This is a genomic window from Vibrio barjaei (assembly GCF_001639065.2).
Classification (GTDB): domain Bacteria; phylum Pseudomonadota; class Gammaproteobacteria; order Enterobacterales; family Vibrionaceae; genus Vibrio; species Vibrio barjaei.
The window spans coordinates 230,686-282,822 of record NZ_LQXO02000022.1; the positions used below are offsets into that span (position 1 = coordinate 230,686).

46 protein-coding genes (1 of these 46 only partly in view) are annotated in these 52,137 nt (G+C 44.4%); 29 read left to right on the forward strand and 17 right to left on the reverse strand.

Features of this window, described 5'->3' with window-relative positions:
* The 5 genes from AWH66_RS11610 to AWH66_RS11630 form a co-directional block, all read left to right on the forward strand.
* Positions 1–743, forward strand: partial view of a siderophore ABC transporter substrate-binding protein gene (locus AWH66_RS11610; RefSeq protein WP_063603102.1) — the 3' portion only. It extends 178 nt beyond the left edge of the window; 743 of the gene's 921 nt are visible here — the last part of the coding sequence; the start codon falls outside the window, past its left edge; it ends in the stop codon at positions 741–743.
* Between the two features lie 92 nt (positions 744–835).
* Positions 836–1,789 (forward strand): ABC transporter permease, encoded by a 954-nt coding sequence (locus AWH66_RS11615; RefSeq protein WP_063603703.1) that lies wholly within the window; start codon positions 836–838, stop codon positions 1,787–1,789.
* Positions 1,782–2,732: an iron chelate uptake ABC transporter family permease subunit gene (locus tag AWH66_RS11620; RefSeq protein WP_063603103.1), complete on the forward strand. Its 951-nt coding sequence runs from the start codon at positions 1,782–1,784 to the stop codon at positions 2,730–2,732. The genes AWH66_RS11615 and AWH66_RS11620 overlap by 8 nt, the downstream gene beginning before the upstream one ends.
* Positions 2,733–2,742: 10 nt before the next feature.
* Positions 2,743–3,504: an iron ABC transporter ATP-binding protein gene (locus AWH66_RS11625; RefSeq protein WP_063603104.1), complete on the forward strand. Its 762-nt coding sequence runs from the start codon at positions 2,743–2,745 to the stop codon at positions 3,502–3,504.
* 217 nt (positions 3,505–3,721) lie between these two features.
* The gene (locus tag AWH66_RS11630) at positions 3,722–4,405 is read left to right on the forward strand and encodes a DUF1868 domain-containing protein (RefSeq protein WP_063603105.1); all 684 of its coding nucleotides are present in this window, start codon (positions 3,722–3,724) and stop codon (positions 4,403–4,405) included.
* A gap of 60 nt (positions 4,406–4,465) precedes the next feature.
* Here the strand turns inward: AWH66_RS11630 and AWH66_RS11635 are convergent, their stop codons facing one another.
* The 9 genes from AWH66_RS11635 to AWH66_RS11675 form a co-directional block, all read right to left on the reverse strand.
* Positions 4,466–5,803 (reverse strand): glycosyltransferase family 4 protein, encoded by a 1,338-nt coding sequence (locus AWH66_RS11635; RefSeq protein ID WP_063603106.1) that lies wholly within the window; start codon positions 5,801–5,803, stop codon positions 4,466–4,468.
* The gene (locus AWH66_RS11640) at positions 5,800–7,401 is read right to left on the reverse strand and encodes a hypothetical protein (RefSeq protein ID WP_063603107.1); all 1,602 of its coding nucleotides are present in this window, start codon (positions 7,399–7,401) and stop codon (positions 5,800–5,802) included. The genes AWH66_RS11635 and AWH66_RS11640 overlap by 4 nt, the downstream gene beginning before the upstream one ends.
* Positions 7,402–7,431: 30 nt before the next feature.
* Positions 7,432–8,532 (reverse strand): ROK family transcriptional regulator, encoded by a 1,101-nt coding sequence (locus AWH66_RS11645; RefSeq protein WP_063603108.1) that lies wholly within the window; start codon positions 8,530–8,532, stop codon positions 7,432–7,434.
* Positions 8,533–8,649: 117 nt separating this feature from the next.
* A complete protein-coding gene (locus AWH66_RS11650; protein ID WP_063603109.1) occupies positions 8,650–9,765 on the reverse strand; it encodes an extracellular solute-binding protein in 1,116 nt (371 codons plus the stop codon).
* 39 nt (positions 9,766–9,804) lie between these two features.
* A complete protein-coding gene (locus AWH66_RS11655; protein WP_063603110.1) occupies positions 9,805–10,689 on the reverse strand; it encodes an ABC transporter permease in 885 nt (294 codons plus the stop codon).
* Complete coding sequence (locus tag AWH66_RS11660; RefSeq protein WP_038227318.1) at positions 10,689–11,555, reverse strand: ABC transporter permease; 867 nt, start codon at positions 11,553–11,555, stop codon at positions 10,689–10,691. Before AWH66_RS11660 ends, AWH66_RS11655 begins: the two co-directional genes overlap by 1 nt.
* On the reverse strand, positions 11,548–12,618 hold the full coding sequence (locus AWH66_RS11665; protein WP_063603111.1) for an ABC transporter ATP-binding protein: 1,071 nt from the start codon (positions 12,616–12,618) through the stop codon (positions 11,548–11,550). Before AWH66_RS11665 ends, AWH66_RS11660 begins: the two co-directional genes overlap by 8 nt.
* A gap of 263 nt (positions 12,619–12,881) precedes the next feature.
* Positions 12,882–14,243, reverse strand: coding sequence for a phosphomannomutase CpsG (gene cpsG / locus AWH66_RS11670; RefSeq protein ID WP_063603112.1), 1,362 nt, complete (start codon positions 14,241–14,243; stop codon positions 12,882–12,884).
* A gap of 9 nt (positions 14,244–14,252) precedes the next feature.
* Positions 14,253–15,593 (reverse strand): glycosyltransferase family 4 protein, encoded by a 1,341-nt coding sequence (locus AWH66_RS11675; RefSeq protein ID WP_063603113.1) that lies wholly within the window; start codon positions 15,591–15,593, stop codon positions 14,253–14,255.
* 282 nt (positions 15,594–15,875) lie between these two features.
* On the opposite strand from AWH66_RS11675, the gene AWH66_RS11680 reads away from it, so the two are divergent.
* From AWH66_RS11680 to AWH66_RS11725, 10 genes are all read left to right on the forward strand, one after another.
* Positions 15,876–17,573 carry an alpha-amylase family glycosyl hydrolase gene (locus AWH66_RS11680; protein WP_063603114.1) on the forward strand — a complete coding sequence of 566 codons (1,698 nt, stop codon included), beginning with the start codon at positions 15,876–15,878 and terminating at the stop codon, positions 17,571–17,573.
* A 66-nt stretch (positions 17,574–17,639) separates the two neighbouring features.
* Positions 17,640–18,989 (forward strand): ABC transporter substrate-binding protein, encoded by a 1,350-nt coding sequence (locus AWH66_RS11685; RefSeq protein ID WP_006070820.1) that lies wholly within the window; start codon positions 17,640–17,642, stop codon positions 18,987–18,989.
* A gap of 103 nt (positions 18,990–19,092) precedes the next feature.
* Positions 19,093–19,956: a carbohydrate ABC transporter permease gene (locus AWH66_RS11690; protein WP_006070822.1), complete on the forward strand. Its 864-nt coding sequence runs from the start codon at positions 19,093–19,095 to the stop codon at positions 19,954–19,956.
* Positions 19,957–19,962: 6 nt separating this feature from the next.
* On the forward strand, positions 19,963–20,925 hold the full coding sequence (locus AWH66_RS11695) for a carbohydrate ABC transporter permease (RefSeq protein ID WP_063603115.1): 963 nt from the start codon (positions 19,963–19,965) through the stop codon (positions 20,923–20,925).
* A gap of 5 nt (positions 20,926–20,930) precedes the next feature.
* Entirely contained in the window at positions 20,931–22,028 is a 1,098-nt protein-coding gene (locus AWH66_RS11700; RefSeq protein ID WP_063603116.1) for an ABC transporter ATP-binding protein, read from the forward strand.
* Positions 22,029–22,067: 39 nt separating this feature from the next.
* Positions 22,068–23,918 (forward strand): hypothetical protein, encoded by a 1,851-nt coding sequence (locus tag AWH66_RS11705; RefSeq protein ID WP_063603117.1) that lies wholly within the window; start codon positions 22,068–22,070, stop codon positions 23,916–23,918.
* A gap of 7 nt (positions 23,919–23,925) precedes the next feature.
* Complete coding sequence (locus AWH66_RS11710; RefSeq protein WP_063603118.1) at positions 23,926–24,945, forward strand: LacI family DNA-binding transcriptional regulator; 1,020 nt, start codon at positions 23,926–23,928, stop codon at positions 24,943–24,945.
* Positions 24,946–25,116: 171 nt separating this feature from the next.
* Complete coding sequence (locus AWH66_RS11715; protein ID WP_063603119.1) at positions 25,117–25,473, forward strand: hypothetical protein; 357 nt, start codon at positions 25,117–25,119, stop codon at positions 25,471–25,473.
* 3 nt (positions 25,474–25,476) lie between these two features.
* A complete protein-coding gene (locus tag AWH66_RS11720) occupies positions 25,477–25,827 on the forward strand; it encodes a GlpM family protein (RefSeq protein WP_063603120.1) in 351 nt (116 codons plus the stop codon).
* Positions 25,828–25,924: 97 nt separating this feature from the next.
* The gene (locus AWH66_RS11725) at positions 25,925–26,608 is read left to right on the forward strand and encodes a DNA alkylation repair protein (RefSeq protein WP_063603121.1); all 684 of its coding nucleotides are present in this window, start codon (positions 25,925–25,927) and stop codon (positions 26,606–26,608) included.
* Between the two features lie 33 nt (positions 26,609–26,641).
* Here the strand turns inward: AWH66_RS11725 and AWH66_RS11730 are convergent, their stop codons facing one another.
* Entirely contained in the window at positions 26,642–27,226 is a 585-nt protein-coding gene (locus tag AWH66_RS11730; RefSeq protein ID WP_063603122.1) for a GNAT family N-acetyltransferase, read from the reverse strand.
* A 72-nt stretch (positions 27,227–27,298) separates the two neighbouring features.
* Complete coding sequence (locus tag AWH66_RS11735) at positions 27,299–28,138, reverse strand: helix-turn-helix domain-containing protein (RefSeq protein ID WP_063603123.1); 840 nt, start codon at positions 28,136–28,138, stop codon at positions 27,299–27,301.
* 243 nt (positions 28,139–28,381) lie between these two features.
* Between AWH66_RS11735 and AWH66_RS11740 the strand changes: the two genes are divergently transcribed.
* From AWH66_RS11740 to AWH66_RS11790, 11 genes are all read left to right on the forward strand, one after another.
* Positions 28,382–29,101 (forward strand): FadR/GntR family transcriptional regulator, encoded by a 720-nt coding sequence (locus AWH66_RS11740; protein ID WP_063603124.1) that lies wholly within the window; start codon positions 28,382–28,384, stop codon positions 29,099–29,101.
* 91 nt (positions 29,102–29,192) lie between these two features.
* The gene (locus AWH66_RS11745; protein WP_063603125.1) at positions 29,193–30,083 is read left to right on the forward strand and encodes a 2-dehydro-3-deoxygalactonokinase; all 891 of its coding nucleotides are present in this window, start codon (positions 29,193–29,195) and stop codon (positions 30,081–30,083) included.
* Between the two features lies 1 nt (position 30,084).
* A complete protein-coding gene (locus tag AWH66_RS11750; protein WP_063603126.1) occupies positions 30,085–30,726 on the forward strand; it encodes a 2-dehydro-3-deoxy-6-phosphogalactonate aldolase in 642 nt (213 codons plus the stop codon).
* A gap of 15 nt (positions 30,727–30,741) precedes the next feature.
* Positions 30,742–31,737 (forward strand): TRAP transporter substrate-binding protein, encoded by a 996-nt coding sequence (locus tag AWH66_RS11755; protein WP_063603127.1) that lies wholly within the window; start codon positions 30,742–30,744, stop codon positions 31,735–31,737.
* Positions 31,738–31,794: 57 nt separating this feature from the next.
* A complete protein-coding gene (locus tag AWH66_RS11760) occupies positions 31,795–32,340 on the forward strand; it encodes a TRAP transporter small permease (protein ID WP_063603128.1) in 546 nt (181 codons plus the stop codon).
* Positions 32,340–33,620, forward strand: a complete 1,281-nt coding sequence (locus AWH66_RS11765) for a TRAP transporter large permease (protein ID WP_063603129.1) — start codon at positions 32,340–32,342, stop codon at positions 33,618–33,620. The genes AWH66_RS11760 and AWH66_RS11765 overlap by 1 nt, the downstream gene beginning before the upstream one ends.
* An 8-nt stretch (positions 33,621–33,628) precedes the next feature.
* A complete protein-coding gene (dgoD, locus tag AWH66_RS11770) occupies positions 33,629–34,789 on the forward strand; it encodes a galactonate dehydratase (RefSeq protein ID WP_006070847.1) in 1,161 nt (386 codons plus the stop codon).
* A gap of 3 nt (positions 34,790–34,792) precedes the next feature.
* Positions 34,793–36,481: a dihydroxy-acid dehydratase gene (ilvD, locus tag AWH66_RS11775; RefSeq protein ID WP_063603130.1), complete on the forward strand. Its 1,689-nt coding sequence runs from the start codon at positions 34,793–34,795 to the stop codon at positions 36,479–36,481.
* Positions 36,478–37,383, forward strand: coding sequence for a dihydrodipicolinate synthase family protein (locus tag AWH66_RS11780; RefSeq protein WP_063603131.1), 906 nt, complete (start codon positions 36,478–36,480; stop codon positions 37,381–37,383). The genes ilvD and AWH66_RS11780 overlap by 4 nt, the downstream gene beginning before the upstream one ends.
* Positions 37,384–37,840: 457 nt before the next feature.
* Positions 37,841–38,311: a hypothetical protein gene (locus AWH66_RS11785; protein WP_063603132.1), complete on the forward strand. Its 471-nt coding sequence runs from the start codon at positions 37,841–37,843 to the stop codon at positions 38,309–38,311.
* 169 nt (positions 38,312–38,480) lie between these two features.
* Positions 38,481–39,458, forward strand: a complete 978-nt coding sequence (locus AWH66_RS11790; protein ID WP_063603133.1) for a hypothetical protein — start codon at positions 38,481–38,483, stop codon at positions 39,456–39,458.
* Between the two features lie 237 nt (positions 39,459–39,695).
* Here AWH66_RS11790 and AWH66_RS11795 read toward each other — a convergent pair whose 3' ends face one another.
* Positions 39,696–40,568: a LysR family transcriptional regulator gene (locus AWH66_RS11795; RefSeq protein ID WP_063603134.1), complete on the reverse strand. Its 873-nt coding sequence runs from the start codon at positions 40,566–40,568 to the stop codon at positions 39,696–39,698.
* A 209-nt stretch (positions 40,569–40,777) separates the two neighbouring features.
* On the opposite strand from AWH66_RS11795, the gene AWH66_RS11800 reads away from it, so the two are divergent.
* Both AWH66_RS11800 and AWH66_RS11805 read left to right on the forward strand, forming a co-directional pair.
* Positions 40,778–41,722 (forward strand): DUF1989 domain-containing protein, encoded by a 945-nt coding sequence (locus tag AWH66_RS11800; protein ID WP_063603135.1) that lies wholly within the window; start codon positions 40,778–40,780, stop codon positions 41,720–41,722.
* Between the two features lie 62 nt (positions 41,723–41,784).
* Positions 41,785–42,117, forward strand: coding sequence for a hypothetical protein (locus AWH66_RS11805; RefSeq protein WP_063603136.1), 333 nt, complete (start codon positions 41,785–41,787; stop codon positions 42,115–42,117).
* A 295-nt stretch (positions 42,118–42,412) separates the two neighbouring features.
* Here the strand turns inward: AWH66_RS11805 and AWH66_RS11810 are convergent, their stop codons facing one another.
* The 3 genes from AWH66_RS11810 to mngA all read right to left on the reverse strand — a co-directional run bounded on the left by AWH66_RS11810 (position 42,413) and on the right by mngA (position 49,455).
* A complete protein-coding gene (locus tag AWH66_RS11810) occupies positions 42,413–43,921 on the reverse strand; it encodes a DUF3360 domain-containing protein (RefSeq protein WP_063603137.1) in 1,509 nt (502 codons plus the stop codon).
* An 837-nt stretch (positions 43,922–44,758) separates the two neighbouring features.
* Positions 44,759–47,398 (reverse strand): mannosylglycerate hydrolase, encoded by a 2,640-nt coding sequence (mngB, locus tag AWH66_RS11815; RefSeq protein ID WP_063603138.1) that lies wholly within the window; start codon positions 47,396–47,398, stop codon positions 44,759–44,761.
* Between the two features lie 122 nt (positions 47,399–47,520).
* Positions 47,521–49,455 carry a PTS 2-O-a-mannosyl-D-glycerate transporter subunit IIABC gene (gene mngA / locus AWH66_RS11820; protein ID WP_063603139.1) on the reverse strand — a complete coding sequence of 645 codons (1,935 nt, stop codon included), beginning with the start codon at positions 49,453–49,455 and terminating at the stop codon, positions 47,521–47,523.
* 255 nt (positions 49,456–49,710) lie between these two features.
* On the opposite strand from mngA, the gene AWH66_RS11825 reads away from it, so the two are divergent.
* A complete protein-coding gene (locus AWH66_RS11825) occupies positions 49,711–50,424 on the forward strand; it encodes a GntR family transcriptional regulator (RefSeq protein WP_083400018.1) in 714 nt (237 codons plus the stop codon).
* Between the two features lie 95 nt (positions 50,425–50,519).
* Here AWH66_RS11825 and phnX read toward each other — a convergent pair whose 3' ends face one another.
* Both phnX and AWH66_RS11835 read right to left on the reverse strand, forming a co-directional pair.
* Positions 50,520–51,338, reverse strand: a complete 819-nt coding sequence (gene phnX / locus AWH66_RS11830) for a phosphonoacetaldehyde hydrolase (protein ID WP_063603141.1) — start codon at positions 51,336–51,338, stop codon at positions 50,520–50,522.
* Positions 51,331–52,137 (reverse strand): aspartate aminotransferase family protein (locus AWH66_RS11835; RefSeq protein ID WP_071487852.1); only part of this gene is annotated, 807 nt, incomplete at its 5' end. The genes AWH66_RS11835 and phnX, both read right to left, overlap by 8 nt.

The following is a 52,137-nucleotide window of genomic DNA, read 5'->3' on the forward strand; positions in this document are numbered from 1 at the left end:
TAGGCGTACAACCGGTTGGCGCTCCACATTCCTTGCTTCCAGACTATTTAGCGAAATACAAAGCGTCGACGGGGAATACTGGCTCAGTAGGCGAACCTGATTTTGAGGCCATCTTTACCCTAAAACCTGATGTGATCATTGCCGAAAATCGTATGCTTCGCGTTTACGATGAGTTAAATAAAATTGCGCCAACAGTGATGTTCTATGTTGATAACGGTGAATATTGGCAAGATACCCAAGCAAACTGGCGTATGCTTGGCGAATTGTTTGACAAGGAAGCGGAAGCAGAAGCGTTGATCGCAGAGACTCAAGCTCAATTTGATAAAACTGCGTCAGTGGTTTCTAAGCAAGATTTGAACGCTCTAATGTTAATGAACAACGGTAACAACGTGGCGATGTTCAACAAGGGTAGCCGCTTCTCAATTGTATTTGATGACTTTGGTTTCGGTGAATCAACCAGCCAAAGCGTTGCGCCAATCCAAGGCTCTCACGGTAACTTGATCTCATTTGAGTATGTGGCAGATGCAAAGCCTGAAGTTATCTTCATTTTAGACCGTGAGCAAGCCATTGGTCGCAGTGTAGGTAAAGCGAAAGAGCTATTTAACAATCCTCTAGTGAACTCAACGCCTGCGGCGCAAAACAAAAAAATCGTCTATATCAATCCAAATGCGTGGTATATCTCAGGTGGTGGTGTAACCGCGACACAGACCATGATTGCTGATATCGACAAAGCTCTGAACTAATTAAAGTATTCAAAAAAGTCTCTCTTGGTTCGCTAAGAGAGACTTTTCTAATTCTTGTTGTTAATTACTGGCCATCATCACTTTCAATGACCATCCATAAATATATTCTTGCAAGCACATTACTGGTCGCATTAGCGATAAGTTCCCTCGTGCTCGGCGCAGCTCACGTTTCCGTAGCGGACTTGTTCCGTGGCGATGAACATGCTTATTCCATCTATGTTGTCAGTCGAGTTCCGCGACTACTCGCAATAATTCTGGCTGGTGCTGGCCTTAGTGTTGCGGGTCTTATCATGCAACAGATCGTGCAAAACCGGTTCGCTTCTCCCTCAACGACAGGCACTATCGATTGCGCGCTTTTAGGTTACGTTGCTGGGCTTATCTTTTTAGGCAGTGCCAGTCAGTGGATGCACCTCAGCGTTATATTCCTTTTTGCCGTTGCAGGTACACTGCTCTTTGTAAAATTCTTGCAACGATTGCAGTTCAAGAATGCCGTCCTCGTGCCTCTTATCGGTATTATGTACGGCAATGTAATATCCGCACTGACAACCTTCATTGCCTATAAGTATGACCTAGTGCAGACCATGTCTTCATGGACGGTGGCTAACTTTGCGAGTGTGCTGCAAGGGAATTATGAAATCCTGTATCTTGCAGTTCCAGCATGCGTACTGGCGTATTTCTATGCACGTCAGTTTAGCGCGGCTAGTGTCGGTGAGAGTTTCGCTAAGAATATAGGTCTCGATTACCAAAAAATCGTTTTCATTGGCGTTATTTTGGTGGCGGTGAGCTCATCAACAGTGGTAATGATTGTTGGTGTGATTCCATTCTTAGGGCTGATCGTACCGAACATTGTCTCTCTGTTTATGGGGGACAACATGAAACGCATTCTACCTTGGACGGCGTATTGGGGCGTTATTCTGGTTCTCGCCTGTGACATCTTAGGCCGCTTAATTATTTTCCCTTACGAAATGCCTATCTCGATGATCATCAGTATTTTCGGTGGTGCTGTGTTTATTTATCTGGTGTTGAGAGATAAAGCCAATGCGTGATTCGTTGAAAGTAACCCTAATTATCGCAGGTTGTTTGGCGATCATTGCGTGGTTTATTGGACAGGGACTGACTGCGGATAACTACCAGTTTTTCTTGTCTCGTCGTATTCCTAAAGTATTGGCCATTGTTCTGGCGGCCGTTGCGATTTCAGCATCGTCTTTGGTATTCCAAACCATTACCAATAACCGCATTTTAACGCCATCCATACTCGGGTTTGATAGCTTGTATCTTATGGTACAGGTGCTAATGGTGGTGATTCTAGGCAGTACTAGCTTTTGGGTTATCCATGCGATGAGCAACTTTATGTTGTCCACTGCAGTGATGATTGGTTTTTCACTGTTGTTGTTCCATTTCTATTTCAAACGCCAGGATAGCAATGTGTTTACCTTATTGCTCATTGGTATTGTCTGCGGAAGTTTGTTCAGCAGCGTCACAGGTTTCTTGACGATGTTGGTTGATCCAAATGAGTTTGCTTCCATCCAGAGTTCTATGTTCGCGAGCTTTAATAACGTCAACGCTAAGTTGGTGTACTGGAGTTTGATTCCACTGTCTCTCTGTCTGGCGATTCTGTTCTACTATGCTCCGAAATTGGATGTGTTGTGGTTAGGCATTGATAATGCGACCAGTTTGGGTGTTAACACCAAACAGCTTACTCAGCGCATTATGATCTTGATTACAATTATGATCGCGATTTCAACGGCGCTGGTGGGTCCTGTACTGTTCTTCGGACTTATTACAGTGAGTCTGACTCGAGAAATGTTCAATCACTACCAGCATCGCTTTCTTATTATCGCGAGCAGTTTACTCGCGGTATTACTGTTAGTTAGCGGTCAATGGTTCGTAGAAAAAGTTCTCGCATTCGAAACCACGATCAGCGTGATTATTAACCTCGTAGGTGGTTCTTACTTCCTGTTCTTACTACTAAGAAACAGAATTAATTAAGGGTAATGAAGTGATTAAGTTAACTGGTCTAAGTAAAAAGTACGGGAAGACATTTGTCGTTAAGGATGCCGATGCACTATTTCCTAAAGGTGAAGTGACGTCAATTATTGGCCCAAATGGTGCCGGTAAAAGTACTCTACTGTCTATGGCAAGTCGCCTCACGGAGAGTGATGCGGGTGAAGTTGTGATTGGAAACAGGTTGCTCGCTCAGTGGGACACCAAAGAACTGGCTAAACACTTAGCGGTACTGCGCCAATCAAACAACATCAACATGCGCTTCACGATCCGAGAGTTGGTCTCTTTTGGTCGCTTTCCACATTCTCAAGGTCGACTAACGGATGAAGATAATAAAATTATCGATAAAGCACTAGGGCATTTAGGTATTGAAGAGATCCAAAATAAATACCTCGACCAACTCAGTGGCGGTCAGCGTCAAATGGCGTTTATCGCTATGGTTGTCGCTCAGGACACAGACTACGTGTTCCTTGATGAACCGTTAAACAACCTAGATATTAAACACTCTGTAGAGATCATGCATACGCTGCGTAGACTGGCTCATGAATTCAACAAAGCTGTAGTAATTGTGATTCATGATATCAACTTTGCATCCTGTTACTCGGACAACATTGTGGCGATGAAAAAGGGAAAGGTGGTTAAATCGGGTAAAGTCGAAGAAGTAGTGCAGCAAGAGATTATGGAATCCATCTACGAGATCCCATTTGATATCCGTGACGTAGATGGTCGTCGAGTGTGTTTGTACTTCAATAGTTGATCGAGCACGATGTAAAGTCTTACCGTGGTAACGAAATACAAGAATTCAAAGCGTCCCATTTGGGGCGCTTTTTTAGTATTCACAATATGGATTGCCTAGTGCATTGACACGGAATTATGCAGCGCTCACAAAATTACCACGATGACAGCAATTAAATTAACCTGGTTAATTTAATTGCTGTAGAATGTGTCAATAGAAACAATTTGGAGAGAACTCTATGAATTATGCTCCGTCTGTCGGTGTCAAATTTAATGAGGACGGCACCGTTCGCCGATTCCCTGGCAACACCTTCCTTTGTCACGTTGATAAAACCAGCCCGGTATACCAAGAAGTGTTATGGGCACAGCAGCAGTTAAAAGCGATGAAGTGCGCAACTAACTATGCCTTCTTGCCAGAAGCTAGTATGCATATGACGGTTATTGAAGGTCTGTGCGATCAGATTCGAGAGACGACACACTGGAGCTCAAAGTTGGCCGCAGATGTGAATATTGAATCGGCGACAGAAAGCTTCCAAGCTTGGTTACAAGAGGCTGCTGCGACACCTAACTTCAAAATGAAGTTTGATTACGTGTACAACAGTCGTTCGGGTGGAACCGTATTAAGGCTTAAGCCTGCGAACGACGAAACTAAGTCTGCACTAAAAGCGTGTCGTGATAGTTTGAGTGAACTGACGGGTATTCGTCACCCAACGCATGATGAGTACCATTTTCATATTACGCTAAGTTACAAAGTTATTAATCTTGATGAAGAGCAGCAAGCCGAATTAGAGCAAACTTGCCAGCGTATTGAAGAAAGGCTCAATCAGTCTTTTGGAGTGCTTACTCATGGCGCGGTGGAGTTCTGTGTCTTTGAGGACATGTTTGAGTTCAAGCCAGTAAAACTGTTGCCGTTAGAAAAGTAACTTACTGACATATAATAAAAAACGGAGTCGATCGACTCCGTTTTTTCATCCCACCTAAACTCAATTGAAGACCTTGCTTAGAATTTCGCCAAGTGCTCGATAAGACAAATGCGTTTGCCCAATAACAAAGTTGTCATTCATTGCTTTCTGGCGGTACTCAGCATCAAATAGATATTGTTTGGTTTGCTCAGCAGCCAGTGATAATTGTTCATCAGATATCGTGGCTAAGCCTTGTGAATCCCACAAATGGTTCTCTCCAAGATCGATGATATTGAAGTTGAACTGCGCAATATCGGTTTCATAAACGGGATAGCGATAAACAACTTGTGGTACTTTAGCCACTAACCCTTCTAAGAACTGATTACCCCAACCTTCAAGCCAGCTTGGGTAGGTAACAATATCCGCATGAACATAAGCGTCCCAGAGGGAATAGCATTTTTCGCCGTTTATTTCACAACGGCTATGTTCGATATAATCATTGATAAACAGCATCTGCACATTGTTTTGATCTGCTTTTTGCTTCAGCTTATCAAAGTACTCTTGCTCTTCGTTCATACCTGCAAGAACAAGGACAATTTGACTCTCTTTAGTGATGGTTTTGCCGTTGTAAAGTGCTTGTCCAACCCAGTTTGGCAGTTGCTGATTGAGTTTCGCAATCAGGTCAATCGCCAGCTCAATGCCTTTGCGTGCAACGATACGAGTGGCCTGTAGAAAGACGATGTCGTTATCGTTTAGTCCGACTTTCTGTTTCAAGTCTCGGTTATAGTCGTCAAGACACCAATGACTGTTGTCGAAATCAAACACATTGGGGACGACAGTGGCATGCTTGCCAGTTTTTTTCTTGAGTGACTCAAAAGCAATCTGATTGATTACGCAGTGTTGGTCTGCGTCGCGACGTGGAGGAAAGTATTCGTCTAATATGTCTTGGATTTCTTGGTACACGGGTTTAGCGAATTTTTCGCGTTCCCAGTGAAAATCGTGATGGTGATTGACGACTTTAACATGAGTATTGCGAATGGCTTTCTCTAATCCAATTGCGGCAGCGAGGCTGTGTCCGACTGCGAAGATATTATTAGGAACGATAATATCTATTTCAAGGTCTCGAATGATAGCCGTTACTGCGTGCTCAATATCATCAGCTTGAGTGTGGATGGCAGTGAGTAGGTCATCTGAGCTAGCGAAAAATTTAGGCTCAATAAAAGCGTCGTGGGTAACTTTAGCGTTCAATTCATCTTCATAACGAAGTGTTTTGACACAAGAAGCACTAACATTTCCAGCACTGCCTGCCAGATAGAAAACCTCGTGCCCCTGCTGCTCTAATGCCCACTTCCATTTATCCATTTCTAGCGAAACACCGTCGGTTTCGCCAACACGATAGTGCGTTAGTAGTATTCTCATGCGTTATTGAGTTCCAAGATGACCGTTGAATATAAGTTGAGGCCTTGAGGATCGTTTCCTGGAGCGTTTCTACCTCCGGCCGCAACGCGGTTAAGTAAATCCATAGTGGGTGCTTCAGTGGTGCTTGTTTTTGCGGCGTACACTTTCATCGCCGAGCCACCGTCGATGGCAATAGCGTTAATGACAGACTCACCTTCGAAAAAGTCGAGATCAGGCTGTGATAAACGTTGAACAAGGTTGGCAACATCGACGATGTTGGCACCGATACTCATCTCGTGTCGACCGTCAAACAACAGGTAACCAATGTGGTTTTCGGTTTCAATAAATAGACCAGAAGGTTCTCGGATAAGCGCATCGAAATTGTTGGTTTCTTTTCCTGAACGTGATAGAGGAGAATCGGTGTTGGCGACAGTATCTAGTGCGGCTTCTGCTTGCATTGCGGATACTGTAGGACCAGTTGGAACCAGCGATTGTCCATCAATAACAGAAGGAACTAGACCACCTAAAATCTGTTTATAGTCGCAAAGGTCAATCTCGTTTGCGACAGGGATAACCTGAACCGCTTGTCCGACTTGAGGTGTCTCAGAGAACAGCGATTCAAAATATCCCTCCTCAATGGATATTAGCGTTCCGAAAGAAGGAAGAGGGCATGTGCCATTCCATATCGCGACAACCTCTTCGAATGGTTTAATGCCATCGCCTTGATTGGCTAGAAACAGGTTCACTCTTCCTTCTAACTCAAGCATTGGAGAGAACTCAACTAGGTCGCCTTGGTGCTTCATCGGAAACTTCACATTAAACAGAGCGACATCGTGCTGTGAAAGTGACTCTAGCGACGGGTTAAAGCAATCAACGTCAAAGTTTGTTCCGCCAATAGTGACGTTAAATTGGCGAAAAGTCAGAGATGGAACGATCTGCACATTGCCTGCACGATCTATGGCAACAGCGGCATCATGGGCGCTTGGGAAACCAGCAGTTTCAACCTTGCCATTTTCATCTGAGAAATAGTAGAAACCTAGGTATGACAGCACTTCTGGCAGTTGATGGTCTGGATTTGGAAAGCGGCGTCTGTGTGACCAAATATGGTCTCCGATATTAAGCTCTTTAGTCATAAAGTAGCCAAGGTTACCAATCAACCCATCCAGATTGTTTTCTGATTCAAGTCGATCTCTCAGGTCCTCTAGCTTATTGCCCTTGAAGTGATAGCCAATGCGCGCTTTATCGATGTCTGCTTGTGGTGCTAACACTAGAGAAACGGATGTAGAACACAGTGAACGAGGCTCGCTAATTAGCTCGTAATCCGAGGCGCTAGGAAGTTGCGCAGCGTCAAGCTGCGGCATTGCAAAATGCGCTCTTTTTACCTTTAAAGATGGCTTTTCATGCTTTAACTGTTGGTATCGTTGTGCCAGTCCTTGTTCAAAGTCGGGCTCAACACAACCGTGTAAAGGGTTGCCTTTCGGGCCATGTTTAATTTCATAGCCAGGCACCACGGATGGGTTGAAGTAACGATTTGGCTCGATATCAATAGGCTCCCAACATTGGGAATTCATGCTTGTGACGTTGTTAGAGACTCGCTCTGGAAAACATTTGGTGTTCATGGTTGTTGTTCTTATTTCGTGCTAGTTGTTTTAGTAAGCGAGGTTGTATAGAGGCAGCATAGCCGCACCTGTAGCTGCAATTTTGTCACCGGAAATGGCCGCCGGAACAATGTTAGGCATGGCTTCATCAGGTTCGAGATACTGTTGAATGGATGCGATGGCAGCAAGGTGTAGTTCTTCGACTAATTGTGGAGGTAACAAACCGCCAATGATGATCTCGTTTGGATCGCAAATAGAACGAATAGCTTGTAGCGCAGACGTTAGTTGCAACTGGGCATTGCTTTTCCATTCGACCACTTTTTCTGGTTTCTTTTCTAACAAAGTGGCAAGCGTATCGGCTCGGTGAGCGCTGGGAGCCGATAGCCCAAGCTTGTCATACAGACAAGAAAGAGAAGGGCGGTTATCACGTTCAGGGAACAGTTTACCAATACGACCGGCGTTGCCTCTAGCACCACGGTAGACTTCACCTTCAAAGAAATGACCACCGCCAATACCGTAACCAAGATACAGGTAGAAAAAGTTTGCATCAGTACTTCGTCGAGAGCGTACCGATTCTCCCAAAGCTGCGGCAATACCGTCGTTCTCAATCCAACACGGTAAGTTGAATTTGGCTTCCACTGCGGCTTTGATGTCGATCTGTTCCCATGCTTTAAGGTGAGGAGGCATGGTGAGGGTGTTCGACCCTTTATTAAAGTTGCAACTGGTCGTGACACCAACCCCAATTAACTTTGAGAACTCACTGCCAAAGGCAACAGAAGTGACGTCGATAAGGCTGGATAGTTCTTCGAGTGCGCTATTAGGGTCGGCATAGATACCATGAATAGCTTTAGAGAAAATGGCTTCTCCTTCAAGGTCTACCAATTCAATGCTGATTTTTTCCAGCTCTATGTTTACCCCTAAGCTATAGGCTGCCTGAGGGTTAATACCTAGCTCAATACCAGGTTGACCTCTGCCCCCTTGCTGCTTACCAGTGACGACAATTAGACCTTCATCAAGCATCTTCTTGGTGATCTTTGTAATGGCCGCAGGCGTTAAACCACTGGCCTCAGCAAGCGCTGCTCGTGTGGTTGGGGCTTGTTGACGGATCAATGCAAGAATTGAACGCTGTGTGTCTGTTCCGAAATCTATCAATGGTGTTTCCTTAACTGAAAATCTCTTTCTATTTGATTTGAAAGCTAAATCAATGACATACATTGACACATTTAACCTTCAAACCAAATAGGCCCGGCCAAAGACCGGGCAAAAATGTTACATAAGTACGTTTTGGACGAACGCTTTCTTCGCTTCTGTCGCGTACTCAGAAGTGAAGAACTCTGAGCTGTATGCGCGTTGAGCATTATCGATGAGAGCGTTGGAGTCGTCAGCATCTGGGTGTTGTGGCGATGCACCAAATGTTGTGTTTAGCCCCGTTTGTGCTTTTGCAGAAGTAATCCAATGAATGAATACCGCTGCTGCTGCTTTGTTCTTAGCATTTTTCGGCATCAGGATGATGTTACCGCCACCTGGCATACCGAACTCTGGGATGTAGAACTTGATACGTTTAGTGATCGCCCCTTTCTTCTGAAGACCAGCTAGATGATCTTCCCATGCTGGTGCCATAGAGATTTCGCCATCATTGATGCGTGTTAAGCTGTCTGCATTTGAAGCGGTAATAACGATGTTGTCTTGGTTACCTTCAAACCACTCCCACGTTTTTGACCAAGTAGGAATTACAGACTTGTCCATTTCATTTTGGAAGTAGACATCGTTGTTGCCTGATGCATAGTAAATTGCACGTTGAATGAAGGCATTACCTGCACCGCCTTTGTTTGGATCGTTCACACCAAACTGCTGTTTATGTTCTTTGATCCAAGTTGTCAGGTCATCGAAAGACTGTGGCAGGTTGTTTTCATCGACTCGAGTTGGGTCATAAGCAAAACCTGTCTGGTTGCCCCAGAACGCATAGGCATAACCTTGAGTGTCGACACCAACAAGATTAGTTCTTAACTTTTCGCTACCCGGAATAATATCGGTTAGTGGACCATAAACGACGTTGCTTTGCAGTAGCATTGGCAGTTTCACAGTATCGAGTGCCATCACGTCGATGCTGCCTTGGTCGCGGCGTGCTTCAGCAAGTAGCTTATTGCGGTTACCTGATTCGTTACCTTCTGGCACGCGAACTTTAATGCCGTACTCTTTTTCAAATTCTTTGAAGAATTTTCTGAATTCAGGCTGTAGATACCAGATGTAAGCGTTCACCATTTTTTCTTGTTTCGCTTGCTCGACAATTTCATCCCATGTCATGTCGTTTAGGTCATAAGCCAGTGCATTGGTAGAAAGACCTGCAAGTGCAGTCATGGCTGCGGTTAGAACTAATTTTTTCATAAATCCATTCTCTTAATATCTTTATAGTTGTAGGTACAGTTAGGCTTTTCCGGTAGAGTCCGCCAGATAGTTGCCTTTAAGCAAACGCTCGATAATGAGCATCAAAATTACGTTTGGAATCACAAGGATGAGTGATACCACCGCCGCGTTTGGACGGATGAATGAGTAACCTAAGTAGGAATACAGGATGGTCGGTACGGTGACATAATCCGGTGATCCCAGAACAAAGGCGATGTTGAATTCTTCAATACTGATTACCAGGCAGAAGATCAACGATGCCAATAAGCCTGGTTTTAGCATTGGCAGATACGCGTGTTTAAACGTTGTCCAAGGGCTACCACCTAAGTCACGGCTTGCCTCAATAAGATCTTGAGGAACGCTTTTGAAACTGGCTGACAAAATACGGATAGCATAAGGCAAAGCCAGTACCGTATGGCCAATCACAATGCCAAGGTAGGCGTTAGACAAATTAAGGTTGATCAGCATCGAACTAAAGAAGACACCGATGATCATGCCCGGCATAACAAGCGGTAGAAGTGTGACAACTTCTGCTACGCGTTTACCCGGGAAATCTTTGCGACCTAGAGCATAAGCCGTTGGGAGCGCCAGTAATACGGTTAGAAAGGCAACCGCAGGTGCAATTGAGTAACTGTTGGTTAGCGCTTCCACTAAACCTGAGTTTTCCCACATGTCTGTCCAACGTCCGAAAGACATCACAGGTGGAAGAACATCTGGATAACTCCAAGGATGTTCTGGATCTACGAGGGACCAAATCAGCGCCATGATAAATGGCACACCTAGCCAGAAGAAGTTGACCGCAAGAAACAGTCCAATAGCGATTTTGTTGATCAGTTTGCCATTTGCCGTTCTGATTTTCGGCAGCTTACGGCGTGGTGCTTTTGCTGTTGAAGCGAGTGCAGTCATTATTTCAGCTTCCCTTTCTTAGTGGCTAGTGGGGCAGTCAGTAGAGAGATAGCCAGTGAGGCGATCACAGCGGTCACCATGATGATGACGGCCACAACAGCACCTTTATTCCATTCCATAAACTCTGTTGAGGTAATGTGCATTAGCATAGATAGCGAGTAAGTGTTCTTAGGACCCGCAATCGAGTAGAACGAGTAGTCCCCCAGAGCACCGATGAAAATTAGAATCAAAGAGACTTGCAGTGCTGGTATAGATAATGGGAACACAATGCCAGTGAAGCGACGCCATGCGTTTGCACCAAGATCGGAGGCGGCATCGAGAACATCGTTTCGAATCGAGTTCACCGCGCCCGCTAGTAGAATCATTGCAAACGGTAGCTGTTTCCAGATTTGAAGAATGATAACGCCCCAACCGAAGTTGTCGTTTTGCATACGGATCGGTTTTTCAGTAATGCCAAGCCACATCAAACCTTGGTTAACCACACCATGGTACGAAATCACGTTAACCAACAAGAATGCGGCAACCAAGCCCGGAATGAACATAGGAGCACGCAATAGACCCGTAATAGTGGTTGAACCGGTAAAGGGTTTACGTAGCCAAAGCACAAGCGGGTAGGCCAGAGACACTGCGCCTAGAGCGCCAATGACTGATACTTTAATAGAGTAAATCAGTGACTTGTGAAGTGTTGGGTCAGCAAGTGCATCACGCCAAAATTCAGTGGAGAAGCCACTCTCTCCCATCATGTTGTGAAAACCAAAGCTCTGGGCAACTACCATGTAAAACGTTGAACCCATCAAAAGTAAGATGGTGCCAACGCCAGGTAATAGCATGAGCCAGGTTTTCCAGTGGGTGCGTAGACTAGTCATGCGGCACCTCTTCAAGGAACCTAATGCCAGTCTTAGGCAAACTGAATGTTAACTGGTTATCTTGGAACTTAGGCTGTTTTGGTAGTTGAATACGCATTTCTAGTGGAACGTCATTAAGTGATTCCACTAGAAGGTCGGTGACATTACCCATGAAAGCCATTTGATTGACACGTACTTGGAAGCGGTTGATATCGCTATCTTCAGCTAAGCGAGCGTCTTCTGGTCGCCAACAAACAAAAATATTGTCTGATTTTGGTGGCTCATCAGATTCAACGATGAAATCACCAATTTCTGTTGTGACCGAATAAGTGTTGGCTTGCTCTGTCTTGTTTACTTGTGCGGGTAGAATGTTAGCGGCACCAATAAAGTCAGCAACGAAGCGGTTTGCAGGACGATAGTAGATGTCTTCCGGGGTACCAATCTGTTCGATACGACCACGATTAAGGACAACGATCTTGTCAGACATGGCTAGTGCTTCTGCCTGATCGTGTGTCACGTAGATAGCAGTGAGATTGTAGCGTTTTTGAAGTTCGCGGATCTCAAAACGAACTGACTCTCTTAATTTCGCATCTAGGTTAGATAATGGCTCGTCGAATAGGATGACAGCAGGTCGAGTCACCATCGCGCGAGCAAGTGCGACACGTTGTTGTTGTCCACCTGACAATTCGCTTGGCATTTTATGAGAATGTTCACCCAGATCGACCTGTGCGACGGCTTCTTGAACGCGCTCAATTTGTTCTGCTTTTGCCACGCCTTTTTGGTTCAAGCCGAAGGCAATGTTGTGCTCTACACTCAGGTGAGGAAAAAGCGCGTAAGATTGAAAACACATAGAGGTATTGCGCTTTTCTGGAGAAACATTAGTGATATTTTCATCGCCAATTAGAATTTCACCAGAATCGGGAGTATGGAAACCACCGATCATTTTTAACAGCGTTGTTTTGCCGCAGCCAGAAGGCCCAAGAAGAGTGACCATCTCTCCCTCTTCCGCCACAAAGCTAATGTCTTTAGATGCGACAAAATCATCAAAATTTTTACAGATATTTTTTAGTTCTAATCGGGACATTGAGTTGCATTCCGTTTCAGTAGAAGTTTGCACAGATTTGGAGTCTAGCGCTTCATTATTGCAATTATATTAACTAAGTTAATTTAATTGATCTGTGAAAGTGGTCACGTGATAAGCGTTATTGACGGATTTACTGATGATAAAGGTTTGATAGTGTGATCTGACGCATGGAAATACTCAAATTAGATTAATTTGGTTAATTTAATTGAGATGTTTTTGAGGAAAGGATATGGGAGAGGGAGCGGTCACCCCCTCTCCGAAGGCTAGCCAAGCAGATCGAGAATCTGCTGAGTTTTTGAAGACATCAATTCGGTATTGTGTCGTGACTCGACGTTCAGTCGTACCACTGGTTCAGTATTAGAGGTACGTAAGTTGAAGCGCCAGTCGCTAAACTCCATGCTGAGACCATCGGTATAGTCGACAACAAGGGCTTCTTGTTCAAAAGTTTGTTGAACGCGCTTGATGGCAGCTTGTGGATCTTGCAGTTTGGCGTTGATTTCGCCCGAAGATGGGAACGCGACAATACGATCGGCAACCAACTTAGAAAGCGGCTGCTGCTTCACACAAAGAAGCTCGCTGACAAGCAGCCAAGGGATCATTCCACTGTCACAGTAGGCAAAATCTTTGAAGTAATGGTGCGCACTCATTTCGCCGCCATACACCGCATCTTCCAAACGCATACGCTCTTTGATGAAAGCATGTCCCGTTTTCGACATTATCGGAGTACCGTGATTCTCCGTGACGATGTCGATGGTATTCCAAGTTAAGCGAGGATCGTGGATGATTCGAGCATTTGGATTCTTCTGTAAGAACGCTTCTGCTAATAGACCCACGATGTAGTAGCCTTCGATGAACTCACCTTGCTCGTCAAACAGGAAGCAACGGTCAAAATCACCATCCCATGCAATACCCATATCAGCACCGTGCTTTACAACCGCTTCAGAAGTGGCCGCACGGTTTTCAGGAAGCAGTGGATTAGGAATGCCGTTTGGGAAACTAGAGTCAGGTTGGTGATGGACTTTGATAAATTCGATGGCAATGCCCAACTTGGCGAATTTTGCTTCCAGATCGTCAATAACATGACCTGCAGCGCCATTGCCTGAATTTACTACCAGCTTAAGTGGCTTGATGTTGCTCGGCGTAATGTAACTAAGCAAATGCTCGGTGTATTCATCAAGGTTAGACAGCTTCTTGTATTGTCCAACTTGAGCAATTGACTCAAAGTCATTTTGTTCAGCAAGTTGTTTGATGTCGTTCAAACCAGTATCACCACTGATTGGCTTACCGTTATCTCGAACCAGTTTCATCCCATTGTAGTTAATAGGATTGTGGCTTGCGGTGACTTCGATTCCGCCATCTACGTCCAGTGACTGAGTCGCAAAGTAAATCTCTTCTGTACCTGTCATACCGATATCAACAACATCGGAACCTGCATCCATAATGCCGCGCGCCAAGGCGAGTTTAAGACTTTCTGATGTCTCACGAACATCGCCACCCACAACTACGGTTTTAGGTTTTAGAAATTGCGCATATGCTCTGCCAATGCGGTAGGCAATATCCTCGTTGAGTTCGTCTCCCAACTTGCCGCGAATGTCATAAGCTTTAAAACAGCTGAGTGCTTTCATGACTAGACCTTATCCTTGAAAAATGTCCGAAAGCATCGCTTTTAATGCGCTATAAGACAAGTGCTTTTCGCCAATGTCATAGTTTTGTTGCATACGGGATGTTCTCAAATCAGCATCAAACAGATACTCAAGCGTTGAATTGACGGCGCCGTTTAACGTTTCTGGAGCGATAAGAGCGAGTCCTGATTCATCCACCTGATGGTCATTGCCAAGGTCGATAATGTTAAATTGGTAATCGGCAATATCTAAGTCAAATACAGGATAACGATAAACTACCATAGGGATTTTAGCGACAAGGCCTTCTAGAAATTGATTTCCCCAACCTTCTAGCAAACTAGGGTAGGTGATGATGTCTGCGTGTGAGTAGACGTCCCACAAAGAATAGACTTTTTGCCCCTCTTTCTCACCGCGAGAGTGACCTACCCAATCATTGATAAACAGTAATTCCACATTGCAGGCTTTGGCTTTATTCGTCAATAAGTCAAGATAGCTGTCTTCTTCACACATTCCCGCAAACATAAGGATTAAGCGACTGTCTGTGGTAAATGTTTCTCCGTTATAGAGCGTTTTTCCAACAAGCCTTTCACGCTGTTTGCTCATGGCATTAATCAAGTCGATTGCCAGTTCGATGCCTTTTCTTGCCACAATACGTGTTGCTTGCAGGAACAAAATATCATTTGTGCCGACACCGAATCGTGCTCGCAGATCTTGATTGTATTCATCAACTTTCCAATCGCTGCCCTGAAAATCGAACACATTGGGCACCACCGTAGAGTCGGTGTCGCGGCGTTTTTTAAGTTCTGTTTGCGCAATACGGTTGATCACACAGTGCTCAACCAGCGGATGTTTAGGAGGAAACAGGGTGTTGAGCAGTTGCTGAATGCCTGGAGACGTTGGGTTTGAGTATTTAACACGTTCCCAATGAAAATCATGATGATGACAAATTACACGAGTCTGAGTGGCTTCGACCGCTTTCATAATGCCGAGTGCTGCTGGTAAGTGATAGCCAAGCGACAGCATGTTATTTGGGACAATAATGTCAATATCTCGTTGATCGATAACCTTGATGATACCTGCGGCAATGTCATTGGCTCGATGTTCAATGGCGTCTAACAAAACCGATTCTGATGAGTAATCATCGCGACTCACATAAGCGTTTTGGATAATTTTGTCGTTGAATGGCTCTAAATAATGTAACTCTGGCACGAGATCAGCGTCTGTACTACCCGAACTCCCCGCTAGATAGAAAACCTTATGTCCCAAGCTCTCCAGAGCCCATTTCCATTTGTCCATCTCAAGAGATACGCCATCAGTTTCGCCTACACGAAAGTGTGCAAGGAGGATATTCATGTTTCACTTTCCCTATAATTTCTGAATGTGGTTGGACGTAATTTAGAGGATTATATAAATGGATATAATGATAGCTTTACAAATTAGTGATCGAATTCACGATAATCCAAAACCGGTTTTGGTTGTCTGGGAAAATGAGACTTGGCTCAATAAATAATCAATAAAGCCTGTTTAGACTAATTATAAATCGAAGTTATCAAGTGGTGAATTTTAAAACCACTATTTTTTGGAAAAGTATCAAAACCGGTTTTGGTTGTTTGATTTGTAATAATGGATATCAACATGGCTCAGGAACAGACGGCTAACTCTCAAGTTAAAAAAGACCTGCAACAAATTTTGGCAGGTGTGTATTCGCCAGCTCAACTTAATGAACTCATTCCCAACCTTCTAAATCTTATTGCGAACCAGCCAGAGTATGTGGGCAAAAAGCAATGGGTTGATCAAAACGACATCATGCTGATTACGTATGGTGACTCAATCAAAAAACAAGGAGAGGCACCGCTTCACACGTTGAGAGAGTTCTTGAACGATAATGCCGCTGATGTTCTTTCTGCGGTACATATTCTCCCGTGTTATCCGTATACATCGGACGATGGATTCTCCGTTGTCGACTATTGGAAAATAAACCCAGAACTGGGTGATTGGCAAGACGTTCAATCGCTGTCGAATAGCTATGACTTAATGTTTGATGGTGTGATCAATCATATTTCAAAATCCAGTGATTGGTTTCAGGGCTATATAAAAGGAGAAGAACAGTATCGAGAGTTCTTTACTGAAGCTAATCCAAACCGAGACTACAGCTCAGTCACACGCCCTAGAGCATTGCCACTACTGACGACTTTTGAAACGGCTCACGGTACAAAACATATTTGGACGACGTTTAGCGAAGATCAAATTGACCTTAATTTCCGTTGCCCAGAAGTGTTCCAGAAAATTGCCGAGTTACTGCTGTTTTATGCTCAGCAAGGAGCCTCTTTTATTCGTCTTGATGCGATTGGCTTTATGTGGAAAGAGTTGGATACCCCTTGTATTCATCAGCCCCAAACTCATGCCATTGTTCAGGCGTTGCGAGCATTAATGAGCGCAGTGGCACCTCACGTTAAATTGATCACTGAAACCAATGTACCGCATAACGACAATATTAGTTATTTCGGCAACGGTGAGAATGAAGCGCATTTGGTGTACCAGTTCCCGCTGCCGCCATTAACACTGCACACATTGCAAACAGGCAGCAGTGAAAAAATTGTTGAATGGATGTCGAGCTTAGAACCGTGTTCGGAACAGACCACATTCTTCAACTTCTTAGCCTCTCATGATGGCATCGGTGTGCGTCCTGTTGAAGGCATCTTAAACAAAGAACAAGTAGACCATTTACTATCAGTAGTGCAGACCAATGGCGGCCGTGTTTCATACAAAGATAACGGTGACGGTACACAAAGTCCTTATGAGCTGAATATCAACTATTTTGATGCCATCCGCAATGCGAATGCGGATGACCAAACTAACCTAGATCGCTTTATGGCGGCCCAGTCCATCCTTATTTCGATGGCGGGGGTTCCTGGAATATATGTGCACAGTCTATTGGGGTCTGGAAACGATATAGAAGGATTGGAACGCCTGGGGTATAACCGCGCGATTAACCGTGAAAAGCTTGATCGTACTAATGTGGAAACTGAGTTAGCGAATCCAGAATCTCGTCGTGCCCAAGTGCTATCTCGCTTTAAGCATATTCTAAGTATTCGTAAGCAACAGAGAGCATTTGCTCCTAGCGCTAGTCAGCGCGTAGTGGCAACCAGTGAGCAATTGGTCACTTTTGTGCGTGATGAGCAAGTGTTGGTGGCAATTAATATTTCAAATCAAGCGGTTGAGCTAGATACCAATGCAGTGCTTAAAGGAGTCGCTCACGATTTGATTTCTGGTAACGACTTAAGTGGTGTTGTTACTGTACAACCATATCAAGTGATGTGGTTAGCTAAGTAAAAAATAGAGCCAGCTAAGCTGGCGACTCATAAATAACATGAATCCTAAATCGTAAAGGATATAACGATGAAACTAAAAACTCTGACCCTTGGACTTGCCGTAGCTGGTTTAGGCTTATCTAGCCTTGCACAAGCGACTACAGTTGAGTATTGGACAACACAAACCCAATCAGACCGCCTTCAGACGATAGAAGTGATGGCTGATGTGTTCGAAGCATTGAACCCAGGTATCGATGTGAAAGTTGTGGCAGTAGATGAAAATGACATGCCGAAGCAGATTGCCGCCGCCGCCGCATCGAATACGCTTCCAGATATGATTGAAGTAGGCTCTAACCTGTCTTTAGCGTTTGCTGAGCAAGGTATTGTTGATTTAGACGCCACGACAGCAACCATAGAAGCAGTAGGTAAGGACCGTTTTTATAAAGGTTCATTGAAGTTGGTAGAAGATCCAGATAACAATAAATTTGTTGCTCTACCATATCGTGGTTGGGTTCAAGGTATTTGGTATCGTGCTGACTGGTTTGAAGAGGCGGGTTTGGAGCCACCGACAACATGGGAAAACATCCAAAAAGCAGCGAAGTACTTTAATAAGCCTCAGGAAAACCAATACGGCATTCTCATCGGCACAAAAGCGGATAGCTATGCTGAGCAGGTTTATACGCAGTTCGCACTATCAAACGATGCGGGTCAGTTTGATAAAGACGGTAACCTAATATTCAACTCTGAAGCGCAAAAAGAAGTTTTAGACTTTTATAAAGACCTTTCAAAGTACACACCTCCGGGTCCACAGACATGGCGCGCACGTGACTACTATTTGCAAGGCAAGCTAGCGATGTTCTTCTACTCCACGTATATCATGGATGACATTGCACTTGCAGAAGCCGCAGCAAGTTCATTGAGTAACGAGAACTTTAAAGATCTTAAAGGCGCGACATTTGATCCAAATCTAGCGAAGAACACGCGTTTAGCTCCAGCAATCACTCATACTTCAGCCTCTACATTTGGTACCTTGGTTGGTTTCTCTATCATGAAGAACGACAACAAGGATGAAGTGGAAGCGACGAAAGCGTTCATTGAATACATGAACGAGAAAGATCAGGTTGTTGCATACTCTCACATGGCACCTGGTGGCCACCTTCCTATGCTTCGAGACATCGCTGAAACTGATGAATTCCTTAATGATCCAAAAGGCATTTTTGCTAACTACGGTAAAGAGTCCATTAAGGAGATCATTGCTGGTTTTGAGAACATCAAGAACTTCTCTATTGTGGACGGTAAGGCGTTCCCTGAATCTGGCGAGATCTTCTCGAAACAGATCATTCCACGCATGATCTATAGCTCTGTGATTGAAGGACAAGACACGCAAAAATCGTTGGATTGGGCTGAAAACGAGATGCAGCAGCTTATCAAAAACTAACTCTGCATAGCGATAGACGTCGCTGGCCAGCCAGCGGCGCACCTTCACTAAGAACCTTTACGGGGCAGCATGGTGCGCTGCCTCAGATTAACAAGGAATTACCATGACACCATTAGAGAGAGCAGAAGCGCGGTTCGGGTGGAAGCTTGTCGCTCCGACCATTGGCATTATTGGGCTTTTGATACTCTATCCGATCGTTTTTAATGTTTACCTAAGCTTCTTTGATGTAAAGCTGAACGGTGACAAAACTTTTGTCGGGATTGCCAACTACGCTCGCTTGCTGGCAAATCCAGACTATTACTCATCCATTGCAACAACCGGTATCTACCTATTTGGTACTGTTGCTGGCACAACCCTGTTAGGACTCGCGGTTGCATTATTGATGCGTAATCCGTTCCGAGGTCGTGGCCTAGTGAGTGCCGCTATTCTTATGCCATATTTTGCGCCGGTTATTTCCGTTGTATTTGGTTGGCAATTTCTTTTTGACCCTGTTAACGGTGTCTTCAACTGGTTAATGGTTGATGTACTGCATATCTGGAATCAACGAACCAACCTCATTGGTGAACCTGGTTCGGCTGTTTGGGTCGTTATTATCTTTGATGTTTGGAAGCATTTCCCGATTGCATATCTGTTGATTCTTTCCAAGTTGACGTCGATTCCTAAAGACCAATACGAAGCGGCGGCGATTGACGGTTATGGACCAATTGGACGTTTCTTCCATGTGACGCTGCCAGAAATTTATTTCGTGTTGGCAACGGTAGTGATTCTACGTTTGATTTGGAACCTGAACCGCTTTGAAGACGTGTTCCTTTTGGCGCCCAATGTTCAAACTCTTCCAGTATTTACGTATTACCAAGCTTTCACTGGGGTAATCGATCAAGGGCTTGCAGCAGCAACCTCCGTGATCCAGTTCAGCGTCTTGTGTGTGCTGATTTGGTTCTATGTTAAGAAAATTCTTAAGTGGTAATTCATTATGTTAGGAAAACCAACATTTAAAGGACGTATTGGATTTGCGTTAGCAATTTTCTTACTGGTGAGCTTCTGCTTACTTCCGTTTGCGCAAATACTCTCGACCTCGTTAAAGCACCAGTTTGACTGGGGCAACCCGTCATTGATTCCTCAGGTCGTTAACCTCGATGCCTATAAGGAATTATTAGGCTTAACTGAGCAAAAACAGGTAGAGATACCGGCAGCAATACAAAAGATTCTAGAGAATCCTAAGCTGCCTCAAGATAAGAAAGACGCCATTATGGCGAAATACACCAGCAACTCTGATGTGTTTCCCTTTGGCCGGTTTATGCTGAATAGTTTCTCCATATCTGCGGGAGCGGCTACGGTGTCACTCATATTCGCAGTCATGGGTGCTTATTCCATTTCACGCCTGCGATTTACTGGGCAGGTAATTGTTCAGCGCTCGGTGCTCTTCGTTTATATGGTGGGCGGCGTACTGTTGATGGTACCGCTGTATCAAATGGCGGTAAACGTCGGGTTAGCGACCAGTATGTGGGGTAGTCTGTTCTGTCTCTTCGCCATCTATATTGTGCAAACATTGCCAGTCGCGCTGTATATGCTGGGTAACTACTTCCGCACGATCCCTTTTGCGTTAGAAGAGGCCGCGATGATGGATGGCTATTCGCGCAAAGAAGCGATCTGGAAAGTGGTATTACCGTTATCAGTACCTATGCTCGCAACCGTGTTTATGTACTGCTTTATTATCGGCTGGAATGAATACCTGTTTGCGTCTGTATTCTTAAAACAATTCAAAGAGTTCTACACATTGCCACTCGCGCTACAAGAGCTATTTGTATCGAAAAATGCGATTTGGGACCGAATCATGGCAGCGTCCATGTTAACTCTGGCTCCAGTCGTAGTGTGTTTCTTGTTTGCTATGCGTCATATGGATGGTGGCAAAACTGATGGTGGTGTGAAAGGTTAATAATTATGGCTTCTATTTCATTAAAAAATATTGTTAAAAACTACGGTGACACCAAGGTTGTAAAAAACATCAGTCTTGATATCGAAGATGGCGAATTTGTGGTTTTAGTTGGCCCATCTGGTTGTGGTAAATCGACTACGTTACGTATGATTGCAGGCCTTGAACAGGCAACATCTGGTGAGATCTCCATTGGCGACCGAGTGGTTAATGATGTCGAACCACAACATCGTAATATTGCGATGGTGTTCCAAAACTACGCATTGTATCCGCACAAAACCGTTGAAGAGAACATCGTGTTTGCTCTACGCCGCTTAAAGATGGAAGAGTCGGAGATCCAGCGCCGGTTGGAAGATGTTGCCAAAATGCTCAAGCTGGAAGATTACCTAAAGAGAAAGCCAGCTGATCTTTCTGGTGGCCAGCGCCAACGTGTTGCTATGGGGCGCGCAATTGTTCGTGATGCTGACTGCTTCCTGTTTGATGAACCTTTGTCAAATCTGGATGCCAAACTGCGTAACCACATGCGTACCGAGATTGCGCAAATCCACAACCGATTTGGCCGCACCAGTGTTTATGTTACCCACGACCAAGTCGAGGCAATGACGCTAGCGGATAAAGTGGTGGTATTGCGAGATGGTATTATTGAGCAAGTCGGCTCTCCGATGGAGATCTTCCTCAACCCAGTCAATATTTTCGTTGCGACCTTTATTGGCTCTCCGTCAATGAACATCATGGACGGTACACTGTACAACGACTATCTGGAACTAGGAGGATATCAACTGCCTAGAAAGCTGCTGACCGGAGTTCATTTTGATGAGGCAGTACCGGCGGAGGGACTTGCTGTAAAAGTGGGCATTCGTCCAGACTTTTTCAATGACAAGGAGTTCTTTGGGGAGAGTGAAACAACCTTTAACTTCGATAATATCAACATCGACCTAGTTGAACCGATGGGGTTTGATAAAGAAGTGTTGTTTAAGTTGGGAGAAGAGAACGTGAAAGCACGCCTAGACCTTCGCTCAGAAGTAACACGCGGCCAAAAAATGGACTTGCTCGTCGACTTATCTCGTGTCCTTCTGTTTGATGTGGAAACAGAGCAACGCCTTTAATTGCTAATCCCCTTCATCGGTTTGTGAAGGGGATTTTTTATGGATGCCAATATGTCTCTACTGCCGAAAATTTGTGAATATCTCAACGTAAATAATCAGTTTTCCCTATTAAAAGGCTCTGATCTTTCAAGTCAGCTTTGTCACGCGTGGTTTGTTAGCCAGCAGCCTAACCATGTTGAATATCAAGTCGCCTGTGAGCTTCTTAACATAAATAAACACCATCCTGTCTTGAAGTTCCTAGATGCGTTTGTACCGGACGCTGAAGCCGAGCTTTCACATAACTATGATGAGTTACCCGAAGGCGATAACCCTCTTTGGCAACTATTCAGCCCCGAAGCCATAGCGGCTAAATCGACACCCGAAAAGGTAAGAGAGGATATTCACCGCAATCGAACTCTGCATAATATGACCAAGTCGTCACAGGCGATTACGGATGTTGCTGCACAGGTCTTGTTCACGAGCAATGTGTTATTAGGTGTACCACTCCGAGGAGATGATGTTAACCACTTAACGTTGGGGGAGTGCTTCCATCAAACCTTACAGCAGGCTCAAAACCAGCAGCAAAAGTATTGGTACGATCATCCTATCCCTGTTGGCATCTCTGCCGAAGAGAATGAGGTCCTTTATGGCTTAAAGCACCTTGATGAAGCGTTGGCAGTGGAAGTAAAACGAGGCAACCTTGCACCAGGCGCTAAGGCAACTATCGTCCTGTCATGCTCGGTGACACACCCTGCGTTGGCAGACATTGCGAAACAGTATGTTGAGTTTGAGATCAACACGCACCTTAACCTCAAGCACCTCAATGTAGCAGTTTTTGGTGAAAGTGAATGTCTTGAGGTGCTGCGTCATGCATTTCCAGAGGCAAGTGATGACCTTAAAGGTGTGTTCGGAGTAAACGGGGCATATGGAAGACACTATAGTTTCCTTAAAGCGGTAGCGCCGTTGTGGCAAAAAGCAGTGAATCCGGATCTCAAAGCTACATTCAAAATTGACCTTGACCAAGTGTTCGACCAAACCATGCTCATCAACGAAACGGGCAAATCTGTGTTTGAACACTTTTTAGATTCTAATTGGGGTGCTAGTGCCGTTGATAACAGTGGCCACAAGGTTAAACTGGGTATGATTGCTGGTGGATTGGTCAATGAAAGCGATGCTCACTTGGGTCTTTTTACCCCTGATGTGACACTGCCGACAGGGCGGGATTATGCCATGTTTGAGCAGCTATTCTGTGCTCGTTGGGGTCAGGCGATTTCCACCCAAGAAGAAGTAATCAGCCAGAGAGATGACATCCAGCGTGTGCACGTCACAGGCGGAACCAACGGAATCTTGATTGACGCACTGTATGAGTTCCAACCTTATACGCCGACGTTTATCCATAGAGCTGAAGATCAAGCATTTATATTATCTGCCTTAGCTAACCCAGTCGATGGTCATTACCTTGCGTACAGCCATCAACCTGGGCTGATTATGCGCCACGATAAAGAAGCGTTTGCTGGACGAGTCATGGAAGTATCGGAGGCTGGAAAGGTGCTCGGTGATATTGAACGAGTGCTGTTATTTAGTGGCTACGCTAAACAGCATCCATTGGGAATTGAAGCGCTGAAGGCAAAACTGTATCCCTTTACCGGTACGTTTGTCTCGAAAACACCAATCGCACTTGCACTGTTGAGGTTTATGTTAGAAGGTTGCTATCGAAACAAAGATTACTTAGATGATGGTGCACACCGCTTGGTTAACTGCTTGAATTATTGTAAAAATGATTTAGAGAATGAGGTCATCTCCAATCAAAAAGGTTGGCGAGAGTACTATTCACAATTGAAGGAAGGAGTGTTGACGCCACAAGCCGTTACCTCCGTCAGTCGTTGTCAGTTATTGGTCAGTGAGTGCTAAGGATATTATGTCGATAAAAAAACTAGCAGAACATTTAGGGCTCTCTAAATCTACTGTTTCGCGGGCGTTAAATGGATACAACGATGTAAACCCAGAAACTCGACAAAAGGTGTTGGCTGCGGCAAAGGAGATAGGCTATAAACCTAACCCAACAGCGAAGCGCCTTGCCTCAGGTAAATCAAGAAACGTTGGTATCATTCTACCGGCTAACTCACGAATGTTCGTTTCACCAGCTTTCTCAAAAGTACTAGCGGGCGCCTCTGCATTTCTTGCTCGTCATGATTACCAATTGATCGTAACAACGATCGCTGATTGCCAAGATGAGAATAAGGTCTACTTGGATTTCATTGAAAGTGGTTTGATCGACGGGCTTTTTATTGTTCGTACGCGCAGCAATGATGAACGTATTGCCATGCTAAAACAGAAGCAGTTTCCCTATATTTGCCACGGTTACGATATCGGCTTTGAGGAAGATTGCTTTGTCGACGTTGACAATGAACATGCCTTTTATCAGATGACAAAACGTCAGCTAGAGCATGGACATACGCGTATTGCTTTCCTTGATGCCCCCATTGAACTCACACTCTCTCAAGCTCGTAAGCGGGGTTATGTTAAGGCTATGGAAGAAGCGGGTCTATGTGCGGATGACCGTTTATTGCTTAACGGTGAACTGAACGAAGAAGACGCGATCAAGATGGCCAAAGAGGTGTTGTCATTAGCTCATCGCCCAACGGCGATTTTGTGTGCTGATGATACCATGGCGTTAGGTACGATAGCAGCTTGTGAGGAGCTTGGTTATCAGCCTGGTGTCGATATTGCGATTGCGGGTTATGGTGACTATGAGCACAGTCGTTACAGCAAGCCTTCAATCACGACCTTGCATTACGATACGCATAGTGTGGGCGAAGAAATGGCCAAACTGATGCTTAATCGGTTGGAGAACAAGGGTTTTGTGATTCAAAACTGGTTCGAAGCGGAAATTGTGTCTCGTCAATCTGACAAAATCACAAATAAGGCATTAACCTAATCGAAACTGAGCAGCCTACTGCGTATACACTGGTAGGTTGCTTTCTTAATGCTCCAATTGTTTGTATGTTTTACCATCGGCTGAGAATTCACCTCTACCTATTCCTCGCTAGTCTTTACCATCCACTCTAACCTGATGCTTGTTATAACCGACAATCATGGAGCGCAGGCAATGAACTTAATCGTCAACGTGCACAAAGGTGTTCGTAAACTCGGCTTTGAGTGGGCAACTCGTCAAGCTTGGAAGTGTGGAATGAAAGCTAACTTGGTGAATCGAGTGATTGGTGTTGCTCGTGGGCAAGTGGTGTGCGTGATAGATGGCGCACGAGCTGAGCTCTCTACCGAGCTGAATAACCCTCACCATCATGAAGAGAAGCAAGGGCGATATGTGTTTATTGGTGGAGTAGTGTGGGAGCCAAACGACTTGCTAGCTCCAGCTTTTCCAGAATTTATGTTTATGCATGTTCGCAACTTGGGGAGTAAGCATAAATACATGACCGACGACGAGCTGTTCTTCAATTTGGCTTAACCAATGATCGCCTTGTTTATTAAGTGCTTGATTGGAGCTCTAGCGGTTTTGCTTATTGCGATTCTTTCGAAAAGTAAAAGTTTCTATATTGCTGGGTTAGTGCCACTGTTTCCTAGCTTTGCGCTTATTGCCCATTACATCGTGGGTACTGAGCGTAATATGGAAGCGCTTCGTATGACGGCACTGTTTGGGATATATTCTTTACTTCCTTATGCCGCTTACCTATTGACTGTGTACTATTTCAGCTACTTCTTAACCCTAACTGGGACCTTACTTTCCGCTGTGATGGTATGGATTCTCTTTGCAACCATCTTATTGGGAGTGTGGAACAGAACTATGGTGATTGCGGCTTAATTCAGGTGGTCTTTAGTCATAGGGGTAGTGTACGCTCTAGACAGCTTTTCCCCAGATTGGTAGATGGCTGAATAATTCGTAGGAGGAGTGTGACGATATGCGCCCATGGAATCAAACAGTAAAAGCAACATTAGAACCATTGGCAAACGCTGAAAACGCCAGCTTTATGAAAGCCTACATGCGTGGTCAGTATACGTTCTATGGTATTCAGTCTACGCCACGAAGAGCAGCTTTAAAAACGTTATTTACCAAGAGCCAACTTCCTTCTTTGGATGAGCTTTCAGGTGTGATTGATGAGTTATGGGCACAGCCTGAGCGAGAGTTCCAAATGGTCGCGGTTGACCTGCTTATCAAACTCAAAACTCAATTACCGTTAGCGATGTTAAAGGACTTAGAACGCTGGGTAACCACGAAGTCATGGTGGGACACTGTCGATATGTTAGCGACACATATTTTAGCGAGTTATTTTGTTCGCTTTCCCGAAGAAACTGCACAAGTAATAGGGGAGTGGCGGCAGTCGGAGAATGTCTGGTTACGACGTTCAACGCTCCTCTACCAGTTAAAATTCAAGCAAAACACTGATAGAGCTTTGCTTTTTGAATTGATCCGAGAAAACCAATTAGATAAAGAGTTCTTCATCCAAAAGGCAATAGGTTGGGTATTACGAGAATATTCAAAAACCGATGCAGAATCTGTCGTGCGCTTTATAGAAAAAGAACGAATTGAAGGGTTAGCGAAGCGAGAAGGGCTAAAGTGGTTAAAGAGCAAGCAGCTTATTTGAACGCTTTAACCACTCCATGTGCTAAGGGAACATTTAGGCACGTTTTAAGTACTGCTGTTTCGTCATGCCATAAAACAACTTAGAGTCAAAACCTTGTGTGGTTTTGTAGTAATCAGCGTGCTCACCCTCTCTGACATAGCCACACTTTTCTAACGTTTTGTATGAGCCAACATTTGAACCATAACAGTCGGCACAGACTTTATGACTGCCTAGTTCATTGAATGCCAATTCCGTCATTAGTTGGCATGCACGGGTAGCAATCCCCTGTCCCCAAGCGAGCCTTGGAAGCTGATAACCTACCTCACGGTTACCCTCTAAGAGCATAACTTGGGTGATGGCAGTCATCCCCATGTATTGTCCTTGATGGTCTCGAATGACAAAAGTTGGGTTATCGGGCCAGCGCTGCTCTTCGAGTGCTTTTTCAGTATCTTCAACAATGGGAGCAAAAAATCCCTGGTATAAGGCTTCGTCTGCTGGGGCAAAAAATAGGTATTGATTCACTTCTTCGTCGTCAAACATCTTGAAGATATCGACGAGATCCTTTTGTTGGATCAATTGGATAGATAGCGTTTCATTAAACGGTACTGACTCGCCGTGTTTTAATTTTGAATATGACATTGGTTACCTCGTTATTATTTGCGGACCATGTTAATGAACTTTTCCAAAGATGAATTGTACTTTTGCGACAAATTACGTCTCAAAGTCGCCATAGATGTCTATAGTAAGGTCGCGCTGATTCAGGTAGCGATTCGGTGTTCGTTTGATCTGCTGTTTGAGTTGTTTTATGAGGTGCGATTGGTCGCTAAAACCAAATCGTTGAGAAAATGCCGCCCAATCCACAAACTCTGGTTCTTGGTATAATGCGAGCACCATCTGTTCCAGCTTTAGCATTGATTGGTATTTCTTAATACTGAGCCCCATAACTTGGCGAAAGTGGCGCTCAAGCGTGCGCCGAGTGCTATTACAATCTTGCGTCAGTTGTTCGACATTTAGCTCGCTGGCTTCATCACTACTTAGTTGGTTAGCGATAACGGAGAGAGCCTTAGAAACTAATGAATGGGCTTTGTCTTGTTGATAGCTTATTCCTAAATATTCAAGCTGCTTTTTTATACAACCGACGACTTCTTGTTGAGATACGCAGTCAAGTAACGACGCCTCAAATGGTTTGTCAAAGCGTAAGGCTAACCAATCGTACCAGCCACATTGATTCAGTAATTCAGGGGATTGCGAATTGAGTAAATAAAGAGCGTCAGGCTGAAAGGTGATGCCAATCCGCTTTAACGGAGAAACATCATCCATCAGCAACAAATGCTCGGAGGCCGAGAGTAAATGACTACCTTGTCCACTCATTACCTGTTCGCCATTGTCATAATGGTAACGCTGCTCAGGCGGTGTAAACAACAGATGAGCTCTCGGGTTCGGAATCAATTGTGGAGGCGAACTAATTACCTCATTAGGTTTAACCTCTAGATACCAAACTTGATGAATTAACCATTCATACCCTTCAAGGGACTGCTTCCAAGTGATCATTGATACCGTGTTGTTGATTTAGGGGCTTTGGTTTCATTGTAAATTAATTTGTGAGGAGTCGGTATGAGTATGTGTTGTAGTTCTGTTCTCATCAGTAGCATAGTTTCGCTCATACGCTATACATTGAGCGTAGTATTGATACCGTATTGAAAGTAGGTTGTCTTTTTGATATTCGTGTCACATTATATATCCATATAAATAGCTACCATTTGTATAACTAGCAACGAACACTTGTAACACAAGATGGCATTGACAAAAACACAAATCGTAGCAAACCACCTCGCAGAAAAAATCCTCAAAGGCCAGTATCTCCCTGGTGACTCCATTGCTGGAGAGAACGAATTGGCGACCACGTTAGGCGTGTCTCGAACCTCAATTCGCGCAGCAATACAGACTCTAGCAGGAAAAGGCATGTTATCTACTGTTGCCAAAATGGGCACCATAGTTAATGAACGTAACAGATGGAACTGGCTTGATATAGAACTGTTACGTTGGATCTCTGAGTTTGATGTTGACCACGAACTGATTCCAAGTTTGATGGAAGCAAGACTTATTTTTGAGCCTAATATTGCTGCATTAGCCGCGTTAAATGCGACTTCAAGAGATTTAGTTGCATTAGAGGAAGGCTATGAGTTAATGGTTAAAGGTGAAAAAACAGTAGACCGAGATTTATTTAATGAAGGTGATATTAAATTCCATAAAGCGCTAATTGCATCGAGCAATAACTGTTTTCTTCTTTCAATGGGAGATGCATTAATTACTGCATTGGGTATGACATTTAAACATACGCTTGAACAAGAAGTGGAATTAAGTGCACCTGCAATTAAAATGCATTTTGATTTAATGGAAGCAGTTAGAATGCGGGATGTAGAAAAAGCTCGATCTGTAATGAGAAATATTATTATGGACGCTATTGGCAAAACTATTGGTAAAGATGTGACGTTCCCCCAGTTCATCTTGTAGACTTTTTGACCATCATCACAACAAAGTCAAAATTTTTTACTTATTCTTCTTGTCATACAAAGATGTGTTTATTGTCTGACTTGGAGGTTGAGTGGGTAATACATGGATTGCTGTTGATTGGGGAACCACCAATTTTCGCGCCTTCTTGATGAATGGAGATGGCGCCTGTATTGAGGAGAAATCGGCAGAGCTAGGCTTGCTATCTGTAGCCGATAAGCGGTTTGATCAAGCGTTGAAAGCCCAATTAGGGAGTTGGTTAAACCAGACGACAAATATATATATGGCTGGGATGGTGGGTTCCAAGCAAGGCTGGATAGAGGCAAAATATGTCTCACTGCCAGCTACGCCTGAGCAGTTTTTACAGCACAGTGTTGCTATCCAACAAGGTTGGGCGTCGAGCGTAAAAATTGTCGCAGGAGCGACATGCATAAATGCATGTGGCCAGCCGGACGTTATGCGTGGAGAAGAAGTCCAGTTGATTGGTTTATCACGTATTGCTAACCAAAATAACTTCAGCGCAATTCTACCTGGGACGCATAGTAAGCATGCAATTTGGCATCAAGGGAAACTAGAGTCTTTTGCCACTTATATGACTGGAGAGCTATTTAGCTTACTCAAAAAACACTCCATTTTAGGACTCAACCTTGATCAACAATCACTCTCTAGCCAAACATTTTATTTAGGATTAGAGCTTGGGTATGAACAATCATTAAATAGTATTTTATTTAGTGCCCGCACTAATCGTCTGTTTGAAAAAATAGCTGAAAAAGATGTTCTTGAATATTTGTCTGGGCTACTGATAGGCAATGAATTGAGTCATTTAAACAGAGAAGAAAAACATTACGTTATAGGTAGTGAATCGCTGTCTAACAAATATGCTATAGCGCTAGATTTTTTAAATTACCAAGGTGAAATAGTTTCTGGGCAAGCATGCTTTTTAGAAGGTATGTATCAATTTTACCGATTAGATTTGGATAAATAATATGAACTCAATTGAACTTAGAAACAATCCCTGGTTTAAAAATAATCCACTTATCGCGATTTTGCGCGGAGTGGAGAGTAACGAGATAGTAGAACTAGCCAGCAAATTAATTGAGCATGAATTTCGGTTGATTGAGATCCCATTAAATAGTCCGAACGCACTAGAGAGCATAGAGTTGCTAGTTAATGAATTTGGTAATGAAGCCATTATCGGAGCGGGAACTGTAACCGATGAAGAGAAGCTTGACGCAGTGCTAGCTGTTGGTGCAAAGCTGATCGTTACACCCAATATGAACCCGCAGGTAGTCAGAAAGGCAGTAGAGCATCAGTGCCTTGTCTGTTGTGGTGTCGCGACGCCAACAGAGGCATTTGATGCGATTGCCAATGGTGCGACAGTGCTAAAGCTCTTTCCTGCTGAAGTAATTAAACCTACAGGCCTAAAAGCAATCAAGTCGGTTCTTCCGCCTGAAGTTATGTGCTTGCCTGTTGGGGGAATAAATCCCGATCCAGCCATAATGCGAGAGTATCTTGACGTTGGGGCGGAAGGATTTGGACTCGGCTCCAATCTATATAAGCGCGGTACCTCGCTTGCTGAAGTGGAGTCAAATGCAATCGCTTATCGCAATGCTTGGAATCAACTATAACAACAAGGTGAAACTATGAAACTCAAAACCCTACTAACCGCATGTGCGCTACCTATGTTAGCGGTCTCAATTCATGCAAATGCCGCCAAAACAATGCGTATTGGTATTGGTGTTCCGGAGTCGCACTTTGAATATGCGGCAATGGAAAAGTTTGAACAATACGTTGAATCGGCAACCAATAACTCGATTGAGGTAACGGTTTATCCGAGCAACCAACTTGGCAGCGACCAAGAAGCACTGGAGCAGATCAAATTCAATGCAGTGCAAATGAACCTACCTTCGCCTGCTGTTTTGGGTAATATTGTAAAAGATTTCAACATTTTAACGCTCCCTTTTATTTTCCCTACAGAAGAAATTGCTAACCAAGTTGTTGATGGTGAGTGGGGACAAGAACTGTCATCCAAGCTAGATAAGGCAGGCTACGTTGGTTTGGGTTACGGGAACTTTGGTTTCCGTCACGTAACCAACAATGTTCGTCCAATCCACACATTAGAGGATTTTAAAGGGCTTAAACTGAGAACGATGCAAAACAAAGCTCATTTAGATGCGTTCCGAGCATTAGGAGCTAACCCAACGCCAATGGCGTTTTCAGAACTGTTTTCTTCACTGCAACAAGGGGTAGTTGATGGTCAAGAAAACCCATATACCAATATCTATTCACAACGTTTATACGAAGTGCAAAAGTATGTTTCTGATACTGGCCACGTCTACTCTTGGGTTGTGTTTGTCGTGGGTAAAAAGTTCTATGATGGACTCACTGAGCAAGAACAAACTGCATTACAAGAAGGGGCGAAGATCGCGATCAATCATATGCGTTCGGCGGTAAAAGATACCGATGCACAGTCGCTGCAAAATATGATCGATGCTGAGTTGACATATACTCCAATCGATCCAGCAGTTAAAGCCGAAATACTAGAAAAGGTAGCGCCAGTGGTTCAAGAGTATGCGGATAAGATCAACCCTGATCTATATAAAAAGCTAACTCAGCAAGTAGCACAACTACAAAAATAAAATCTCTTTATATAGGGCTGTGCAACGCAGCCCTACTTTAAAACTATCGGTGTCTATATGAGTAATAAGAAAACATCTTTCTTAGACAATATAGAAGAATATATTAGTACCTTACTTTTTATTTCTCTTATTGTGCTATGTTTCCTACAGATTTTATTTCGCTTTGTTTTTAACTTCTCTTTGTCTTGGACAGAGGAATTATCTCGCTATGTATTTATCGCACTAGTTTATTTTGCCGCTAGCTTAGCCGTAGTAAGAGGTGCCCATGTACGTGTCGAGGTTATTGACGGAATAGTGAAAGGTAGAAACAAAAAAATCCTTGATTCCATTATTGATCTTTCATTTGCAACGTTTATGGCATGGATTGGTTTCTATGGATTGGAAATATCGGTTGATGCGCTCAATATTGAGCAAACAACACCTGCGCTGGAATGGCATGCAGGATGGGTGTACTCAATTATTCCAGTCTGCTTTTATTTGATTTCTCTACGCCTGATTCAGCGTGTATATCGCCGGGCAACGGGCAAGTTAGAACATGAGTATGCACTCTCTGAAGCCGAAGAAGCGCTGCATAAAGTACAACAAGAGCGAGGTGATAAATAATGGACGCGTTTCTATTAACTATGCTGGTGTTTGTCATCCTGTTGTTTATCGGGATGCCAATTGCGATCAGTATTGGTATGTGTACCGCTTTTGCTTTGGTTATCGCAGATATCCCGATGTCATTTATTGCACAGACTGCTTTTACCTCATTAGATTCCTTTACTTATCTCGCGATACCGATGTTTATTTTAGCTGGTTTCGTGATGGAGAAAGGGGGCTTGTCGGCTAGGATAGTCAACTTTGCCTCTAGCTTAGTTGGTAGAGCATCTGGCGGCCTTGGTATTGTAACTGTTGTTGCGTGTATGTTCTTTGCGGCAATTTCTGGTTCTTCGCCAGCTACCGTGGCGGCAATTGGTTCAATGATGGTGCCTTCCATGATTGAAAAGGGTTACAACCGTCACTTTGCCGGCGCATTGACCGCATCAGCGGGCTCATTGGGCATTCTAATACCGCCATCTATTCCGATGATCATTTATGCGGTGACGGCTGAGATCTCGATTGGTGATATGTTCCTAGCAGGCTTTGTACCAGGTGGTATGATTGGCTTAGGCTTGATCCTTGCGGTTTACATAATAGCGAAAAAGCGTGGTTATAAAGGTCAGGACGAAGGCTTTAATCTAGAGCGAGTCAAGACTACCTTTTGGGAAGCTAAATGGGCACTATTGACACCAATCATTATTCTTGGTGGTATCTACTCAGGGATATTCACTGCAACAGAAGCCGCGTGTATCACTGTTATTTATACTCTTGTAGTTAGTTTCTTTATACATAAGGAAATGACCTACGCTGATTTAATACCTACTATTTCTCGCGCAGCGTTAACTACAGGTTGTGTCATTATTATTCTAGGTTTCGCTACAGCATTTGCACGTTATCTTACTATTAGTATGATTCCGCAAATGATAGGTGAAGCAATTCTACAGATTACTGATAACCCAACAATTATTTTATTGATCTTTGTTGCGCTTATTATGTTTACAGGTTTGTTTATTGAGACCGCGGCACAGATATTAATCTATACACCATTATTTTTGCCGATATTGGTTCAGCTCGGCATTAGCCCATTCCACTTTGGTATTATTTTGATTGTCGGCACTGAGCTTGCACTTATTACTCCTCCTGTTGGTGTTAACTTATTTGTTGCTAAAGGTATTACTGGCTCCTCTATGGTTCAGTTAACCCGCGCCGTTATTCCATTCCTGATCAGTATGCTTCTGGTTCAGATCGCGTTGGTATTTATGCCTGGTGTTATTACTTTCCTCCCAGATTTATTTAAGTAAGGTGAATTATGAAGATTATTGGTTATGAAACATTTATCGTCGCGCCTCGATGGGGCTTTCTAAAGATCATTACAGACGAAGGTATTGTTGGTTGGGGGGAACCTTGTTTGGAAGGTCGAACACATACAGTGCACACTTGTGTCGATGAGATGATGGAATATCTTATTGGTAAAGACCCCTTTGATATGGAGTTGCATTGGAACTACTTACATCGCTCGACATTCTATCGAGGTGGTCCAGTGATGATGTCTGCGTTGTCAGGTATTGATCAAGCGCTGTGGGATATTAAAGGCAAAGCCTTGGGTGTACCTGTCTATGAACTGACGGGAGGTAAGTGTCGCGACAAGATTAAAACATACTCTTGGATTGGCGGAGATCGCCCTGACGATGTGGTCAATATGGCGAAAGATCGCGCTGAACAAGGTTTTACGGCTATCAAGATGAATGGTACCGATGAGCTTAACTTTATCGACAACTACAGCAAAGTTGATGCGCTACTCGAACGTGTTCAGAGCCTGCGTGATGCGATGGGCAAAGATTTTGGTATCGGTATCGATTTCCATGGCCGAGTGCATAAGCCAATGGCGAAAATCTTAATGCGTGAGCTTGAGCCGATGAAACCTATGTTTGTTGAAGAGCCTGTCCTACCTGAGCACTTTAGTGAATCAATTCATGAGATTGCCCAATATGGTGCAATCCCAATCGCAACAGGTGAGCGTTTGCATTCTCGTTGGGAGTTTAAGGAGTTACTCAAACATGGTGGTGTAGATATTATTCAGCCAGATGTGTGTCATTGTGGCGGCATTACTGAATTGAAGAAGATTGCCTCAATGGCAGAAGCATACGATGTGGCATTAGCGCCGCATTGTCCGTTAGGGGCGATCGCGTTAGCTTCGTCAGTGCATATCGATACCACCTGTCAAAACGCCATTATTCAAGAGCAGAGCGTGGGTATTCATTATAACCAGGGCAATGATGTGCTTGATTACATCAAGAACAAAGACGTGTTCCAGTTTGATAACGGTTATTGCCTCAATCTTGAAGGCGACGGTTTGGGGATCGAGATTGATGAAGAGTTTATGCGTGAACAAAACCAAAAAGCGCAATCCTTACCAGCGTGGCGCAATCCACACTGGACTAACGAAGATGGTTCATTTGCAGAGTGGTAAACTATGACCTGTAATTCTTGTAAAGGGTGTGGAACAGCACACCATAATCGAATCTTACAGGGTGATGACGGTGCGCTTAAACGCGCACTCTACAAGTCGATGGATCACTCTGATGAAGATTTAAGACAGCCGATCATCGCGGTTGTGAACAGTTATACCAATGCAACCGCTGGGCACGCCAACCTTGATGTGATTGGACAGCAAGTGATTAAGGGCATAGAAGAGGCTGGTGGTACAGCGATGACGTTTGGCACCATTGCGCCGTGTGATGGTATTGCAGAAGGTCACCTAGGGATGCGTTATATCCTAGCCGCGAGAGAGATCATTGCTGCCTCTATTGAAGTGATGGTCAGAGCACACCGCTTCGATGCTATGGTACTGCTTGGCTCGTGCGACAAAATTGTGCCAGGGATGCTAATGGCTGCGGCTCGGCTCGATATCCCAGCCATTTTGGTCAATGCAGGGCCAATGTATCCTGCGGAGTATAAAGGCAAGCATTGGGACGGCAACATTGTCACGGAAGCCATCGGATGGAAGGCCAAAGGTGAAATTGACGAGGAGGAGTTTCGTAAGATTGAAGACCTCGCAGAACCAACAATCGGTTCATGTACCATGTTTGGTACAGCCAATACTATGTGTTGTCTTGCGGAGTCTTTAGGTATGTCGCTACCCGGCAGTGCGACGATTCCCGCTATTGACCCCGAACGTTTACAAGTGGCTTATCAAAGTGGTCAGCAAATCATGACTTTGGTGGAAAATGATGTCACCGCTAGGCAGATCATTACCAAGCAATCGATTGATAATGCAATCTGCACCTTGCTTGCAACGGGTGGTTCAACCAATGCCATTATCCACCTACAAGCGATTCACTATGAAGCGGGGCTTGGACCTTTGCCGTTAGATAGGTTTGCTCAACTGAGTGACAAGGTGCCACTACTTGCTTCTATTTATCCTGCGTCAGAGTATGACATGATTGATTTCCATCTCGCTGGTGGCGTTGCTGCGGTGGAGCGAGAGATGTGCACGTTACTTGACCTCGACACACTCACTGTAGTAGGGCGAAAAGGTGATGTATTGGAGCAGATCCCAACCACCACCAACCGCAATATCATCAAGCGTTTAGATGAGCCATTTATGCACCAGTCCGGTGTCGGGGTTATGCGCGGTAATGTGGCGCACGAGGGCTCAGTGATTAAGCCTGCGGCAGTGCCTAAGCATATGTTTCAGTTTAGCGGTAAAGCGGTGGTTTTTGACTCTGAGCAAGCGGCTATTGATGCGATCGTTGCCAATCAGATCGTATCTGGTTCTGTGATTGTGATTCGCTATGAAGGGCCGAAAGGTGGAGCAGGATTACCTGAGATGTACAAACCAATGAAACTACTCGAAGGGATGGGTCTCTCTGAGTCTTGCGCTCTGATCACAGATGGAAGATTCTCTGGATCCAATCGCGGTTTGTTTGTTGGCCATATCTCACCAGAAGCATACGAAGGCGGTGTGATTGGGCTGATTGAAAATGGCGACCAAGTCTCGCTTAATATTAGTGCTCGCACTATTACGCTTGATGTCGCAGAGGAAGAGATTAACAAGCGTCGTCAGCAATGGGAGCCGGTAGAAAAAACTATGCCAAATGGGATTCTTGGTCTCTATCGTGACCGTGTTTCATCTGCGGCAACGGGGGCACTACTACGATGATCAAACCACAAGATATTTATGGTGTTAACCCGATAGTCGCGATGCCATTTGATGATAATGGTGATGTTGATATGCCAAGTTTTAGGCAACTAGTCGTGCACTTACTGTCGAGTGGCTGCCATGGAGTGACGTTGTTTGGCATTGCTAGTGAGTTTTACAAACTTAGTGACGTTGAGAAAGATGAACTCGCCGAGTGTTTTTGCCAATTGACCAACAGTAGTTCTGTGTTTAGCTCTATTTCGGTTACCGAGCATTCAACTGAGCTTGCAGTGAAACGTGCGCAACGATATCAACAATTGGGTGCGCAAAGCCTCATGTTGCTTCCACCGCATTTCCTGAAACCAGATAACGACAAAATTATTGCTCATGTTAAGGCGGTATTGCGTGCGGTTTCTATTCCAGTATTGATTCAATATGCGCCATCGGAAACTGGTGTACCAATTGAGCCGCAAGTAATGAAGGAGATTACAGACGAGTATGACAATGCGGTTTTTAAGATCGAATGTAATCCTCCAATGGACTATACGTCGCATTTGCTAGCGCTAAAGCCTGATGCCGTGGTGATGAATGGCTATGCCGGACTTTACATGTTGGATATGCTCTCTATTGGGGGGAAAGGTGTAATGCCAGGCTGCTCTTTCAATGAAGTCTACATTGCTATTTACGATCTGTGGCAATCAGGTCAGCAACAGAAGGCTAAGCAGCTGCATAGTAAACTACTTGAGTATATCTCTAAATGGATGACTCATTGTGAATACATCATTGAAGTTGAGAAAGTGATACTGCAAAAACGCGGGTTAATTGAGTCGAGTTATTGTCGTAAACCAAACTATGGGTTGTCGCCGAGTGACCATCAAGATATTGACGCGTTTATATTGGAGTTTCGAGACTATTTTAGTTGAGCGTTACAGTTGCCATAGTTAAAGCACAATGATGCGGTTTACTTGAGGTGAACGATGTTGTGCATACTTGGTTACCAACTTTGCTTTTTCTTCGCTACGCAGATTAGGTATGTAGATAAGTTGCTTGTCATTTAAGAAGAACAAACGCGCGAGCTTGCACTAGGGCACTTTAGTGCCCTATCTGTTCATCTATGGATAAAAGTCTGCATTTGAACTTTCTAATCTCGTAAATCTTGATCAACTACAGATAATGGAAAGCGCTACGGTTGAGTCGTTCAGAGCTAGCGCTAACGGTTAGAGTTGGCTCACAGCATCTTTACTTACAAGCCGATACTTGTTCTAATTCCAAATCCTTTTTTTGCCATATCAGAGAACTGTCAATTTTTAAGTACTAGAACGTATTAGTGGCTTTTATCTGTTATCATCATGAGATAGCAGTAACAAAAAAGTATTCTATATGGCCAAGATATCCGCTGAAGAAAAAGCAAAAAAGAAACAAAGCATGGATGATAAGATTTTCTCAATCTTTATTAATGAAGGCTGGGGAGCAGTCACTTATGATCGATTAGCAAAAGAGTTTAATGTGCGAAAGAGTAGCATCCAAGCCTACTACCCAAGCAACATTATGTTCGCTACGGCTCTCCAAGGAAAAGTGTTCCCATTAGTTATCCCTCTTTTAGATTTTTCTACAAAGCAAGGGTTCATCGATTCATGGTTAATAGCTTATAAAGATGAAGAACAGCATTTATTCAAAGAAGTTGTGGAGATGCTATTCGACAATATCATGAAAGATGGGACAAGCCCTCACTCTAGAGGTTCAGTACTTCGACTACAGCAAATACTCGCACAAAATATCGGTGAAGATGATGCAAAGATGGCAATAAAAATAGTCTTTGGTGAAATAATTTACATAAAAATGCAGATATAAAACAAAACGTTAAGAATAAAAGCACATGTTCACTGATTATTTTTATAAAAAAAACGCTTGTAATGCGTACTGGTACCAATTAAGATTGGCCTCATCAATACGGAGCAGGCATGTCCTTCTTCGTTTTTTTTAAAATCTAATGCGTACTAGTACGTTCATGGGTGTGTGTATGAAACAAGTAATTCTAACTTCAGTATTCATGGTAGCGACTTCTTTCGGTACAAGTGCTACTGAATTAACAAAAGAAAAAGGTACTGAGCTATGTCCTGTTGCTACATACGCTTCAGGAGGCATCTGCTTGATGGAAGAGGGCGGTTCTACATATGTCTACACTAAAGACATTGAACCAATCATCGTTCCTGAACCAGTAGTTCCTCCTCGTGAACCAAAGCTAACTGATGAGCAGAAGTTCAAGGTACTGGCTGTTGCTTATATTGCTAAAAATAATGGCGATACCGGTACTGACCCAATTGAGGAACCAATTGTAGTTAATCCTCTTCCACCTGAAGATGTAATAATCGAACCTATTGATGTGGTAATTACTCCAATTGACCCTGGTTTCCGTGTAGACCCAATTGAAGTTGTGCCTGGTGAGCCAGTGGATGAGCCGATCAAGGTTAACCCAATCAAAGATGAGCATGACTTGGATATGAGTTGGAAGAGTCCTATTAAGATCTTAGACCCTCGTGACCAAGCAGGCTGGAACAAACTGTATGCCTTGGCTCAGAATGATGAGACTCGTTCTTCTATCCAGACAATGATGCAATACATGGAGCGTTGGGCTACCTGTAATGATTGTACCGAGACTACTCCAGAAGAGTTTGATAAAGCTGTAAAAGATTTGTTCACTAACATTGATGCTCTTCAACCTGTCCAAAAAGTACTGGCTATGGCAGCAATTAACAACATCAGTGTTAACCATACTGACTATGTTTCACTTCTTGACCAGTTAGTTAATGGTTTCGGTAAAGGGACTCCTGAACAGAAGACTATGTACAACAAGTTCCAATCTCTACGTGATAGTAAAGGTATCCGTGACGCTGCACGGAACAATGCCGATGGTTCTCGTAGTGACATTCGCCAAGAGCGTCGAACTAAGAATGGTTGGACTCGTGAGAAAGCTAAAGCAGCTTACGCATCACGCTAATAACTAAATTTGAATGACCATATCTAATACAATTAATTACAAACAAAAAGAGCCTCACTGTGAGGCTCTTTTTGATTTATGATACTTCCTGTATCCGTAGACAATTCCTATCTGCAGTATCTTTACAGATATCCAGATCATCAAAATCTCCAGTAACGATGTATCAAAGTAAATCTAGCAGGAACAGTCCGCAGACTCAATATATCTTGCATAGCTGTGACTTGTTAACTGGTTGACTTACTGATTTTGTAGCAACCAAGTCTGAATCGCCCGATGCACTTCACCATCTAAGTGATCAGCACGCCAAAATACTTGCGGCTGACAGTGCTTTTGTGGTGAGTCGAACACCTCTAGCGCAATAAGCTGACCGTCATCAATATCTTCATGCATCACGTTCAATCCCAATGGCATATAAGCCCAACAATAAGACGATTTGACCATAATGATCGCCGAGTTATAGCTGGAGCAGTGACAGACTTTAACTGCGGTGGCATTACGACCCGAGTCTCGGCTGGTTTCGACAATGACTTGGCGATGCATTTTCAGATCTTGCAGGGTGACTTGCTCCAAGGCACTCAGTGGATGCTCAGGGCTGGCTAGGTAGGCGTAAGGCACGCTCGGCATGGTGTGGCTAATTAACTCTGGTAAAGCTGACATGCTGCCGAGTGAAAATCCAATATCGGCTTCGCTAGTTAACACCCATTGGGTGACTTCTTTAGCTGTCCCTTCCAAAATATCCAGTTGCAGTTCGGGATACTGTTTTTTCAGATGCTGAATTAACTGAAATTGCCTTGGCATATCGTAAAACGGGTCGATGGCGATGCGATATCTGCTCTCAAGTTGGGGGCCATAACTATCGGCAATGCGATGGAAATTTTCCGCTCGGCATAGTATCAACCTCGCCTCAGATAACAGAGACTCGCCTACCGATGTTAGTGTGACACTTCGCGCGCCCCGCTTAAACAGCACCTTGCCACAATCGGTTTCAAGGTTACTAATTGCCAGACTTACCGACGATTGCGCCACCCCCAGCTTTCGCGCTGCGGCAGAAAACGAACCTGTAGTGGCTACTTTCTCGAATATCTCTAATTGGCGAAAATTCAACTGCATAGATATAGGTAATCCCGATGGCTAGCTAATTATAAGTATCGAATACTAGCATGTATATTTCAACTAAACCAAAACGGAGTGACAAGGCTGACACCAAGAGAACCCAGTGTACACCGTTCTAGTTTTAGTCTTGCTGACGCTAGTACAAAGTTACTAAAGAACTTACTTAGGTTCAGCAATAACACAATCCATCACTTAAGGAGTTCGTTATGAACAACAATGTAACCACCGCCTCACAAGAAGTCGATCCAGTCAAACAATATCGTGATAGGACTGGCGTAAACAAAGCCTTCTACGACCGCATTGTCGCCAACAAAGAAAACTGGAAACTAAGTAGGAGACACGTTCAGCCAATCCACACCGGTGAAGCCTATTTTGTGCCTGCTGGCAGTGTGTTTACCATCCGCCAAACCCATGGTCCACAAATCAATGATGTGATGTTTGCCAACGCACATGATTTGCGTGAAACCTCAAGCTTTGAGACCACTATGCAGCTGGAAGGCTTCCAAATGACCACTTTAAACCGCGCTTGGACTAATGTGCCTTACATGCGCCCGATCGCCACCATCATTGAAGATGGAGCCAATTATAGTGATAAAGACTCACTACCAGATGACAACACTAAGTGGCATTTCTTTGGCCCGCATTGCACCACTGAGTTGATTGAAGCGGCGAGTGGCAAATCGAATCACCCATCATGTCAAACCAATTTTGAAATGGCGTGGGGTAAGTTAGGTGTGCCAGCTGATGATGCGCGTACGCGTCAGGCTGATTTGAATGTGTTTCAACCGAATGATTTTTCGGCTAAAAGTGAAGCGGGTTTCAGTGTCGGTGCACTACACCCAGGTAAAAACTACGAGGGAGGTCAGTACATTAGTTTTTATGCCGAGATGGACAGCTTTGTGCTAGTGAGTATGTGCCCATTCGGCAACCAAGATGCGCCTATCTTGGAAGTAACCAATTGGCCTCAGACGATGGAGATCTATGACTCGGGCATTGCGCCAGAAGAGAATCCACGCCACTTCTCGCATCAAGAGGAATGGAACCTGCGCAAAAACCAAATCGAAGGCACACCAGAAAAGCCTGTGATTGTACGTATACCGGGCGTCACTACTCTGGAGAAAGCGGACACCAGTTATAACGATGCCATCTAATCGCTAGGTGTAGCGCGTCTCAACAGGTGCGCTAACTTTTTCAGTTCAAACGAGAGGTTATTATGTCGACGTTAAGAAAATCCACACCCACTAAGTTAGACACCAGCACGAATGCGCCTCAATTGAAGGATTTAGTGAACACACCGTGGAAGAAGATAGTGTTTATCGGCTTAATATGCAGCCAATTACTCATTTTTGGCTTCTTACCCATCGCCGCCGCCATTGGGGGAATATTAGAACTAACTGCCTTACAAATCGGAAGTCTAGGTGGCAGCTTGTGGGCGCTTGGTGAAGTGCTTTTTTTTAGTAGCATCGTTATTCTTGGTAAGCCTGTATTTAACATTTTAAAAACGAAAGTGTTGGCTTTTTTTAGTCGGAAGCAAGCTAAGAGCTGATTGGTTAGGTTCTGCGAGCTTCGAGCTTGCTGTATACGACTTATGCTTAACTCGGGAAAGGGCCAAAATAAGCCCGCCTCGTCAGGCAGTTAGCGGAGGTGGAGCATGTGATTCAGGGGACGCTGTTGGTGGATTCCTGCCTTCGCAGGAATGACCGCATTTGGGCTTGGGTACTTGATGGTAAGTAGCCTCGAAACGGTAAGAGACGGTTTAGAACCACTGAACTAAACCGTTTCGATCAGGAGAGAAAAAGTACCTTCAAACTATTATCTCTTATCGTGAGCTTATCTAAAGGTTAACGAAAACTTGGGATAATCGCTGGTATCCCTGGTAGAAGACCAACCAACGCCATCACACTACTTAACACAATAAACATAACTCCAGGCAACACCCAACGGCTCATTTTACTTAGCTCACCGCTACGTTCTTTACAACCGACTAAGCCTAAGTTGTCTAACAACATGGTGAGAGACCAGCCGAATGCTGGGTTAACTAGTGCTGAAGAAAATACAACAATAGCCGCCGATTGTGTGGTTTTCCCTTCACGAGTCATTTCCATTCCAGCTTCTAGCAATGGAACAAATACTCCAACAACTAACGCAACACAAAGTACAGGTTGCCATATAGCTAAATCCATAGGGTAGCCCCAAACAGCCGCTATGATACAGAACAGTGCCGTCAGCAAAGCACCTGCAGGAATAGGGCGTTTAGCAATAGCCGCTGGCACGATATAAGTGCCCCACGAAGAAGTAAAATTAGTACCACCGAGCAGAGAGCCGAATGTTTGACGAATTGAAGCCGTGGTCATGGTATCGTCAATGTTCATATGTACTTTTTCTGTACGTTCTGGATAGCTGATTTTTTGAAACACTTGATGCCCTAAAAAATCTGGCGACCACATGGCCACTGCTAAAATAGCAAAGGGCAGTACCACCATGAAATGTTCTATTGTAGGTAAGCCAAGCATCCAGCCAGTATCTTCTCCCCACCAATACATAGGGTTCATATTGGGTAACCCAGGCTCGGTTTGAAAAGAAAACGGGGCACCCATGGCAAAAGCTAACGAACCACCTAGCAAGCAACTAAGAGGCACGGCTAGCCAACGTTTACGAAAATGTTCCAATAAAGCATATAAAATAATAGTGCAAAAGATCACGACAAACGCAATATGACTCATGCCTATTCCCTCAGCCCAAGTGAACAGCTTTTTAACTTGAGAAACGGTTCCCACAAAGCCAAGGTAGAGTAATAGACCGCCACACACACCTTTACTGGTGAGACTTGCTAACATGCTGCCGCCTTTACTGATGGCTAAGATTAAGCCAAAAGCGCCAATCAGCAACCCAAAAGCCATAGGATGCCCGCCTGCTGCAACGACAATGGGAATTAAAGGGATTAGTGGGCCGTGTGTACCTGCGAGATTAGCAGTCGGTAATAAGAATCCTGAGAAAAGAATAATGAAAACAGATGCAATGAGTAATTCATAACGAACATTTTCCAAAACAAAGCCTTCATTTAGCCCAAGCGCTCCAGCAAAGGTGGCTGCAATGGCTCCCACCATAACTACTTTGCCAATGGTCGCCGCCATCGCTGGGATGGTATCTTCGAGCTCAAATCGATAATCTTTAAACGGCAGATTGGCACGCCAGCGTTTGGGTGCCATGATTTGTAATTCATGTTCTAAATATTGTTCTCGGGTAACAAATTTCGATCTTGGTTTATGTTGTTGTTCATAAGTCAGTTCATCCTCGTTGACTTGAGGCTTATCTGTTCGTATATGTACGGACTCTATAGTACTGCTCATTTTGATTCCTTTCGTTCACACTCTAAGGTGTGTTTCTCCAACCAACGTTATTTACTCACTGTACGAAGACTATGCGAGTAGTTGTCTATATATTATCGGCTACAAAGACTCGATGACTCTTTTTGTAACCCATTGAAATTCAGTTGTTAGTACCTTATACCAATCGAAAAAAAACAAATAGTCTCAGACAGTTAGACATTAGTCGTAGAGTGCGGCTGCTAGTATTAGCTTTGTTGTGGCATTCGATAGAGTCGAATTCAGTTAGACTGTTATCCTCGCGAAAACGAAGAGCTTCTGAAGCGTGTAAATAACTGAAAATTTGAAAGTAAATCATGTAAATTAGGTTTACAAAACGTTGTATGAGACTCTCTTTTTCAAGGGAATGACGAATATATTGAGGTGGATGCGAGACAGAAAAGGGGAGAAAGTAAGCCATCGTCGACGAGCAACTATCAGAGGTGAAGTATATGATTCTGGTGACGTGCTGTTGGTCGATTTCTATCTTTGCAGGAACGACAGGATTTGGACTTGGGCACGTGCTGGTAGGTAACTTAGAAAGGAACAAAAGTGCTTTAACTTGCCTACGCCGTCTAACTTGATATAGCCAATACAACGAAAAAACCCGCCTCGCAGCGGGGTTGGTCAAAGAGCTTGATTATGAACTTATCAGGACCATAAGTTACCAATAGTGAGCCTGTGAAGTCTCAATTAAACAGACTCTAGGTACGTCGCTAGTATGGTAATAACCGAGAGACAGTACCATTCCCTTGATATTGGTAAAGGGGGAAGTCAGCAAAGAAGCGGAGCACGATGCTTTTTGCTGACCACAAACTTAGCCTAAAGCTTAACTTGGAAGCTTCTCGCCTGACACGGTTTTAGCGATCCAAAGGATTGCATCTCAACGTTCGTATCTCGAATTCGCTCGTCCATACTCACTTCTCTCCAAGAGGTAACCGATTCATTGAATGCGATATTGTCTTCAACGACTGAAGTCTCTGATGGGTTGTAGACTCGGAGAATTAATGCGTTTTCATCTTCTGCTTTCTTAAGTACGCTCAGAACGGCTCCTTTTTGACTCTTATTGAGCAAGGAGTAAGTCAACGGTTTGTTTTGCTCGCCCACATTCAACTTCATCGCGTTATAAGGAATTTTGTTGTAGCACTGAACTGGCGTTACATTGTCACGCGACTCTGCCATGATGTTGGCATCTATGTGGTTGCCAGCAAAACCAAACAGCGCGAACTCACACACGATCTTGCCGCGAGTTTGAGAATGTGGTGTTGGGATCTTAATACCAGATGGTCGGCCAGGTCGAAGAAGAAGGTTCTCTTTACCAAGGACCCCAACACCACGGAATAGCGTGAGTGCGAAAGTATCACGTTGCGCGTTACCTTGACTGGAAATGACTTCGAATTCACGCAGACCATTGGACATTATTGCCATACCGCCCGTGTTGTTCTCAACCGCTGCGAAGTTCATCAGTTGATAAACGGGTACGGGTGCTTCTTTCCAGCCTTCTTGCTCCCAAACATCCATCGCAGGATCGTTCGTCGGGCGAGTGATGAGACCAAACTGGTTATCGGCAACGACAGTTTCAGATACGAATGGTGTAGGAACGAGAACTCGAACACGGTGATCGTCGGCTTGGTTGTCCATTTCCATGCGGACTTCAATACGACGAGAGCCCTGTTTTAGAACCACTTGGCAGTCCACATCAACAAATCCGTTTTGGCCTGAACGCGCTTCGCGCTCTTCAAGGTTTGCAGGTACGTTCATGCGAGTTTTGATTGTTGCAACAGACTGGAAGCCTTCATGTTTGATGCTGGTTTCAACGTCAAACTCATCGGAATACATCAGCCATTCTTGGCGAGAAGGTGAGTAATCGTACTCGTCGCCATCGTCAGAACCATCTTCGACACGCAATACTTGGTCGAACGACATTTGAGTGTCTTTATCAAACACAGTCAGTGTACCGTTGTTGTTAACTGTTATTTGGTAGAACTCATTTTCAAGTATGTCGGCGCTTGAGTGAATCGCTTTTTGTGCGCCGTCTTGGTTACCTTGGATGTGAAGCGTAGTGTAGCCCATTGCAGGTACTGAGTATTTAATCTGGATATCGTACTCAATAAATGGGTCATAGTTACCATAGTGAACAATTTGGCGGTCAATCTTGCCTGGGTCGATAATGCGTTGGTCTTGGATATAGTAGTCGACCGCCTTGCCATCATCATCGAACAGATTGAACTTGTCAGCGCGAATGGTGATGGTTGTGTTGATCACTTCCTCACGTTCGTAAGGTGACAGGTTAAAGAACGCTAGCTTGTCACACCCTTCACGTGCAGGCATATGGTCAACAATCTTACGCTTGTAGAAATTGATCAGGTTGGTCGCCATATCATCCGCTAGGATGTAACGGTTTAAGATCTCAGCGTGAACTTTATCAGAGCAGCAGCAACCAATAGAGTCGTGAGCATGGTTCTTCATGCTCTCTTTCCACATTTTTTCGATAAGACCGTGGTGGTATTCAAATCCAAGAGCCCAAGCAATTGAAGCGAGCGGCTCTAAGATGTTGACGATCTTATTTTCCACTTCAGCATGGATCAATTTGATGTCCATACGAGTCGATGAAATTGTGCGGTGGACGCGCATGTACTTGCCGTCGTTAAACTCACCTTTGATGGTATCGAGGTTGTCACGCTGTTCACGGATACGGTCGAAGACCTCTTCAAAGCGGCTCATGACGAACTCACGCTCTGGATAGATCTCGCGTAGTTTGTCCATCACGTCAAAGATATCTTTTTGAATTGGCATTTGGTCGTGACCGTTTGGCAAAAGGATATCTTTAGTCACAGATGGCTTTTCAAGTACTGGGAAATACTTGTCGAGACGCGCACGTAAACCTTCTTCATCTTGCGGTAGGTATTTACCAATCGCATAACCAAGCGGAAGTACTTGTGTCATGACTTCTGAGCCATCGTTTGATTGCCAAAGGAATTCGGTTTTGTCGGTGCCATGACGCTCAGAACAACCACGCCAGAACATAGCGGTGTCGATATCGAAACCGTTATAGATCATCGGCAACTGAGAGCTCATTGAAAACGAATCAGGTAGGTAACCAATCTTCATTGGCTCACCAAGAGAGAGACAATCGCGTAATCCATACATCATGTTTCGTACGATAGATTCACCTGAGACTTGCATGGTGTCTGTTTGCGAGTACCAAGGACCCACAATCAACTTACCTGCTTCTGCGAGGGCTTTCACACGCTCTTTGTTTTCTGGTTTGATAGCAAAATAGTCTTCAAGAACCGCTGTTTGTCCATCAAGTACGTAGTATTTGTACTCAGAGTCTGTCTCCAGACGCTGCATAATTTCTTCCATATTGTTCACCAGAAGAATGCGCGATTCTTCTGTCGTGAAATACCATTCACGGTCCCAATGCATGTGAGGAGTGATATGAACGCGAGATGTAGTCATTGTGTTAACCTTTGGACTGCTTTGCAGTGAGTTTGAATTCTTTAATATCAAGGGATTGTTTCTATTTGCTGATTTAGGGCACAGAGAGCCTGTGCCCTTCAGCTTATTGATGGTTTATGCCATTAGTTTTGAGTCGCAACCTGAGCGTCAAACTTGCCCTTTTTTACGGCATGCGCTCTCCACGCTAGCAAGGTTACGGTTGAGATAGCGGTACCAATTAAGGCTGCACCGAACCAGATCGCTGCGGCCATGAAGCTGCCAATACCAGCGTCGTGCAGTAGGAAAATTGAGAAGATACCCGCTCCCGGTGTTGATAGACCGATACCTGCAGCACCAATCATCGCCCCTGTTACAACTGAGCCTAATAGGAACGAGCCGATAACACGGATTGGATCTTCAATCGCCATCGGGATAGCACCTTCGGTGATACCCGCAAGACCAAGTAACCATGTAGATTTACCGGTTTCAATTTCAAAGTCTTTGAATAAACGTGGTGCAAGCATGGTCGATGCAGTTACTGTGAATGCCGATACCATTTTCACTGAGCCGAAGATAGCGTATGGGCCGTAAACACCGTTTGCCATTGCACCAAGACAGAATGCGTATGCCGCTTTGTTTACTGGACCACCTAAGTCGAATGATACGAAACAGCCAATCACGGCGCCCAGAAGTAGAGCGTTTGTGCCAGACATGCCGTTTAGCCAGTCAGTTAGGCCTTGGTTAAGCCATGCAACAGGCTTGCCGATAACAAACAGCATTAGTGAACCCGCAACCAAAGTGCCAATAACTGGATATAAGTAGAAGGTTAAGAAGCCGTTGAAGGCAGGGCTAAGGCGAACATTCTCTTTCACCCAACGCATTACGTAACCCGCAATCAGACCACCAACTACGCCACCTAAGAAGCCTGAACCGATTAGGTTGGCAGCGATACCTGCAGCAAAACCAGGACCAAGTGCTGGTTTATCAGCAAGTGAGTAAGCGGTGTAAGCGGCAAGTACAGGAACCATCAAGGTGCCAAGCAGACCGCCGCCAAGCTTGCGATACATCCATAGCCACGAACCATCGGTTGCATACAATTCTTGCAGATCGAAAATTTGAGCAATAAGAACGGCCACTGCCAGAACTGTACCGCCAGCCACAATAAGAGGAACGGCATAAGAGATACCGGAAAGCAGTGCTTGTTTTAGCTCTGTTTTCAGCGGTAGTTTTTTCGGTTTATCGTCCGTTGCGATAGTACGCTCAGCACCAGCACTGTTCTTGCCTGCTTCAATTGCGTCGTTGAGAATACGTTCTGCGTGTTTGATTGGCTCTGCCACTGGCACTTCAACACGTGGGATACCATTAAAGCGTTCAACTTCTTTGATCGCGACTTCTGCTGCAAATACAACAGCTGTGGCTTTGTTCAACTGTTCTACAGTCAAACGGTCTTCAATCCCGTTCGCACCTTGTTTCTCAACATAAACCTTGTAGCCTAGCTTTTTACCTGTCTTTTCAAGGTACTCGGCTGCCATGTAGGTATGAGCAATACCAGCAGGGCAGGCGGTCACACAAACAACGGTTGGCGCATTTGTATCTAAGTTGTCTTGTTTTTCAGCTATGTTGTCTTTGCCGGTCAATAAACCCAGAATTTGTTCTGAAGTTGTAGCATTGAGAACCGCCTGACGCACATCATCGTCAACCAGTGTCGTGGTCAGCTCGGTAAGCAGGTGCATATGTGTTGAGCCTGCTTCTGCATTTGGAATTGCAATTAAGAAGATGAGATTAACGTCTTCATCTTCATCAAGTCCTTGCCACTTAAGGTCTTTTGAAAGGGTGGCGACTGCGAAAGCGGCTTCTTTCACCGCGTCAGTTTTCCCATGTGGTACTGCTAAGCCTTCTCCTAGCGCTGTTGGGCCTTGAGCTTCGCGCTCGAATACAGCCTTTAAATATTCTTCCTTATTGTACAACTTGCCTTGTTGGTGTAATTGTTCGGCAAGGGCTTCAATCGCTGCATCACGACTTTCAAATGTCGTTTGTAGGTTTATCAGCGATGGGTTGGTAAGAGATGTTAGGTTCATAACTTTTGTCCCATTGTTACATTCATCTATTGTTGTCCTGTCAACAATGAGTGAATAATACCTATTTGATACAAATGATCCATGATCAAGATCTCATTTATCTGGAAATATGTATTGTTGTTGTATTTAAATTTAAGTTTTTTGTAGTAACAACTGCTTGTCATTGGTCTATCAATTCGTATCATATTGGTTAAATATAGTTAATGTTGAGTGCTCCGACTCAATTGACGCCGTAATCAGGTAGTAGAGGTTAGTATGGCGAGATTACCGATGTATCGCAGAATTGCCGATGCGATCCGCGAAAAAATTAGTAGTGGAGAATATAAAGTGGGGGAAGCATTGCCCACTGAAGCCCAGTTGCGTGAAGAGTTTTCTGTGAGTCGGGTGACTGTCAGGCAGGCTATCAAGTTATTGGTAGAAAACCAGGAGCTAGAGAGTATTCAAGGTAGTGGTACATATGTAAAAGAAAACCGTGTTAATTATGATATCTACCAACAAACCAGTTTTGCTGAGAAATGGGCTCACCTACAAGGTGTGACTCACAGTGATGTACTGGCCTTTGAGATTCAAGCCGCATCCATCACTATGGCTGAACATCTAGAGATCTCAGAAGGAGAACGTATCTTCTACATTAAACGCGTTCGCTTCTTGGACGATAACCCAATCACGGTGGAAGAAACTTGGATGCCAACGAGTATGTTCCCAGACCTGACTTATCAGGTCATGCAAGGCTCTAAGTACGATTTCATTGAGAAACAAAAAGGCTTGATCATCGATCGTAGCGAACAAGAAATCATTCCTGTATTACCACCGGAAGATATTGCAGACCTACTGCAAATTAACCCAGCACAACCCATCATAGAGAAGCGAACTAGAGGTTATTTACGCGGAGACACAGTGTTCGAGTATAGTCGTAACTACTTTAAATCTAGTGAGTATAAATTTACCTTGGTGGCTAAACGACACTAACGCAAAAACCCGCAGCTAGGCTGCGGGTTTTGCGTTCAAATGCTCGATAAGCCAAAGGAGCTCAGCGCGCTTCTTGTACTGTCGACGTGTCGTCGTTAAGGACGTTCGCCAGCAGCAAGACGTTTTTCGATATCCGCTACGACGTCTGGGAGGTCGGCGATGGTATCGATGAGGTAGTGCGGTGATGCTTTGCCAAGTTTCGTGCGAGCGCGCTCACGAGCTGCATCAAGAGTGGCGTGATCCGCTGATTGGTATTCGTCAAACGTTAAGCCTGCTTCGTTGCCTGATAGCAGCAGGCCAACGGTCCACATTCCTGCATTATGACCTTCTTCGATGCCCGGCGCAGCGTCATCGACTTTCACACAAGCACCAACACAGCCAACACCAAGTTCAATAACGTTTTTCAGTGCCATAAATGGTGCAGGGCGGCCACCTTGAGGGAGATCATCTGTGGCAACCACATAATCCGGTTTGTAGCCATAGTCCGCAGCGACAGGAATAAGTGCATCCATGACCTCTCTCGGGTAACCAGAGCAAGAGCCAATCTTGATTCCTTTATCTTTGAATGAATTCACCACCTCAACGGCATTAAGAATCGGCTCGGCATGATCGGCGACTTTGGCTTTTTGCAAAGGCATGAAGGCAGCGTAAATTGCGTCTACATCTGAATCACTCATCTCTTTGCCGAATTGCGCAATCCAGCGCACTTTTACGTCTGGTAATTGGCCGACCGCTTTAATGTGGTCCCATTTACCAATGCCCATAGGCTCACGAGCTTCGGCAAGCGCAATATCGAAGTCGAAACCTTGTTTAAATGCTTCCACGAAAATACTCGTTGGCGCAAATGAGCCAAAGTCCACGATAGTTCCTGCCCAGTCGAATACAATAGCTTGAATTGGAGATGAATTAGACATAGTTGAAATCCTTACATACTTTAGTGATTGCTTGCTCGAAAATATCGAGTGCGGTCGTCAGCTCTTCACGAGTAATAACGAGGGGGGGACTAAGCTGAATAACGTTGCCTTGCGACACCTTAAAACTCAGTCCGTGGTTCAGACATTGGTAAAGAACTTGCTCTGCCTCATCGAATGCGCGTGCTTTAGTGACATGACTCTTCACTAATTCCACACCCCAGAGTAGACCAATACCGCGTACGTCACCAATGACTGGATACTGTTGTTTCATCGTTTCTAGGCGAGCTTTGACATACTCACTGTCACGACGTGTTTTTTCTAAAAGATTCTCTTGTTCAATGGCTTCCATGGTAGCCAGTGCCGCCGCGCAGCCAAGCGCACTTTTCTCGTGGGTATAGTGACCCAGAGAAATCTCTGCAGCGGTGTTGTATTTTTCTTTGGTTACCATGGCGGCGATAGGCACCAAACCACCACCGAAACCTTTACCAATGCATAAAATATCCGGTTCGATATCAAAGGCTTGATAGGTGAACCACTCGCCGCTTCGGCCCATACCGTTTGGGATGTCATCGATAATCAACAACACATTATGCTTGTCACAGATTTCGCGTACGCGTTGCCAATAGGCTTTACTTGGCACTTGAACATCGGTATTGCGAACACCTTCAGCAATAAAGGCACCTATGCCGCCTTCTTTCTCGATAACGTATTCGAGATAATCTGCATAATGTACATCGCTGCCATCTTGAGAAGGCAAGGCACCTCGGTAGGACACGGCGGGTGGAATACGTTCAACGCC

Bases quoted from the DNA above. Each gene is read 5' to 3' on its own strand.
- AWH66_RS11805 (WP_063603136.1), top strand. From the start codon at position 41,785: ATGTCGACGTTAAGAAAATCCACACCCACTAAGTTAGACACCAGCACG.
- ilvD (WP_063603130.1), top strand. From the start codon at position 34,793: ATGACCTGTAATTCTTGTAAAGGGTGTGGAACAGCACACCATAATCGA.
- AWH66_RS11810 (WP_063603137.1), bottom strand. From the start codon at position 43,921: ATGAGCAGTACTATAGAGTCCGTACATATACGAACAGATAAGCCTCAA.
- AWH66_RS11740 (WP_063603124.1), top strand. From the start codon at position 28,382: ATGGCATTGACAAAAACACAAATCGTAGCAAACCACCTCGCAGAAAAA.
- AWH66_RS11825 (WP_083400018.1), top strand. From the start codon at position 49,711: ATGGCGAGATTACCGATGTATCGCAGAATTGCCGATGCGATCCGCGAA.
- AWH66_RS11630 (WP_063603105.1), top strand. From the start codon at position 3,722: ATGAATTATGCTCCGTCTGTCGGTGTCAAATTTAATGAGGACGGCACC.
- AWH66_RS11705 (WP_063603117.1), top strand. From the start codon at position 22,068: ATGGATGCCAATATGTCTCTACTGCCGAAAATTTGTGAATATCTCAAC.
- AWH66_RS11795 (WP_063603134.1), bottom strand. From the start codon at position 40,568: ATGCAGTTGAATTTTCGCCAATTAGAGATATTCGAGAAAGTAGCCACT.
- AWH66_RS11720 (WP_063603120.1), top strand. From the start codon at position 25,477: ATGATCGCCTTGTTTATTAAGTGCTTGATTGGAGCTCTAGCGGTTTTG.
- AWH66_RS11725 (WP_063603121.1), top strand. From the start codon at position 25,925: ATGCGCCCATGGAATCAAACAGTAAAAGCAACATTAGAACCATTGGCA.
- AWH66_RS11665 (WP_063603111.1), bottom strand. From the start codon at position 12,618: ATGTCCCGATTAGAACTAAAAAATATCTGTAAAAATTTTGATGATTTT.
- AWH66_RS11660 (WP_038227318.1), bottom strand. From the start codon at position 11,555: ATGACTAGTCTACGCACCCACTGGAAAACCTGGCTCATGCTATTACCT.
- mngB (WP_063603138.1), bottom strand. From the start codon at position 47,398: ATGACTACATCTCGCGTTCATATCACTCCTCACATGCATTGGGACCGT.
- cpsG (WP_063603112.1), bottom strand. From the start codon at position 14,243: ATGAAAGCACTCAGCTGTTTTAAAGCTTATGACATTCGCGGCAAGTTG.
- AWH66_RS11695 (WP_063603115.1), top strand. From the start codon at position 19,963: ATGTTAGGAAAACCAACATTTAAAGGACGTATTGGATTTGCGTTAGCA.
- AWH66_RS11640 (WP_063603107.1), bottom strand. From the start codon at position 7,401: ATGAACACCAAATGTTTTCCAGAGCGAGTCTCTAACAACGTCACAAGC.
- AWH66_RS11675 (WP_063603113.1), bottom strand. From the start codon at position 15,593: ATGAATATCCTCCTTGCACACTTTCGTGTAGGCGAAACTGATGGCGTA.
- AWH66_RS11655 (WP_063603110.1), bottom strand. From the start codon at position 10,689: ATGACTGCACTCGCTTCAACAGCAAAAGCACCACGCCGTAAGCTGCCG.
- AWH66_RS11750 (WP_063603126.1), top strand. From the start codon at position 30,085: ATGAACTCAATTGAACTTAGAAACAATCCCTGGTTTAAAAATAATCCA.
- phnX (WP_063603141.1), bottom strand. From the start codon at position 51,338: ATGTCTAATTCATCTCCAATTCAAGCTATTGTATTCGACTGGGCAGGA.
- AWH66_RS11785 (WP_063603132.1), top strand. From the start codon at position 37,841: ATGGCCAAGATATCCGCTGAAGAAAAAGCAAAAAAGAAACAAAGCATG.
- AWH66_RS11650 (WP_063603109.1), bottom strand. From the start codon at position 9,765: ATGAAAAAATTAGTTCTAACCGCAGCCATGACTGCACTTGCAGGTCTT.
- dgoD (WP_006070847.1), top strand. From the start codon at position 33,629: ATGAAGATTATTGGTTATGAAACATTTATCGTCGCGCCTCGATGGGGC.
- AWH66_RS11730 (WP_063603122.1), bottom strand. From the start codon at position 27,226: ATGTCATATTCAAAATTAAAACACGGCGAGTCAGTACCGTTTAATGAA.
- AWH66_RS11715 (WP_063603119.1), top strand. From the start codon at position 25,117: ATGAACTTAATCGTCAACGTGCACAAAGGTGTTCGTAAACTCGGCTTT.
- AWH66_RS11735 (WP_063603123.1), bottom strand. From the start codon at position 28,138: ATGATCACTTGGAAGCAGTCCCTTGAAGGGTATGAATGGTTAATTCAT.
- AWH66_RS11620 (WP_063603103.1), top strand. From the start codon at position 1,782: ATGCGTGATTCGTTGAAAGTAACCCTAATTATCGCAGGTTGTTTGGCG.
- AWH66_RS11700 (WP_063603116.1), top strand. From the start codon at position 20,931: ATGGCTTCTATTTCATTAAAAAATATTGTTAAAAACTACGGTGACACC.
- AWH66_RS11690 (WP_006070822.1), top strand. From the start codon at position 19,093: ATGACACCATTAGAGAGAGCAGAAGCGCGGTTCGGGTGGAAGCTTGTC.
- AWH66_RS11800 (WP_063603135.1), top strand. From the start codon at position 40,778: ATGAACAACAATGTAACCACCGCCTCACAAGAAGTCGATCCAGTCAAA.
- AWH66_RS11780 (WP_063603131.1), top strand. From the start codon at position 36,478: ATGATCAAACCACAAGATATTTATGGTGTTAACCCGATAGTCGCGATG.
- AWH66_RS11685 (WP_006070820.1), top strand. From the start codon at position 17,640: ATGAAACTAAAAACTCTGACCCTTGGACTTGCCGTAGCTGGTTTAGGC.
- AWH66_RS11680 (WP_063603114.1), top strand. From the start codon at position 15,876: ATGGCTCAGGAACAGACGGCTAACTCTCAAGTTAAAAAAGACCTGCAA.
- AWH66_RS11790 (WP_063603133.1), top strand. From the start codon at position 38,481: ATGAAACAAGTAATTCTAACTTCAGTATTCATGGTAGCGACTTCTTTC.
- mngA (WP_063603139.1), bottom strand. From the start codon at position 49,455: ATGAACCTAACATCTCTTACCAACCCATCGCTGATAAACCTACAAACG.
- AWH66_RS11765 (WP_063603129.1), top strand. From the start codon at position 32,340: ATGGACGCGTTTCTATTAACTATGCTGGTGTTTGTCATCCTGTTGTTT.
- AWH66_RS11710 (WP_063603118.1), top strand. From the start codon at position 23,926: ATGTCGATAAAAAAACTAGCAGAACATTTAGGGCTCTCTAAATCTACT.
- AWH66_RS11755 (WP_063603127.1), top strand. From the start codon at position 30,742: ATGAAACTCAAAACCCTACTAACCGCATGTGCGCTACCTATGTTAGCG.
- AWH66_RS11760 (WP_063603128.1), top strand. From the start codon at position 31,795: ATGAGTAATAAGAAAACATCTTTCTTAGACAATATAGAAGAATATATT.
- AWH66_RS11635 (WP_063603106.1), bottom strand. From the start codon at position 5,803: ATGAGAATACTACTAACGCACTATCGTGTTGGCGAAACCGACGGTGTT.